This window comes from Sphingobacterium sp. xlx-130, from assembly GCF_011007405.1.
GTDB classification, from domain to species: domain Bacteria; phylum Bacteroidota; class Bacteroidia; order Sphingobacteriales; family Sphingobacteriaceae; genus Sphingobacterium; species Sphingobacterium luzhongxinii.
In genome coordinates this window covers 288,357-346,027 of sequence record NZ_WFKN01000005.1, presented here as the reverse complement: position 1 = coordinate 346,027, position 57,671 = coordinate 288,357, and the positions used below count along the sequence as shown (strand labels likewise).

General features: G+C 38.8%; 55 protein-coding genes and 1 tRNA gene (2 of these 56 cut by a window edge). 35 read left to right on the top strand and 21 right to left on the bottom strand.

The features are described 5' to 3' along the window. Positions 1-729, bottom strand: partial view of a DUF4407 domain-containing protein gene (locus G7B18_RS10385; protein WP_164122504.1) — the 5' portion only. The gene continues 378 nt to the left of window position 1, outside the view; 729 of the gene's 1,107 nt are visible here — the first part of the coding sequence; the start codon lies at positions 727-729; the stop codon falls past the left edge of the window. A 195-nt stretch (positions 730-924) separates the two neighbouring features. Between G7B18_RS10385 and G7B18_RS10380 the strand changes: the two genes are divergently transcribed. From G7B18_RS10380 to G7B18_RS10350, 7 genes are all read left to right on the top strand, one after another. Beyond that, the gene (locus G7B18_RS10380; RefSeq protein ID WP_164122502.1) at positions 925-3,039 is read left to right on the top strand and encodes a M3 family metallopeptidase; all 2,115 of its coding nucleotides are present in this window, start codon (positions 925-927) and stop codon (positions 3,037-3,039) included. Between the two features lie 429 nt (positions 3,040-3,468). Continuing rightward, positions 3,469-4,176 (top strand): DUF4198 domain-containing protein, encoded by a 708-nt coding sequence (locus G7B18_RS10375; RefSeq protein ID WP_164122500.1) that lies wholly within the window; start codon positions 3,469-3,471, stop codon positions 4,174-4,176. 126 nt (positions 4,177-4,302) lie between these two features. Then, positions 4,303-6,651, top strand: coding sequence for a TonB-dependent receptor (locus tag G7B18_RS10370; RefSeq protein WP_164122498.1), 2,349 nt, complete (start codon positions 4,303-4,305; stop codon positions 6,649-6,651). Positions 6,652-6,682: 31 nt separating this feature from the next. Further along, complete coding sequence (locus G7B18_RS10365) at positions 6,683-7,915, top strand: DUF4374 domain-containing protein (protein WP_164122496.1); 1,233 nt, start codon at positions 6,683-6,685, stop codon at positions 7,913-7,915. Positions 7,916-8,019: 104 nt separating this feature from the next. After that, complete coding sequence (locus G7B18_RS10360) at positions 8,020-8,352, top strand: hypothetical protein (RefSeq protein WP_164109709.1); 333 nt, start codon at positions 8,020-8,022, stop codon at positions 8,350-8,352. 9 nt (positions 8,353-8,361) lie between these two features. Then, on the top strand, positions 8,362-8,640 hold the full coding sequence (locus G7B18_RS10355) for a hypothetical protein (protein ID WP_164109707.1): 279 nt from the start codon (positions 8,362-8,364) through the stop codon (positions 8,638-8,640). Between the two features lie 2 nt (positions 8,641-8,642). Beyond that, the gene (locus G7B18_RS10350; RefSeq protein WP_164109705.1) at positions 8,643-10,289 is read left to right on the top strand and encodes a PepSY-associated TM helix domain-containing protein; all 1,647 of its coding nucleotides are present in this window, start codon (positions 8,643-8,645) and stop codon (positions 10,287-10,289) included. Between the two features lie 347 nt (positions 10,290-10,636). On the opposite strand, the gene G7B18_RS10345 is transcribed toward G7B18_RS10350, so the two are convergent. From G7B18_RS10345 to G7B18_RS19405, 3 genes are all read right to left on the bottom strand, one after another. Further along, positions 10,637-11,104: a hypothetical protein gene (locus G7B18_RS10345; RefSeq protein WP_164109704.1), complete on the bottom strand. Its 468-nt coding sequence runs from the start codon at positions 11,102-11,104 to the stop codon at positions 10,637-10,639. Between the two features lie 11 nt (positions 11,105-11,115). Further along, positions 11,116-11,364, bottom strand: coding sequence for a hypothetical protein (locus G7B18_RS10340; RefSeq protein ID WP_164122495.1), 249 nt, complete (start codon positions 11,362-11,364; stop codon positions 11,116-11,118). A 75-nt stretch (positions 11,365-11,439) separates the two neighbouring features. Further along, positions 11,440-11,592, bottom strand: coding sequence for a carbohydrate-binding module family 14 protein (locus G7B18_RS19405; protein ID WP_164109700.1), 153 nt, complete (start codon positions 11,590-11,592; stop codon positions 11,440-11,442). Positions 11,593-11,830: 238 nt separating this feature from the next. On the opposite strand from G7B18_RS19405, the gene G7B18_RS10330 reads away from it, so the two are divergent. Continuing rightward, on the top strand, positions 11,831-12,136 hold the full coding sequence (locus G7B18_RS10330) for a hypothetical protein (RefSeq protein WP_164109698.1): 306 nt from the start codon (positions 11,831-11,833) through the stop codon (positions 12,134-12,136). 4 nt (positions 12,137-12,140) lie between these two features. Here G7B18_RS10330 and G7B18_RS10325 read toward each other — a convergent pair whose 3' ends face one another. Next, positions 12,141-13,904: an ABC transporter ATP-binding protein gene (locus G7B18_RS10325; RefSeq protein WP_164109696.1), complete on the bottom strand. Its 1,764-nt coding sequence runs from the start codon at positions 13,902-13,904 to the stop codon at positions 12,141-12,143. A gap of 88 nt (positions 13,905-13,992) precedes the next feature. Then, a complete protein-coding gene (gene truA / locus G7B18_RS10320) occupies positions 13,993-14,751 on the bottom strand; it encodes a tRNA pseudouridine(38-40) synthase TruA (RefSeq protein WP_164109695.1) in 759 nt (252 codons plus the stop codon). 217 nt (positions 14,752-14,968) lie between these two features. Here truA and G7B18_RS10315 point away from each other — a divergent pair, with 217 nt between their 5' ends. Both G7B18_RS10315 and G7B18_RS10310 read left to right on the top strand, forming a co-directional pair. Next, positions 14,969-15,442, top strand: a complete 474-nt coding sequence (locus tag G7B18_RS10315; protein ID WP_164109694.1) for a DUF4293 domain-containing protein — start codon at positions 14,969-14,971, stop codon at positions 15,440-15,442. Beyond that, positions 15,442-15,900: a hypothetical protein gene (locus G7B18_RS10310; RefSeq protein ID WP_164109693.1), complete on the top strand. Its 459-nt coding sequence runs from the start codon at positions 15,442-15,444 to the stop codon at positions 15,898-15,900. The genes G7B18_RS10315 and G7B18_RS10310 overlap by 1 nt, the downstream gene beginning before the upstream one ends. A gap of 37 nt (positions 15,901-15,937) precedes the next feature. Here the strand turns inward: G7B18_RS10310 and G7B18_RS10305 are convergent, their stop codons facing one another. Further along, a complete protein-coding gene (locus G7B18_RS10305; protein WP_164109692.1) occupies positions 15,938-16,477 on the bottom strand; it encodes a DUF2892 domain-containing protein in 540 nt (179 codons plus the stop codon). A gap of 175 nt (positions 16,478-16,652) precedes the next feature. Between G7B18_RS10305 and G7B18_RS10300 the strand changes: the two genes are divergently transcribed. Together G7B18_RS10300 and ung are read left to right on the top strand one after the other, a co-directional pair. After that, on the top strand, positions 16,653-17,168 hold the full coding sequence (locus tag G7B18_RS10300; RefSeq protein ID WP_164109691.1) for a DUF421 domain-containing protein: 516 nt from the start codon (positions 16,653-16,655) through the stop codon (positions 17,166-17,168). Between the two features lie 64 nt (positions 17,169-17,232). Further along, a complete protein-coding gene (gene ung, locus G7B18_RS10295; protein WP_164109690.1) occupies positions 17,233-17,907 on the top strand; it encodes a uracil-DNA glycosylase in 675 nt (224 codons plus the stop codon). On the opposite strand, the gene G7B18_RS10290 is transcribed toward ung, so the two are convergent. Both G7B18_RS10290 and G7B18_RS10285 read right to left on the bottom strand, forming a co-directional pair. Next, entirely contained in the window at positions 17,904-18,983 is a 1,080-nt protein-coding gene (locus G7B18_RS10290) for a DUF6695 family protein (RefSeq protein WP_164122494.1), read from the bottom strand. The genes ung and G7B18_RS10290 overlap by 4 nt on opposite strands. A gap of 5 nt (positions 18,984-18,988) precedes the next feature. After that, the gene (locus tag G7B18_RS10285; RefSeq protein WP_021071083.1) at positions 18,989-19,459 is read right to left on the bottom strand and encodes an Lrp/AsnC family transcriptional regulator; all 471 of its coding nucleotides are present in this window, start codon (positions 19,457-19,459) and stop codon (positions 18,989-18,991) included. Between the two features lie 413 nt (positions 19,460-19,872). On the opposite strand from G7B18_RS10285, the gene sufB reads away from it, so the two are divergent. The 3 genes from sufB (at position 19,873) to sufD (ending at position 23,566) form a co-directional block, all read left to right on the top strand. Next, a complete protein-coding gene (gene sufB / locus G7B18_RS10280; protein ID WP_164109687.1) occupies positions 19,873-21,324 on the top strand; it encodes a Fe-S cluster assembly protein SufB in 1,452 nt (483 codons plus the stop codon). A gap of 75 nt (positions 21,325-21,399) precedes the next feature. After that, on the top strand, positions 21,400-22,158 hold the full coding sequence (gene sufC, locus G7B18_RS10275; protein ID WP_164109684.1) for a Fe-S cluster assembly ATPase SufC: 759 nt from the start codon (positions 21,400-21,402) through the stop codon (positions 22,156-22,158). Between the two features lie 100 nt (positions 22,159-22,258). Next, positions 22,259-23,566, top strand: coding sequence for a Fe-S cluster assembly protein SufD (gene sufD / locus G7B18_RS10270; protein ID WP_164109682.1), 1,308 nt, complete (start codon positions 22,259-22,261; stop codon positions 23,564-23,566). Positions 23,567-23,640: 74 nt separating this feature from the next. Here the strand turns inward: sufD and G7B18_RS10265 are convergent, their stop codons facing one another. Further along, complete coding sequence (locus tag G7B18_RS10265; RefSeq protein WP_164110138.1) at positions 23,641-23,871, bottom strand: energy transducer TonB; 231 nt, start codon at positions 23,869-23,871, stop codon at positions 23,641-23,643. 464 nt (positions 23,872-24,335) lie between these two features. On the opposite strand from G7B18_RS10265, the gene G7B18_RS10260 reads away from it, so the two are divergent. Further along, complete coding sequence (locus tag G7B18_RS10260) at positions 24,336-25,601, top strand: MFS transporter (protein ID WP_164122492.1); 1,266 nt, start codon at positions 24,336-24,338, stop codon at positions 25,599-25,601. Between the two features lie 98 nt (positions 25,602-25,699). Here the strand turns inward: G7B18_RS10260 and G7B18_RS10255 are convergent. Both G7B18_RS10255 and G7B18_RS10250 read right to left on the bottom strand, forming a co-directional pair. Beyond that, positions 25,700-25,772 (bottom strand) — tRNA-Gly (locus G7B18_RS10255). Between the two features lie 61 nt (positions 25,773-25,833). Continuing rightward, positions 25,834-27,381: an NAD(P)/FAD-dependent oxidoreductase gene (locus tag G7B18_RS10250; protein WP_164122490.1), complete on the bottom strand. Its 1,548-nt coding sequence runs from the start codon at positions 27,379-27,381 to the stop codon at positions 25,834-25,836. A 347-nt stretch (positions 27,382-27,728) separates the two neighbouring features. Here G7B18_RS10250 and G7B18_RS10245 point away from each other — a divergent pair, with 347 nt between their 5' ends. The 4 genes from G7B18_RS10245 (at position 27,729) to G7B18_RS10230 (ending at position 30,846) form a co-directional block, all read left to right on the top strand. Further along, a complete protein-coding gene (locus G7B18_RS10245) occupies positions 27,729-28,307 on the top strand; it encodes a LemA family protein (RefSeq protein WP_164109676.1) in 579 nt (192 codons plus the stop codon). 92 nt (positions 28,308-28,399) lie between these two features. Continuing rightward, on the top strand, positions 28,400-28,834 hold the full coding sequence (locus tag G7B18_RS10240) for a TPM domain-containing protein (RefSeq protein WP_164109674.1): 435 nt from the start codon (positions 28,400-28,402) through the stop codon (positions 28,832-28,834). 25 nt (positions 28,835-28,859) lie between these two features. Further along, positions 28,860-29,672, top strand: coding sequence for a TPM domain-containing protein (locus tag G7B18_RS10235; protein WP_164109672.1), 813 nt, complete (start codon positions 28,860-28,862; stop codon positions 29,670-29,672). A gap of 43 nt (positions 29,673-29,715) precedes the next feature. Further along, a complete protein-coding gene (locus G7B18_RS10230) occupies positions 29,716-30,846 on the top strand; it encodes a TlpA disulfide reductase family protein (protein ID WP_240452827.1) in 1,131 nt (376 codons plus the stop codon). Between the two features lie 40 nt (positions 30,847-30,886). On the opposite strand, the gene mfd is transcribed toward G7B18_RS10230, so the two are convergent. Both mfd and G7B18_RS10220 read right to left on the bottom strand, forming a co-directional pair. Then, positions 30,887-34,222 carry a transcription-repair coupling factor gene (mfd, locus tag G7B18_RS10225; RefSeq protein ID WP_164122488.1) on the bottom strand — a complete coding sequence of 1,112 codons (3,336 nt, stop codon included), beginning with the start codon at positions 34,220-34,222 and terminating at the stop codon, positions 30,887-30,889. A 32-nt stretch (positions 34,223-34,254) separates the two neighbouring features. Further along, complete coding sequence (locus G7B18_RS10220; protein WP_164109667.1) at positions 34,255-34,815, bottom strand: hypothetical protein; 561 nt, start codon at positions 34,813-34,815, stop codon at positions 34,255-34,257. Between the two features lie 179 nt (positions 34,816-34,994). Between G7B18_RS10220 and G7B18_RS10215 the strand changes: the two genes are divergently transcribed. From G7B18_RS10215 to G7B18_RS10205, 3 genes are all read left to right on the top strand, one after another. Beyond that, positions 34,995-36,743, top strand: a complete 1,749-nt coding sequence (locus G7B18_RS10215; protein ID WP_164109664.1) for a tetratricopeptide repeat protein — start codon at positions 34,995-34,997, stop codon at positions 36,741-36,743. A 90-nt stretch (positions 36,744-36,833) separates the two neighbouring features. Then, entirely contained in the window at positions 36,834-37,700 is an 867-nt protein-coding gene (locus tag G7B18_RS10210; protein WP_164109662.1) for a helix-turn-helix domain-containing protein, read from the top strand. Then, positions 37,690-38,121 (top strand): DUF983 domain-containing protein, encoded by a 432-nt coding sequence (locus tag G7B18_RS10205; RefSeq protein ID WP_164109660.1) that lies wholly within the window; start codon positions 37,690-37,692, stop codon positions 38,119-38,121. The genes G7B18_RS10210 and G7B18_RS10205 overlap by 11 nt, the downstream gene beginning before the upstream one ends. A 175-nt stretch (positions 38,122-38,296) precedes the next feature. Here the strand turns inward: G7B18_RS10205 and galE are convergent, their stop codons facing one another. Together galE and G7B18_RS10195 are read right to left on the bottom strand one after the other, a co-directional pair. Continuing rightward, the gene (galE, locus tag G7B18_RS10200; protein WP_164109659.1) at positions 38,297-39,325 is read right to left on the bottom strand and encodes a UDP-glucose 4-epimerase GalE; all 1,029 of its coding nucleotides are present in this window, start codon (positions 39,323-39,325) and stop codon (positions 38,297-38,299) included. After that, the gene (locus G7B18_RS10195; protein WP_240452826.1) at positions 39,310-40,290 is read right to left on the bottom strand and encodes a UDP-glucuronic acid decarboxylase family protein; all 981 of its coding nucleotides are present in this window, start codon (positions 40,288-40,290) and stop codon (positions 39,310-39,312) included. The genes galE and G7B18_RS10195 overlap by 16 nt, the downstream gene beginning before the upstream one ends. A 65-nt stretch (positions 40,291-40,355) precedes the next feature. Between G7B18_RS10195 and G7B18_RS10190 the strand changes: the two genes are divergently transcribed. After that, positions 40,356-41,603 (top strand): 3-deoxy-D-manno-octulosonic acid transferase, encoded by a 1,248-nt coding sequence (locus tag G7B18_RS10190; protein WP_164109655.1) that lies wholly within the window; start codon positions 40,356-40,358, stop codon positions 41,601-41,603. Positions 41,604-41,661: 58 nt separating this feature from the next. Here G7B18_RS10190 and G7B18_RS10185 read toward each other — a convergent pair whose 3' ends face one another. The 5 genes from G7B18_RS10185 to G7B18_RS10165 form a co-directional block, all read right to left on the bottom strand. Continuing rightward, entirely contained in the window at positions 41,662-43,110 is a 1,449-nt protein-coding gene (locus G7B18_RS10185; RefSeq protein WP_164109653.1) for a glyceraldehyde-3-phosphate dehydrogenase, read from the bottom strand. Positions 43,111-43,300: 190 nt separating this feature from the next. After that, on the bottom strand, positions 43,301-44,431 hold the full coding sequence (hemW, locus tag G7B18_RS10180) for a radical SAM family heme chaperone HemW (protein WP_164109651.1): 1,131 nt from the start codon (positions 44,429-44,431) through the stop codon (positions 43,301-43,303). A gap of 325 nt (positions 44,432-44,756) precedes the next feature. Continuing rightward, positions 44,757-46,628 carry a M1 family metallopeptidase gene (locus G7B18_RS10175; protein ID WP_164122487.1) on the bottom strand — a complete coding sequence of 624 codons (1,872 nt, stop codon included), beginning with the start codon at positions 46,626-46,628 and terminating at the stop codon, positions 44,757-44,759. 257 nt (positions 46,629-46,885) lie between these two features. After that, the gene (locus tag G7B18_RS10170; RefSeq protein WP_164109645.1) at positions 46,886-47,317 is read right to left on the bottom strand and encodes a hypothetical protein; all 432 of its coding nucleotides are present in this window, start codon (positions 47,315-47,317) and stop codon (positions 46,886-46,888) included. 62 nt (positions 47,318-47,379) lie between these two features. Beyond that, positions 47,380-48,228, bottom strand: coding sequence for a M23 family metallopeptidase (locus G7B18_RS10165; protein ID WP_164109643.1), 849 nt, complete (start codon positions 48,226-48,228; stop codon positions 47,380-47,382). Between the two features lie 132 nt (positions 48,229-48,360). Between G7B18_RS10165 and mutY the strand changes: the two genes are divergently transcribed. The 11 genes from mutY to G7B18_RS10110 all read left to right on the top strand — a co-directional run. After that, a complete protein-coding gene (mutY, locus tag G7B18_RS10160; protein WP_164109640.1) occupies positions 48,361-49,404 on the top strand; it encodes an A/G-specific adenine glycosylase in 1,044 nt (347 codons plus the stop codon). Between the two features lie 24 nt (positions 49,405-49,428). Further along, positions 49,429-49,878 carry a single-stranded DNA-binding protein gene (locus G7B18_RS10155; protein ID WP_164122486.1) on the top strand — a complete coding sequence of 150 codons (450 nt, stop codon included), beginning with the start codon at positions 49,429-49,431 and terminating at the stop codon, positions 49,876-49,878. A 61-nt stretch (positions 49,879-49,939) separates the two neighbouring features. Next, positions 49,940-50,977, top strand: coding sequence for a phenylalanine--tRNA ligase subunit alpha (gene pheS / locus G7B18_RS10150; protein ID WP_164109636.1), 1,038 nt, complete (start codon positions 49,940-49,942; stop codon positions 50,975-50,977). Beyond that, positions 50,977-51,384, top strand: a complete 408-nt coding sequence (locus G7B18_RS10145) for a hypothetical protein (RefSeq protein WP_164122484.1) — start codon at positions 50,977-50,979, stop codon at positions 51,382-51,384. Before pheS ends, G7B18_RS10145 begins: the two co-directional genes overlap by 1 nt. A gap of 3 nt (positions 51,385-51,387) precedes the next feature. Beyond that, positions 51,388-51,963, top strand: a complete 576-nt coding sequence (locus G7B18_RS10140) for a TetR/AcrR family transcriptional regulator (RefSeq protein WP_164109631.1) — start codon at positions 51,388-51,390, stop codon at positions 51,961-51,963. A gap of 96 nt (positions 51,964-52,059) precedes the next feature. Next, positions 52,060-53,466, top strand: coding sequence for a 23S rRNA (uracil(1939)-C(5))-methyltransferase RlmD (gene rlmD, locus G7B18_RS10135; RefSeq protein ID WP_164109629.1), 1,407 nt, complete (start codon positions 52,060-52,062; stop codon positions 53,464-53,466). Positions 53,467-53,472: 6 nt separating this feature from the next. Continuing rightward, positions 53,473-53,874: a hypothetical protein gene (locus G7B18_RS10130; RefSeq protein WP_164109627.1), complete on the top strand. Its 402-nt coding sequence runs from the start codon at positions 53,473-53,475 to the stop codon at positions 53,872-53,874. A gap of 59 nt (positions 53,875-53,933) precedes the next feature. After that, a complete protein-coding gene (locus G7B18_RS10125; protein ID WP_164109625.1) occupies positions 53,934-54,692 on the top strand; it encodes a hypothetical protein in 759 nt (252 codons plus the stop codon). Positions 54,693-54,796: 104 nt separating this feature from the next. Further along, on the top strand, positions 54,797-55,486 hold the full coding sequence (locus G7B18_RS10120; RefSeq protein WP_164109623.1) for an OmpA family protein: 690 nt from the start codon (positions 54,797-54,799) through the stop codon (positions 55,484-55,486). Positions 55,487-55,824: 338 nt separating this feature from the next. Next, positions 55,825-57,258 (top strand): tRNA (N6-isopentenyl adenosine(37)-C2)-methylthiotransferase MiaB, encoded by a 1,434-nt coding sequence (gene miaB / locus G7B18_RS10115; RefSeq protein ID WP_164109621.1) that lies wholly within the window; start codon positions 55,825-55,827, stop codon positions 57,256-57,258. Between the two features lie 49 nt (positions 57,259-57,307). Further along, positions 57,308-57,671, top strand: the 5' end (the start) of a protein-coding gene (locus tag G7B18_RS10110) for a sigma 54-interacting transcriptional regulator (protein WP_164109619.1). The gene runs 905 nt beyond the window's last position; only the first 364 of its 1,269 coding nucleotides appear in the window; the start codon lies at positions 57,308-57,310; its stop codon lies off the right edge, out of view.

Below are 57,671 nucleotides of genomic sequence, written 5' to 3'. Positions count from 1 at the left end.
ATCAAGTAGTCCTTCTTTCTCTTTTCTCGCTAATAGTTGACTCTCTTTGTTTTGGATTCTATTCCTTAGCGTGTCTAAAAGAATCGCTTCTTTTTTTAGATTTTCTTCTTTCATTTTAGCGTAAGGGCCGTAACCTAAGACACCTGATGTTTCGGTTGTTTTGGTGCCAAAGATCTCGTGATTGAGCTGCTGTCTCGCTATTTTTAGCGTTGATTCTAGAGAATCTGCTTGCGCTTTTAAACTTCGCAATTGCCCATACTCGACAAGATACTTGCTTTCAAAAGTTCGGTTTAGCGTATCTATGCTTGCGTGTTGTTGTTTTAAGAATTCGACACGTAGATGTTCTTTTATTTCTTTATCAAAGACTTTAAGCTCTAAGGGACGGGAAATGACTATCCCGATCAAGATAGCAAGGAGAATACGTGGCAATGCCTGTAATAGTTGTTTGAATGTACTTCCTGATTTATCCAGACTCAATACGATATAACGATCGAGATTAAATATGGCTAATCCCCATATCGCTCCAAATAACAAGGCATAAAGTAAGGCAAACTGGGTGCCACTGAACACAAAGTAAAGGGCATAACCTCCTGCTAAACTTGCAAAAAGCCCCGTAAAGAAAATGGTCGCACCGATACTGACGTATTTGCTATGTTCTTCGGGAAATCGAGATAATGTTTCTTTATGAACCCCTGCGCACCACCAAAAAAAATGTTTTAATGTACTCATTCTGTTAAATTTGAGACGGCTGAACCATCTAAGCGCAAAAGTAAGGAGGAGACCTGAATCTTTTTAGATATTTTCGGTGAACATTGGTAAATAAGCGGTGAAGGAAGAATTTGTCATGAAATTTATCTAAGTTTGCATACGCCCCTCCTAAATTATTGGAACGGAAAAAATTAGATGAAAAATAAATAGATTGAAATGAGTAAAAAAAGCTTCATTCCATTTTTAGTTGTTGCCTCTATGTTTGTAGGATGTAATAACGAAGAAAAAATGACGAATTCTGATAACCCATTATTGGCGGCTTACGATACGCCATTTAATGTTCCCCCTTTTGATAAGATAAAAGATGTACATTTTCGCCCTGCTTTTGAAGAGGCTCTAAAAAAGCACAATTTAGAGATCGATAGCATTGTTAATAATACAGAAGAGCCGAACTTTATAAACACGATAGTTGCCTTGGAGAATGCGGGATCCTTATTAGGGAACGTTTCCACGGTATTTTATAATCTGAATTCTGCAAATACAAATGATACTATACAGGCAATCGCTAAGGATCTTGCCCCACTTATCTCGGCACATAGTGATGAGATACAGCTCAATGCTAAGCTGTTTGCTAAGGTCAAGTCAGTGTATGCAAAGAAAGATGCTTTAGGTCTTGATGCAGAGGATAAAAAATTGTTGGAAGAAACTTATAAAGGTTTTGTTCGTTCAGGAGCCAATCTAAGCGATACAGATAAAGAGAAGTTAAAAAAAATTAACGCAGATCTTTCTGTATTGACTACAGAGTATGGTCAAAACTTATTAGCTGAAACCAACGCTTATGAGTTGGTCGTTGACAAAAAGGAAGATTTAGCAGGATTATCGGATGGTCTGATAGCTGCAGCAGCGGATGTAGCTAAGGCGAAAGGTAAAGAGGGGAAATGGGTTTTCACGCTTTCAAACCCTTCTGTAATGCCATTTTTGCAATATGCGGATAACAGAGAATTACGTAAGCAGATTTGGAATGCATACCAATTGCGTGGCAATAATGGTAACGATAATGACAATAAAGAATCTTTGATAAAAATTGCCAATTTACGTTTGGAAAAAGCTAAGCTTTTAGGATATACCTCGCACGCGGCTTATGTTTTAGAAGAATCTATGGCCGCAAACCCAACAAACGTATATAGCTTGTTGAACAAGCTTTGGGGACCTGCTTTAGCGAAAGCTAAGGTCGAAGCTGCTGATATTCAAAAAGAGATTGATGCTGCAAAAGATACTTTCAAAGTTGCGCCTTATGATTGGAGATATTATGCGGAGAAAATCCGTGTAAAACGTTTTGCTCTGAATGAAGAGGAAATCAAGCCTTATTTCAGCTTATCCGCCGTTCGAGAAGGGGCATTTGCTACAGCGACAAAATTATGGGGAATTACATTTGTCGCCTTAAATAATGTGCCTACTTACCATGAGGAAGTTGAAGTCTATGAGGTGAAAGATAAAGATGGTTCACATTTAGGGTTGTTGTATGCAGATTTTTTTCCACGTGATTCAAAACGCGGAGGCGCTTGGATGACTTCATATCGTAGCCAGCAAACGAAAGATTCTAAACGTGTTGCACCTGTGATTTCTATCGTTTGTAATTTTACGAAGCCTGTCGGAGATCAACCGGCATTGCTGACATTTGACGAAGCAACTACTTTATTCCATGAATTTGGACATGCTTTACATGGATTATTCTCTAATGTAAAGTACAAGTCCTTGGCAGGTACATCGGTGTCTCGTGACTTTGTAGAATTGCCTTCACAGATCATGGAAAATTGGGCTGCTGATCCAGAAGTTTTAAAGACCTATGCTAAACATTATAAAACAGGAGAAGCTATACCAGATTCATTGATCGCCAAGATGGACAAGGCCGGCACGTTCGACCAAGGATTTGCTACGACAGAATATGTTTCCGCTTCTTTATTGGATATGAACTACCATGCTACCATATCCCCAATAACGGATAATGCGAACGCTTTTGAGAAAGCGGCAATGGTTAAGATAGGTTTGATAGATGCTATCATCCCTCGTTATAGAAGTACGTATTTTCAGCATATTTTCTCTGGTGGATATTCAGCTGGTTATTATGCCTACATCTGGGCGGAAGTACTAGACTCTGATGCGTATGCCGCTTTTAAAGAGAAAGGGCTTTTTGATCAAGCAACCGCAGAATCTTTCCGTAAAAATATTCTTGAAAGAGGTGGAACGGGAGATCCGGCTGAATTGTATAGAGCCTTTAGAGGAAAAGATCCGGATCCAGTACATTTGATGAAAAAGAGAGGATTGAACTAATTTTAATCCGTCATTAAATAATAGAAAAAGGAGCTGCTTTGACATCAAGCAGCTCCTTTTTCTATTAATATACTACCTTAAGACTTTCGGATCGGTGTAGGAGGATATGATAACGATAAATTATTTTAAAAAAAGTAAAGTATTTGTTGCGAATACAAGATTAAACCTCCTATATTTGCTATTGTTTTTAATGAGTCTAAATAAAAAAATATAGTGGTTAAAAACAAAGAGCGTCATGCAAGAGACGGCAATCTCTGCATGACGCAAAATCTAACATCAGCGGCAACTGATATTAGCTGATCTGTCCTCTGAAAGAGGGAGATCGCCCCCGATACTGTAAAATATGGAAGGAAGTGCAATATAAAAAAAAGCTTGTACTCTTTTCGTAATCGGTTGAATAAAAAAGAAATTAATACTATTCAATATATTATGAAATACTATCCTATCTACCTGTTATTAACGATGTGTTCGTTATTATTTAGTTTATCAGCATCTGCACATGCATTGTGGATCGAATCAGAACCCCTCGCCACGAAGGGAGTTGCACACGAAGTGAAAATTTTTTACGGAGAATATGCTACCCATGAAATTGAATCTCTGGAAAAGTGGTATTCAGACGTTAAAGCCTTCAAGATTATTTTGACGACTCCAAGTCAAAAAAGGATAGAACTAAGCAAGGAAGCTCATACAGATTTTTTTAAATCAACCTTTACTCCCAAAGAAGATGGTGTTTACACATTATCTATTGTACACCCTGCCATGGACTTGGGAGGAACCACTAAATACGAATTTTCTTCTGCAGTTCTCGTTAAGGTAGGACAGCCTAAAGTTCAAACACAGAACTTACCGTTCTATATTCACACAGAGCCTAAAGTATTTGAAGAAGGACAGATTATAGATGCTTTTGTCCTACAAAACGGTAAGCCGTCACCCAATACGGATTTACTGGTCATGAGCCAAGAGGGATGGAGTAAAACGTTGAGAACAGATGATCAGGGTAAAGTAAGTTTTCCTGCTATCTGGAAAGGGAGATATGTACTTGAGGCTTCTCTTAATAAAGATGAATCAGGACAATGGCATAATAAATCTTATAGTAAGGTTTGGCAAGGTACAACATCGAGTATAATCGTACAATAAATGGAAAAGGTAGATATTATTGGCAATAAGTCGGCAAGCTTGCAATAATATCATATCGAAGAAATTCAGCGGCAAATGAATTATAGATGGACTATGCTCCATTTTAGATACTGTAAAAGATAAGAAATGCAAATTTTAAAATACGTCGTCTTGATTTTTATATCTGGATGGATTGGCTGTGGGAACGCTCAGATACAGCGTTTTGAGCTTAATGGAAGAGTTTTGTCTTCTGCGGGGGAGGTTCTTCAAAATGCGACAGTGAGAGTAAATGGCGTTGTGATGTTCACAGACAAGGAGGGAAGTTATAAGGTCAATGACCTAGAAAAGAAGAACATTGATATTGATGTTTCTGCTGTAGGGTATCGGTCTCAGAAACAGTCGTTGGTCCTGAAGAAAACGGTTACCCAAATGAACTTCACCTTGCAACAGGAACAGGCTGACATTGAGACTGTACATGTTCTGGGGCTAAGCAAAGCCCAAGAGGTAAATCGTCAAGCCTACAATGTGACTGCGATAGATGTCACGAAGCTGTATAATACGACATTGGATATTGCCGGTGCTCTAGATCGAGTTGCAGGTGTTCGAGTGAGAGAAAGCGGAGGTTTGGGATCCAACTTTAACCTTTCTATTAATGGTTTTTCAGGAAGTCATGTTCGTTTTTTTCTGGATGGCGTTCCCATGGATAATTTTGGTTCCTCTTTTCAAATTAATAATATTCCAATCAATCTAGCAGAGCGTGTGGAAGTTTATAAGGGGGTTGTACCAGTTTGGCTGGGGTCAGACGCTTTAGGTGGTGCCGTTAATATTGTTACAGGAAGTAGGTTTCATAATTATATGGATGTTTCGTATTCTTATGGCTCTTTTAACACACACAGAACAACAATAAATACCGCTTTTACGAATAAGACAGGTTTAACATTTCAGTTAAATGCTTTTCAAAATTATTCGGACAATAATTATAAAGTAGATATTAATAAAGAAGATAATAGATTGGGGGGCTATTCTCAACCCACCACCGTAAAGCGGTTCAATGACCAATACCATAACGAGACTATAATTGGGAATATTGGTGTAGTGGATAAGCCTTATGCGGATAGATTGATGCTAGGGATCACTTTAGGCAAAAACTATAAAGAAATTCAGACAGGAGCTCGTATGGCGGCGGTTTTTGGAGCTTTGCACCGGAGAGGTACTATCATCATGCCTACCCTAAAATATAGTAAAAGAGATCTGATTAAAGGTTTGGATGTAGTAGTTAATGGGAATATTAATTTAGGGTCAGAACAAACAATTGACACTGTGGCAAAGCGATTCGATTGGTTTGGAGATACGAACGCAGATTTACCTGCGACTTCTGGTGAGCGCGGCAGAACATTGTACAAAAGCAAAAACCATGAAGGGATTGTTACGGGAACATTTACTTTTCGCATCTCTCCAAGACAGCAACTGTCTTTAAATAATGTGTTTACAACATTTAACAGAACGGGATCCGATGAGTTAAACCCTACAAACAATGTCTACGAGCGTCCAAGTAAATCCAGTAAGAATATTCTTGGACTTGGCTATCAATATGCTGTCGAAAATCTGTGGAATCTTAGTGTGTTTGGGAAGATGTTAACCCAAAGGAATGTAATGGATATAAATGACCAAGATAGTAAGAGTAATCTTGGGTACGGACTGGCCGGATCATATTATGTTAATCCAAACTTTCAATTAAAGGCATCTTACGAATTGACCAACCGGTTACCAACTGCCTACGAATTGTTTGGCGATTTAGAGAATCAGGAAGCAAATCCCGGTTTAACACCAGAACGTAGCAATAATTTCAATGTTGGAACGATGTACCAATTTAAAGTAAATTCTGATAATAATTTTTCTCTAAATGCTGGTTTAATCTATCGTTATGCGCACGATTTTATCTACAATCGGTTAAATCAAAATCAAGGAAAAACAATAGCTGATAACAGAGAAGGGGTTAGAACCTTTGGTGCCGATGCCGAGTTAAGATATTCTTATAAGAACTGGTTATCTGCTGGTGTAAATGGGACGTTTCAATATCTGCAGAATATGCAAAAGTACGAAGATGGTTTTACCGATGTAAGTGCCGTCTATTTAGATCAAATGCCCAATATTCCGTATTTGTTTTCTAATGCAGATTTAACGATGACGTTTAACAATATGGGCGCGGCAAACAACAAACTCAACATATCTTATAATACCCTTTACGTTCACGATTACTGGTTGTACTGGCCTAGTAGAGGGGGGCGTTCTGCGACGGATGAAAAGCGAGGGCTTCCAACACAGTTTAGCCATGACGTCAATCTGGTTTATAGCGTCGCTAATGGCCGATATAATATTGGCTTAGAAATGCGAAATATTACAGATACAAAATTGGTAGACAATTTTAGCCTACAAAAGCCGGGTAGAGCATTTTACTTGAACCTCAGGTACTTTATAAATAAAAACCATAAATAGTTAGAAACTGAATTTTAAAAAAATAAATAGTATGAAGATTAAAAATACATTTTTAGCGCTAGGCTTATCAATACTAGCATTTACATCGTGTAAGGACAACAATACTGAACCAGCCAATCCGGGAAATTTTATTGTAGCTGTTACCCCCGTTGCCTCTACGGGTGTTGCCGACTATTTGTTGACAGCTAGTAGTTTAGATACTGGTAAGATATCTACAGCAGGTCAAGGTGTTGAGCAGGACGGTACCTACAGGTACTACGTCACGCATAAAAATCGTTTTTACAGTATGTTGTACGGGCAGGGAAATCCAGGTGCAATTACCATATATGATATTCAAAACGGAGCTTTAACTAAGCGAGCAAATTCCGTAACGGAAACTGTGCAAGCTTTTGCCGGCGTAAACGATGATATCTTAATGACGAAGATTTCAAGAAATATCGCTAATCCGACCATTAGCTGGTACGGTTTTAACACCTTAACATTACAGATCGACAAACAAGGCTCGATTAACTCAGCTGAGTTAGCTGCAAATAACGGTGCCCCTGGAGAACTAGCATTCTTTTCGTGGATTAAGCAGGTGGGTAATAAAGTCTATGCACCCTATTTTTCAGTAAAGGGCTGTTGTAGCGCTACGTTTGGAACAGCCTATCCTGACCAAGCTTGGATAGCCGTTTATTCTTATCCGGAAATGAAGCTGGAAAAGGTAATTAAAGATGACCGTATCAGTTTCATCGGAAGATATTTTACAGACGGACTTGAGTTGACGAGTAGCAGCGAGGCATATGCCTTTTCAAGTGCTGTAGCGACATCCGACGGGACAAAAATGAATTCTACGAAACCTTCAGCAGTTGTTAAGATCAACACCGCGACCGGTGAAATTGATAAATCGTATTTCTTCAATTTTGAGGAAGTGTCTGGAGGATTGAATATTACTACATGGTTATATGTAGGGAATAATAACTTCGTTGTTTATTCGAATGAGAAAGCGGAAAAGGGTGCTTATGCGACAGGAAAAACTATCGGTATAATCAATGTGGTTGACAAGACGTATAAAAAAGTAACTGGACTTCCTTCTGCTCTTGAAGTTAGCTCTTTTACAATGCGTAATAATTACTCGTCAAAAGATGGCCGTACAGGATACATCGGTGTTAATTTGACATCTGGTGTGAGTTATATTTATAAAATCGATGCAACTACTGCCACTGCTACCAAAGGATTGAAAGTAGAGGGCGGAACGATTACCGCGATTGAGCATCTAAATTAATTTGAAAGGATGAGCGTATTATTATAGTATTCTTATTTAGAAATATGTGATAACGAGTTATGTTCTAGAAAACATAGCTCGTTATTACACTTATAACCTGTTCTATGTTTTCATTTGTATTATTACTATCGTTTGCAGCTTTTTACTGTTTTTATCTTTCGTCCAGAAAAGTAAAAATTGTAGTTAATGTGCCTATCAGTGTATACTTAAATCAACATCCCTCCACCGCCAAAGCATTGGGTTATATTTTGCTATTTGTAAGCTGGATTGTATTTGCAAACCTACAAGGATTAGGTGCGGGAACTTTTGCAGCCATTGTTTACTTTATGGCTTTTGGGAGTCTCATAATCCTTCTAACACCTTATGGCTATCTCAATTGGAAGTATATTACGGGTATTGTTCTGCTATGCAGTGTCATTGAATTCTTTGTTTTTTAAAATTAGTATATGCCTGCAAATAAAAAATATCTGAGTAGTCCATTACAGCGATTTTTAAAGATTTCCGCTGGCTTTATCGGTGGATATACTGTGATGCTATCATTTCATCTGCTATTAACACAGATGTTCGACAAAAAGGATATCATCATTACGGCTGCATTTACAGGCTATATCCTGTGGGCCGTATTGTTACTCCTAGCTTTCTTGTCAAAAAATGGATGGAAGGTCTGGATATATTATATAGTCCTCACGGCGGTATTTGCCTTACCATACCTATTTAAACTCTAATTATGAATATTAGAAATTACAATATATATTTTAATACGCATACCATTAGTGGTATCATTATCTGCGCGCTTCTATATGTGATTTTCTTCGCAGGGTCTTTCTCTTTTTTTAGAGACGAGATTGGAGCTTGGCAAAAAGGAACCTCCTACGTGGGGTATAAAAAGGACTTCAAGAACTACGACAAGTTGATTGATTCTTTGGGACAAGAGATGAATTTGAGAGGTCGGGATCTTACTTTTTACATTAATCAGAGCGGAGCCGGAACATACGTGAATGTCTCTGCGTCGAATGACTCCATCCTGAACAAAGAGAACCTCGCCAAAATAAAGCCCGCAGTCGAGAATAAGAAGGCAAAGAGAGGAGGACGTGGAGCTAATACCGATTCGAAGTATTTTAGTTATGATTTTGTGCAGCAAAAATCTGGAGACTACAGTACTAATTATGATATGTCCGAGTTCCTGTACCGATTGCATTTTTTGGCACAGCTGAATGAGGTACCAATACGAGTAGGTATAGCCCCGTTCGGCTATTTCATAGCTGGTTTAACTTCTTTTTTGTTCCTATTTGCATTAATTACCGGATTGTTGCTGCATTGGGACAAAATTGTAAGCAATTTTTTTGTGTATAGACCATTCAATAAATGGAAGACGGTGTGGACGGATATGCATACAGCATTAGGTGTACTTGGGTTTCCTTTTCAATTTTTATATGCTGTGACGGGTGTTTTTTTGATTATCAATTCCGTTCTAGCTATTCCGTTTGGTAAGCTACTCTACGGTGGTGATCAGGACAAGATGTATCAAGATCTTGGGTACTCCAGAGCGGTAAAGTACGAATATGCTTATAAACCTATGGAAAAGGAAGTACGGGTGGCTCATTACCTCAATTTAGCACAGACGAAGTGGCCTGATGCCCAGATGAATCGTGTCTATATCAAAAATTATGCAGATTCTAATATGCATATATTGGTAGAGTTCGAGCCTCACTATAATAAAAGCTTTGCTGGATCCGGTATTATCGACTATCGCGTTAGTGACGATAAAGTTGTTGAAGAAAAATCGCCTATGCAAGGGGCTACATATGTAGATAAGGTGAGAAGCCTCCTTTATCGTCTGCACTTCGGAGATTTTGGTGGCTATCCTGTCAAGACGATTTATTTTGTCTTAGGGATAATGGGCTGTCTTGTGATTCTCTCCGGGATCTTGATCTGGCTTGTAGCACGCAATAAAAATAATGTCATTCCGCGAAAGAGGAAGTTCAATTTATGGATCGCAAATCTATTTATGGCCATATGTCTTGCTATGTTGCCCGTTACAGCATTTACTTTTATAGCTATAAGATTTAGTCCAAGAGTGGATCAGACATTTATCTATAGTACGTATTTCTATAGTTGGCTTGTGCTTATCATTTATTACACGATTCGCAAACAGATCAACAGGACAAATCGCGAAACACTCTTGTTAGGCAGTATATTGGCATTTTGTGTACCGATAGTAAATGGTTTACAAACTGGAAACTGGTTCTGGAATACCTTAATCACACAACGTACAGATATATTTGTGATTGACTTTTTATGGTTTGTAATAGGTGTGATTGGCCTTGTTGGGTACTTTAAATCAAGGAAATTCTTGCAGGCGATTCAGGGATGAAAATAAAGACAGCGAAAAGGTTTTGTGTTACCAGTCTTTTGTTTAGATTTTTGATCTAAATAAAGATGTTGTTTGTGTGTTAGTCTATAACGCTAGGTTCAAGGGGCAATACCGCAATTAGCCAAAGATATTAAGCCCTAGATGTGTGTTTAGTTTTTATCTATTAATAGACGTCTAGGCACAAATTACAGTTTTATAACTATTTCTCTCTCTTCTTTTTATAGACTGTAAATCCCCCGAGCTAGACTTGGGGGATTTTATTTTTCTGTTAATTAGCCCGGATTTAACCCTTTAAAAATAGCCGTATCATGGACTCCGCGGCTATTTTTAAAGTAGTTTAGTTTTCTCTAAATCTTTTCAATACCAGAAAGATATCGATTTATATCCTTTTGCAACTTTTCGTCACTGTATCCTTCTAACTTTTTGATATCTGCATTAAATCTTGGAAGGTCTTTATAATAAAACTGGAAAACATCTTCTGAGAGGCCAATTTCTTTACCTGATTTTATATCGGTATGAAGCCCCCCGTCCTTTATATATACATTTTTATAAAATCGATAAACAGCAGCTCTAAATGCATTCATTTTCTCTGCGCTATTTTCCTTATTGTTTGCTGTATTTTTTTGAATTTCTAAAAGATCATCGACCGAAAGATCTATCATTTTGTCTGATAGGGCTAATTCTTTTAGTTGCCAATTATTATCCGATGAGATCTCCGTTGTCGAAAGGGGTAAAACATTGGGTTCATGCTGGGTGCTATTTTGACACGATGTTAACCCAATAAAAAGGAGTGTTATGCAGATGTAGTTTTTCATAATTTCTGTTTTTAATGTACGAGGGTTTTATAATTAAAGCTAATAAGTGCAGCTGTTGATGCAGTCGTGGCAGTATATTTATATCCAATAGGTTCGTTGGCAAATGTCCCATCTTGATAAAGTACAGAGTCACCTGGTAGTAAAGCTCCACTATAAAGGGTTATATCTGACGCAAAATCCCTCTCCCAATTTAGAGTTGCTCCTAATACATTGATGTTAGCTGTTTTGCATTTAACTGCTTGTCCACCAGAAAAAAACATGTCTATCGATGGTTTTGGAGGGTTTATAAGGGCAAAAGAAAAACTCTTTTTCTCTCCACCAAAGCACGTTTGCGATCAGACAATTCGTGTAAAAACACACTTGCCGTTATTACAATCGAAATTATAGCCGGTGACACATTCTAACAAATATGAATCTCCATTAACGCAAATATAGAATTTATTGCAGTCCTCCTCGTTCGGTATTACGCCATAACCTGTTGGGGGCATTTTTGACTAAAAGCAAAAATAGCTATTAAGCTTAACGGAATCGCTAAATAAAAAAGTCTTTTTATAAAATTTTCCTTTCTTTAAGTTTATATTCAAATATAGGAATTTTTTTTGAAGAATAAACATGGTGCTTAAAGCTCTTGTCCTGACGACTTGAATTTGCAAGATAACTTTATATCTTTATTTATATCAACCTTTCTTATTTAGGATTTCACGATGGCCAAATAATACATAAAAAATGATTGTAGTTAAGGTGACATATACCGTAAAAGAAGGGTATATAAACACAAACAAAGAATTGATTAGGACCTTTTTGCAGAATTTCGAAATGTTGGACAAGACACTGTTTCAGTACAGTGTTTTTCTGGCAGCGGACGGCGCAACCTTTATTCATATTTCACAATACAAGAACAAAGAAATACAGGAGATACTCTTAAATATACCTAGCTTTCTACGTTTTCAAGAAGAGCGGGATAAAAACCTAGTATCCCAACCGCAAATCGAATTTCTAGATTATGTCGGTGGTTCAAGAGATGTCTATTAAAGGGTTAAATACTTGTTGAGTTAAATTGCAGATCATAAAGCCTTTTATAATATCCACCGATATTCAGGAGTTCTTGATGGGAGCCGATCTCTTTAATTTCACCTTTGTCAAGAACAATAATTTTATCTGCTTTTTGTATTGTCGACAAACGGTGTGCGATGACTATAGCCGTCCTGCCTTCCATTAAATTATCTATCGCTGATTGTATCATTTCTTCCGTCTCGGTATCTATGGAAGACGTTGCTTCATCTAAAACGAGTATTTTGGGATCGTGTACAAGAGCCCTTATGAAGGAGACTAGCTGAGCTTGGCCTGCGGATAGCGTAGCCCCCCGTTCTTGTACTTCGTATTCAAATTGGTTAGGAAGTCTGTTGATGAACTCATATGCACCCACCCTTTTTGCAGCATCCGTGATCTTTTCGATGGAAATCGTTGGATCATTTAACGATATATTATTTTTTACTGTATCTGAAAAGAGAAAGACATCTTGTAGTACTATAGAGATATTGTTTCTTAAAAAACTAAGCTCATAATCTTTGATGTCTATTCCATCTAGTAGAATTTTTCCCCTTTGTATTTCATAAAACCTACTTAGGATGCTGATTATAGATGACTTACCTGCTCCAGTAGCACCGACAAGGGCCAATGTCTCTCCGGGAGAAACACTGAAGCTTACGTCTTTTAATACCCATTTTTCATCATTGTATGCAAACCAGACATTTTTGAATTCGATAGCCCCACGGATTTTTGCTTGTGTAACGGTACCTACATTCGGAGTAAATTCATTGGTATCTAAGACATCAAAGATGCGTTCAGCGGAAACCATCCCCATTTGAAGCGTGTTAAACTTGTCGATCAATTCCCGGATCGGTCGAAATATCATATTGATATACATGATAAAGGCAACGACTACGCCCGGAGAAATAATATCTTCAATAATCTGTTTGGATCCGTACCATACTAAAAGTCCGGTCGCGATGGCCACAATGATTTCGAGTACGGGAAAGAAAATTGAAAAATACCAATTTGCACGGATGTGAGCATTCCGGTGTTCTTTATTAATAGCTTTAAATTTGCGCATTTCCTGATCTTCTCGGGAGAAATACTGGATAATGGCCATTCCTGAGATATGTTCTTGTAAGAATGTATTTAAGTTGGCAACCCATAATCTTACGCCTTGAAAAGCTGATTTCATAGCTTCTTTGAATACATAAGTGGCAGCGATCATTAATGGCATAGGAACTAATACGATCAATGTAAGCCTCCAGTCCGTATAAAACATGACGGCAAGGATCACAACCAGCTGTAATAAATCACCTATAATCTGTATCAGGCCTTCGGAGAAAATATTAGCTATGGTTTCCAGGTCAGAAATTGTCCGGGTGATCAGGCGGCCTATAGGTGTATTGTCAAAATACTTTAATCGTAAGTTTGTGATATGATTAAATACTTGAATTCGAATATCCCGGATCACCGATTGGCCGAGCGTATTGGTCATTAGTGTATGAAAGTATCGGATGATAGTCTGTAGGACTAATAGTAACATCATGAATGCCAGCATGGTGTTTAACCCTTCCGATTTACCCTTGAGAATGTAACTGTCCAGTGTGTGTTCTATTAAAAGAGGTAGAGCAGGGGCTACGGCAGCTAACAGAATCGTTAATACCACTGATATCCAAAAGGTGCTACTGTAGGGGCGCATATATTTTGCGAGCCTTTTAAGCAACTTGCTATCATAGGTATTGCCTGTTATTTTCTCTTTCTTCATATGTTTATTACCTGATTTTTAATGATCATCCGGCAGCTAACGGGCCCATCGGGGCCTGTGTGTCGTTAAGCAGGAGTATTTCGAATCATTAATCTATGTACGGATAAACCACTTTCGTTAAATATAAACCATGAGCAGGTACAGAGGTTCCTGCCATAGATCTGTTTTTACTATTTAGTACTTCGTCAAGGAATGAAATCGGAGTGTCTTCTTGTCCTATTTTCAGAAGAGTCCCTACTATAGCGCGAACCATATTTCTCAAAAATCGATCTGCTGTTACTTTAAAAAGAATATGATCGTCTCGTTGTATCCATTTAGCTTCTGTAATCGTACAGATATTCGTATGAACCTGTGTGTTCGATTTGCTAAAGCATGAAAAGTCTTTGGTGCCTAAGAGTTTTTCTGCGGCTTCGTTCATTTTGTATATATTGGGTACTTCACGAAGTTGCCAAGACTTATTTATCAAAAACGGATTTTTGTAGATATGCATGTGGTATTCATAGCTTCGGGAAGTCGCATCAAATCGCGCGTGTGCATCCGTATGAACTGGAATAATACGTTTGACAGCGATATCGTAAGGTAGTAGGGCATTTAAGGACTGCTTAGCTTTTTCTGGAGAGGCTAAAAATAACGGATTTTCAGAATCGAAATGTACATAAAGCTGTTTTGCGTGCACGCCCGTGTCAGTTCTACCTGCGCCAATAGTTTCTATATTGGTGCGTAGGAATGTTTTTAAAGCGTTATTTAATTTTTCCTGTACGGATATTGCGTTTGGTTGGACTTGCCAACCATGATAGGCACTCCCGTCATAGGCTATTTCAATAAAAAATCTCTTTTTTCCGTCCACAAAACAAACCTACATAAATTCATTTTCATGTGCAATATGATTAAAGTACATATAAAGTCAATTTAGCTCAATTCTCCTTGAACAATTGACGGCTCATCGATAATGCACATTTAATCCCGGGGCAGGTGTAATGCATGGTATAGCACTGTTTTTTGTTCGGTATTCGAGAATGCAAAGCATTTTATATAAGTTTGCGTTATAATAATAAAAGAAAGTTATGATACAACGTATTCAGTCTATTTGGTTACTATTAGCCGCTATTGTTATTTTGGGTTTGTTTATTTTTCCTTATTTGAATTATACAGATCTGGTGGGTTTGGGTAAAAAGCTTTTGGTGACAGGATCCTATTCTGCTGTAAATAATGAAAGTGTGAAACAGGAAAGTTATGTCTTTCAAACGGTAGCAACTGTTGTGTTAGGGTTTATACCCATTATAACGATTTTTCTATATAAAAATAGAAAGAGGCAGTTAATTCTAATTTTTGTTGAAATTTTGTTGATATGTCTTTTTTCGGTTTGGTTGTTTATCTCTGCTAACAATACGTTAAGTTTAATTTCTCAACCTTTTGGAGCTCATAATATTGGTGTGGGATTCTTCCTGTTACCAATAGCAATTGTCTTTCTCGCGATGGCAATAGGTGGAATTCGTAAAGATGAAAAGTTAATTAAGTCTGCAGATCGCTTAAGATAATGAAAAAGTTAGGGTTACTTATTGTATTGTCTTTTTATTTAGGAACGTTGGTTCTTGGACAAGAACCAACGAGTGAATCGTTGGAGGTTGATGATATACAAATCGATGTGAAGAGCGTGGCTTTATCCAAAAATGCAGATACAGCTACCGTTGAACTCTTTTTGATATCCTACAAAAAAGGTACACGTGAGTTTAAGCTAAACAGTTTTGCTTCAGGTATTGTTGATTCTGGTGGTAAGACGTATTTGTACAACTCGATGCAGATAGGCAAGGTATTGGTACAGGTGACCGATAGACAGAATTATATTCATTATCTCTTGGAGGAAGACGAGCCGGTGAGGCTTATTGTTAAAACAATAGGATGGAAAAAACAGTGGGGAAAGCCTCAGCAATTTAAACTGGCTTTTGAGGATAGTGAAGAAGAAGGTAAATTTTTGGAAGTAATAATCGATCTATAAATAAAAAAAGGCAATCTAATTTAGATTGCCTTTTTTATTATCTTGAATAGCGGAATTGCTGTTTGTCCATCATAGACATCTGATCTTTCATCATTTTAATCTGATCAGCTAACAATTTATTTTTGTCTGCTTTTTTCGCTTCCTGTAGTAGTTTTTCTGCTTCCCGTTTATTGCGTTTTGCCATCATTACACCTGCTAGGCTCAATTTTGCTAAGGCTACATTGTGATCCATATGTAGACCGAGGGAAAGCGCTTTTTTAAAGAACTTTTCCGATTGCATAGGTGCGCGTTGAGATTCAATCAAGCCAAGTAAAAGATGATAGTATCCGTGTTGTGCATTGATTAATTGAGACTCATAATTCTTGATGTTATTTAACCATTTTTCAGCGTTGGGGATATCTTGTTTTCTAAAATACCATTGTGCAATTAGCATATTCTCATTAAAAAATACCGTAACCCAGGCCAGTATCGTGATTAAGATAGCCAGTATTCCCCATCCCCACATACCGAACCAAAAAAGAGCAACAGTGCCTATCAATAGGATGCTGCTTAAAATTATACGTACTAAATTTGACATTTCTCTCTATAACTATTTGAATGTACAAATATCCATTAATTTAAGATGTTATCCAACAAGTTTGCGGTATAAAAATGTATTCTAGTAAGTTTTGGTTATAAAAGAGTTTTTGGGGCATACGAATTTAAGGGATGAGGGTTTGTGTTTTTTATGTTATATTGGGTGAAAAAAGCTGATGGAAATATATCTGAATGTTGTTGTCCGGTGTATTGCGGTTTACCTTTTTATGTTTGTGGCTATCCGTCTTTTTGGTAAAAAGGAGTTGTCGCAACTTAATACTATTGATATCATTTTAATCCTATTGATAAGTAACTCCGTGCAAAATGCCATGGTAGGAAATGATACTAGCCTTGAGGGAGGTTTATTGGCAGCTTTCTCACTATTCTTCATCAATTTTTTTGTTAAGCGGATCGTTTTAAAAAGCGAGTTTATTAAGAAAGCTGTACAACAAAAGCCGCAAATACTGGTTCATAAAGGAAAACCCGATTTTGATATGCTGAGTAAGATCGGTATATCGGCCGATGAATTGTACGAGGCGATGCGTGAACATGGTGTCGAGCATATCAAGGATGTAAAACTAGCTATGTTTGAAGAGGATGGTAATATTTCGATTATCTCAGGTGCTACGGATTTAAAACATTCGATACATAAGCGGAAACGCAATCATAAGAATCTGCAGGGACCTAACTGATATTCGAATGTGTTTTTTGACCGATGTACTATGAATGTGAGGCATTTTATCTAAATTTGGATGTATGGAGAGGTTATTTGATCAAAGTTGGGACAATCTATTAAAGCCGTTGTTTAAACAGGATTATATGCGTCGTTTATCGGTATTTGTTCAAAAAGAACGTAGGGAGCATCTCGTATATCCCCCACAAGACATGGTGTTTAACGCTTTTAGACTTACACCATTGCCTAATGTTAAAGTGGTCATTTTGGGGCAAGATCCCTATCATAATGTGGGACAAGCGCACGGACTTTCTTTTTCGGTGCCTACAGGTGTGGCCCATCCTCCGTCTCTCAAAAATATTCTAGCTGAACTAACAACAGATGTTGAGGGGTTTGTTTACCCCCAATCTGGTGATTTGACAAAATGGGCTGAACAAGGGGTTTTATTGCTCAATGCTACCCTAACTGTGCGGGCGCATCAAGCAGGATCTCATCAGAAACAAGGGTGGGAGATGTTGACAGATCAGATAATAAGTAAGATATCAGAAGAGTTAGATGGTGTGGTGTTCCTTCTGTGGGGATCCTATGCACAAAAGAAATCGGTATTAATAGATCAACAGAAGCATTTAATATTAAAGGCTGTACATCCATCGCCTCTTTCTGTCTATCGAGGGTTTTTCGGGTCAAAGCACTTTTCGAAGGCGAATGACTATCTCTTAGAGAAAAAGAAAGAGGTTATCGATTGGCGGCTTGATTAAGCATATCGTTCTTGAATATGCTCATATGTGTATTCTTTTATCGCTAACTGCTTGAGGTGTTTAATATAAATTTTTACACCTTCTTGAAGGATATGTGTAAAAAGTAGGTGGCTATCGTATGTGATTTCAAAAGATGTTGCTGGGTTAAAATTTTCATCTGCTTCGCCTAGTACAACATATTCTAGCTTGCCTGACGTCGTAAATCTTTTAACGATTACTTGTCTACTTTTTTGAGGAGATACAGTATACCAGGCACCGTCTCCTACTCCTCCGAGGTACATCGCTTCTTTTGGTACTGTGATTGGTTTGGAGCGATAATGTACTGCGCCGATAATTTGGTCTGTAGGTAGTAAATCTGCCTTAGTCTGAAAGACATTGTCCCCAAGCTGTCGTACAAGAAATCCAAACGATTGGAAACGGTTCATTCGAAAACGTGTAAGACCATCTTGAGGGGTGTAAGAATAAATCATTCTATCGCTTACGGTATTTATCAAATTACTAATCGGGCTGCATTTTATAGTTTCAGGCAAATTAATCATATGCCAAAAATGAAACCGTTGCGAGGACTTTATAAGCATTCTCGTTATAAATCGCGAACAGTTGTTATTGTTACGGGCCACAGCGCCATATGGATAGGTGCCCTGTATAACACATTGATCTCCATATTTGCGGGCCATCGAAAAGTTTATTCCATCGACAACGGACAAGAATAGTTTGCCTTCCCCATACATCGCTGGTTTTAAAAGTTCGAAATGCTCGACTACTTCTTGTAGGTTGCTGATTTTGTTCTCGTGAAATTGGGCATTTAACTTTATTTCTAATAGCGGATCCGAGAACTGAGATCGTGCACGACCATAGCCGCGAGGCGCAATATACCTGCCAAAATCGTAAAACAACATCTTGCCACTTTTGCGGTCTACAAGGACTATTCCGGTGTGACCGACTTTGAAGTTAAGGTTTTTTACTATACCTATTTTTTTGAAAAACATCATCCACTTTTCGTCCCCCCTGATGGTGGCATCAGGCCATGTCAGTATTATCGCGAAATCGTTATAAGGTATAGCTTGCTTTGGCATCTTGTTTAGTATTCTAATGGAACGATAGGCTCTTTTTTAGAAGTAGACATGATCATCATTGTCTGAAATGTTTTTACGAAAGGGATTTTAGCAATCTTTTCCATAATAACACCTTCATAAGCTTTGATATCTTTTACATAGACTTTTAAGATAAAGTCACAATTGCCTGTGACATGATGGCATTCTGTAACCTCTGGGATAGCCTTTACTGCTTCTACGAATTCAGGAATAGCATTATGGGTGTGAAAATCTAGAGAAATTTGAATAAAGGATTTGATTCCTAAACCTAATTTCTCCTCGTCAACGAAAGCATGATAACTTTTTATAAATCCCGAGTTTTCTAGTTTTCGCACTCTTTCCAGTGTAGGTGCAGGCGATAAACCAATGTTTGTCGCTAGTTGGAGATTGGTAATTCTTCCATTCTCTTGCAGCAGCCGTAGTATTTTTAAATCTAATTTATCCGGTTGATAAGACATAAGGCTATTTTAGTTCAATTTGTAAACTTAAATAAAATGCTTTGAATTCACGAATGCCCGGGGCAAAAAATATCGGGAATAGCGTTCCTCTTTGATTAAGATACTTTAAATATATAGCATGGAGCGTTGAAAAAAATAGTGTTTTTGATGTTAAGTTTTTTGAGCGATGAGTTATAACTATTTGCTATTTTTTTGATTAGCAACAATAGTTTTTAGTTATTATGATCATTTTTTTGTCAAAAAAGAAACCTGAAACTGTTCTGAGCACAAAAAAAAGTGATGTTTGTCACAAATTTACGAGATAGCGCTGCTTAATAGACGAAAATATACCGCTTAATTGCTATTTAAGTCGTAGCTTTGTAGTCCTATAATAGAGTGGGGGTTGCCTATTCATAAAAGGGAAAAAGAATACTATGAGTACCAAAGACGACGAATTACTGAAAGAGCTGGAGCAGGAGGAGTACAAATACGGCTTTACAACCGATATTGAGATGGACATTGCTCCCAAGGGATTGAATGAAGACACTATTCGCCTGATATCTTCAAAAAAGAATGAACCTGAATGGTTATTAGAATGGCGGTTGAAAGCTTTCCAACATTTCTTAAAGATGAAGATGCCAACGTGGCAGAATTTTGAAAATCCTGAAGTTGATTTTCAAGATCTTTCTTATTATGCTGCCCCGAAGCCTAAAAAACTTTTGGAGAGTATGGATGAGGTTGATCCTGAATTGTTGGCTACTTTTGCGAAATTAGGAATTCCATTGGATGAACAAAAAGTACTAGCAGGAGTTGTTGCTGTTGATGCGGTTTTTGACTCCGTTTCTGTAAAAACGACTTTTAGAGAAAAGCTGAAGGAAAAAGGAGTTATATTCTGTTCTTTCGGTGAAGCTGTACAAGAATATCCTGAGTTGGTGAAAGAATATTTGGGAACTGTTGTTCCTCAAACGGATAATATCTATGCAGCGTTAAATTCAGCGGTATTTTCCGACGGTTCATTTGTGTATATTCCTAAAGGTGTACACTGTCCTATGGAGCTTTCCACATATTTCCGTATTAACGCGCAGAATACAGGTCAGTTCGAACGGACGTTGATTGTTGCAGATGAAGGCTCCTATGTTTCTTACCTGGAAGGATGTACTGCACCGATGCGTGATGAGAATCAACTTCATGCTGCTGTTGTCGAATTGATAGCGATGAAAGATGCTGAAATTAAATACTCTACCGTACAAAACTGGTACCCAGGGGATAAAGAGGGAAAAGGGGGGATTTTTAACTTTGTGACAAAGCGAGGTATTTGTAAAGGAGATAATTCTAAAATCTCTTGGACGCAGGTAGAAACAGGTTCTGCTATTACGTGGAAGTACCCTGGTGTTATCCTTAAAGGAGACAATTCAGTAGGCGAGTTCTATTCTGTTGCAATGACGAAGAACTTTCAAGTAGCTGATACAGGTACGAAAATGATTCATTTGGGCAAAAATACCAGATCTAAAATTATCTCTAAAGGAATTTCTGCAGGAAGAAGCCATAATAGCTATCGTGGGTTGGTGAAAATCGGTCCGAATGCGGACAATTCGCGGAACTTTACACAATGTGATTCGCTTTTAATCGGAGATCGTTGTGGAGCTCATACATTCCCATACATCGAAAATAAAAGTAAGACGGCTAAATTAGAGCACGAGGCTACGACTTCTAAAATTGGAGAAGATCAAGTATTCTATTTGAATCAACGTGGTATCGATTCTGAAAAGGCAGTAGGTCTAATTGTAAACGGCTATGCCAAAGAGGTGTTAAACCAGTTGCCAATGGAATTTGCGGTAGAGGCTCAAAAGTTGATAGCTATTTCTTTAGAGGGATCGGTAGGATAGTAAAGTAATTATATAGATAAAAAAATTGAGCAAAAAGTTTAACGACTCAATACTCAATACTCAATACAAAAAGTAATGTTAAGCATTAAAAATTTACATGCGTCTATAGAGGACAAACAAATATTAAAAGGATTAAATCTAGAAGTTAAACCAGGAGAGGTTCATGCTATTATGGGACCTAATGGAGCTGGGAAAAGTACCTTGGGCAATGTGTTGGCTGGGCGAGATTCTTATGAAGTGACAGAAGGGGAAGCTATTTTGGACGGCGTAGATTTATTGGATTTGTCGCCTGAAGATAGGGCACGCGAAGGTTTGTTTTTAGCATTTCAATATCCTGTAGAGATTCCTGGCGTTTCTAACATAAACTTCTTGAAAACGGCAGTTAATGATATTCGTGAATATAAAGGTTTGCCTCCTATGGAAGCAAAGGAGTTCTTGAAAACAGTTAAAGAAAAACAACAATTGGTTGAGTTCTCTGCTAATCTGGCGAATCGTTCGTTGAACGAAGGTTTTTCCGGAGGAGAGAAAAAGCGTAATGAAATTTTTCAGTTAGCGATGTTGAATCCAAAATTATCTATTCTGGATGAGACTGATTCGGGACTGGATATAGATGCGTTGCGTATCGTAGCCAACGGAGTGAATCAATTGCGTTCAAAGGATAATGCGTTCGTGGTGATTACGCACTATCAGCGTTTATTGGATTATATCGTTCCTGATTTTGTACACGTATTGTACGATGGACGCATCGTAAAGACCGGAACAAAGGAATTGGCGTTGGAGTTGGAGGAGAAAGGGTACGATTGGCTTAAAGAATTGGATACCCAAGAGGGCTAATCAGGATTTACAACGAAGGCTTTGAATATTCTTTCTAGCCGTTTACAAAAATAGGTCCGCTCAGATGGATTTGGAGATGGGTGGGTTGATAAAAAATAACATGAGTACTATAGTAGCAAATTCTTTATTCGAACAGTTAGCTTCTACTTTTCAAGAGTTGGAGTCGACTAATGAACTTTCATCGTTAAAAGATATACGTAAAGGTGCCTTTGCTCAGTTTGAGCAACAAGGTTTTCCTACGGTGAAAAATGAGGATTGGAAATATACAAATATCCATAGCTTGATCAATAAGACTTACTTATTGAATGAAGATGTGGATGTTTCCGATTTGGATTTGAGCCAAGCAGATATTCCTGGTTTGGATGCACATCGTATTGTGTTGATTAATGGACAATATGTGCTTGCTTTTTCTTCTTTGGAGGATGAAATCGGGCTGACTGTTAGGCCTATCGAAGAGGCGGCATCAGAACCGAACTTTCAAAAGCATTTTGGGCAACATGCGGATAAAACTGGAAGTGCTTTAGTAGCATTAAATACAGCGTTGCATACTTCGGGACTTTATTTGTCTGTCGGAAAAAATAAGGTCGTATCTAAGCCAATTCAGATTGTGCATGTAGCTACTGGGACTAGTGATTTTTTTGCACAGACTAGAAACCTGTACGTTCTAGAGGCAAATGCTGAAGTAGAAATCATTGAATCATTTATAACGTTGGTAGGGTCTGCAAAGAACTTGCAAAATAAGGTAACGGAGATTGTATTGGACGAAAATGCGAAGTTGCAACATTATTATCTGCAGTTAGCTTCGGCATCTGGTTCGTATATTAATCATACCGAGATCTACCAATCAAAGTATAGTCTTTATAACAATTACAATTGCAACTTCCCTGGTGCTTCTTTCGTTCGTAATGATATCAATGTGCGTTTGGACGATGAGAATGTGGAATCTCACCTGTACGGAATTAATTTGCTGGCAGATAAGCAATTGGTGGATAATCATACGGTTGTAGATCACATGAAGCCACATTGTGAATCCTACGAGTGGTATAAAAATATACCGCAAGACGAATCTACGGCAGTGTTTAATGGAAAGATTTTTGTTCGCGAGGATGCGCAAAAGACAAACGCATTTCAGCAGAATAATAATATGTTGATCGGTGATAAATCAACGGTAAATACCAAGCCGCAATTAGAGATTTTTGCGGATGATGTAAAGTGTTCTCACGGTTGTACCATGGGACAGTTTGATGATGAAGCATTGTTTTATTTGAGAGCTAGAGGTATCAGCGAAGAGTCGGCTCGTACCTTATTGGTTCATGCTTTTGCCTTTGATGTGACGTCAAGATTCTCGAACGAGGTGATACGAACTTACGTCGAGAAACTGGTTGCTAAGGGACTAGATAGAAATTAATTAATAGTAGTTTAGTTTATATAAAGCGTCTAGGGATTTTTTCTTAGACGCTTTTGTATGTTCTCTGGTGCGATTTAGTCGTATGGAAGATTGAATTGTACTCGAATGGGTACCGCCGCATTACCCCTGCTCGCCATTTCCCTAACTATGACTGCAATTGCTGCTACACCTGTGTCGTGGCCCATGTCTTCCTCTACTTTTAAATCGGCTATATTACCATCTTTTTCCACGACAAATGCTATTCTTACTGTGCCGGTAGTACCTTGTTTAATAGTAGCGAGGGGATATTTGTAATTGGTTCCAATATATTATCTTAATCTTTCAAGTCCTCAGGGATACTGAGGTTCAATCAAAAAGGTATTACTATTTGTAAGTCTAGCGTAGAGAATCTGTTGTCAGCCCTGAGACGAGTTTACCTTCAGCATACGTCTTGGTAAAGGTGTCTGTCTTCCTCCTATTGCTTGGTTTCACTGTCATCTTTTTTGTGGAATGCCTGAAATGCGAATTGTGCTTTGGCAGGTTGAATTGTTGCTAATAACGTAAAAAAACGTGGATCATATGTTGAAGAGCGTAAGAATCGACAGTATGTAAGTTCAATTTTTTATGCAATAGAATTAAAGGATTTTTCTTTTCATACGCATAGATCGTTTTATTGTTACTCTCGTATCTTTACCGCTGAAATCGGATCAAATGGCTTTGATTGGGAGGATACTGGCTAACAGGTATTGGTCGGTTTACAGGGATGGTAAAATAAGAGATAATTTTTTCGATGAAAGATCAGAAGTGGTTTAAAACCTACGTTTATATTTGGGCAGGACAATTTGTGTCCATGCTTAGTAGTTCGGCAGTCAATTTCGCTGTAATGATATATTTAAGTCTGCATTATAAGTCTGCGGAGGTGCTTGCTTTTTCTGGAATTGCGGGTTTGCTACCGCAGGCACTCATAGGGCCTTTTGCTGGAGTATTTATTGATCGTTGGGATCGTAAGAAGGTAATGATCTATGCCGATGGTTTTATTGCTATCTGTACTTTTTTGATGTCGTTTGCTTTTGTCGAAGGGGAGGCGAATCTAGTGCTCGTTTATTTGCTTTTAGCTTGTCGTTCTGTAGGGTCAGCTTTTCACTCTCCAGCGATGCAGGCTATAGCTCCATTGATTGTTCCTAAAGAGCAACTTTTGCGGGTATCTGGCATTAATCAAATGCTACAATCGGTAAGTAGTATTGCAGGACCTGCTTTGGGAACGCTAGCTATTACCTTTTTTCCGATAGGCAAAGTGTTGTATATGGATGTGATCGGAGCAGTATTGGCAATCACCTCATTGTTGTTTGTAACTATCCCGCACCTTGTTACTGAGACTTCTAAAGCTAGTATTTCAGGAGTTATTGCAGATTTAAATATCGGTCTACAGGCGATATATAGAAATAAAGGGCTTAGCTTGTTGTTTTTATATGCTATGCTGGCCACATTTTGTGTGATGCCGGTAGCGATAATGTTTCCGCTCTTGACTATTGACCACTACGGAGGAGGCAAATGGGAGATGAGTGTTATAGAAGTCATCTGGGGGGTAGGTATGTTGATTGGAGGAGCATTATTGGGGAGCTCAAAGGTTTCCTTTTCTAAAATAATGTTAGTCAATATGATGCATATTGCTTTGGGAGCAACATTTGTGTTTTCGGGTATATTTCCTGCTGGTTGGTTCTATGGATTTGTTCTAATAACCGGAATAGGAGGGATGTCTATGTCTGTGTTTTCGGCAGCGTTTATGACTATTATACAAGAGCAAGTAAAGGCTGAAATGCTAGGACGTGTGTTTTCCTTATATTTTAGCTTAGCTATTTTACCTAGTATAATCGGTTTATTATTTACGGGAATTATAGCTGATAAGATCGGCGTAGCAAATGCTTTTATTATATCTGGTGCGGCTATGGGAATTGTTGGGGTCTTATCGTTTATGACGCCTTCAGTAATGCGTTTAGGAGGAATAAAGAAGGATGAAAATGTTGAAAAGCACAATTCTTTGAAAATGGATCGGTAAAGGCAGTGTTTTTACAGGTTGTAGTATTTGTGTTATATGGATAATTATCAATAATAAAAAAGGTTTTATCAGATGTCCTGATAAAACCTTTTTTTTAGAGCGAAAGACGAGATTCGAACTCGCGACCCCAACCTTGGCAAGGTTGTGCTCTACCAACTGAGCTACTTTCGCTTGTTTTGTGGTACAAAAATAAGCTATTTTACTATTCTTGTCAAGAAGAATAGTAAAATACTTATTGTAATTTGTGTATAGCGTCTACACAGTTGATTCCGTCTATAGCAGCTGAGACTATGCCGCCCGCGTAGCCTGCACCTTCAGCACAAGGGTAAAGACCTTTTATCTCTGTATGTTGTAAGCTAATAGGGTCGCGGGGTATACGGATGGGAGCAGAGGTTCTAGATTCGACTCCTACCAAAATTGCATCGTTAGTATAATACCCTTTCATCTTCTTTCCGAAGATAGGAAGAGCACCTCGAAGTGCTTGGTGGACAAAATCTGGTAGAACTTCGCTGAGGTTGACCGATTTTGTCCCTGGTTTGTACGAATTTAGGGGTAGATCGGTGGAAATTCTATTTTCGACAAAATCGACCATCCGTTGCGCTGGTGCCACTAGATTGCCACCTCCTAATTCGAATGCTTTCTGTTCGACTTGTTTTTGAAAATCTAAAAGTGCAAATGGGTCGGTTACTGTGTTGGTGACATCATTAAGGTTAATTTGAATCACTGTTCCAGAATTTGCTGTAGGATTGTTTCGTTTCGACGGTGACCAACCGTTTACCACGATCTCGTTGAGGTCCGTTGCACAAGGAGCGATAATACCTCCGGGGCACATACAAAATGAAAAGACTCCCCTGCCATTTACTTGTTCTACCAGACTATAGTAAGCCGGCGGAAGGTTCTCGTGACGTGTGCTACAATGGTATTGTGCTTGGTCAATTATACTTTGTGGATGTTCTATCCTTACACCCAAAGCAAATGGTTTTGCTTCTAAGTGCCATTGCTTTTTCCGGAATAATTCGTAGATATCTCTAGCCGAATGTCCTGTTGCCAAGATTACATGTTTAGTGTCAAATCGTTTACCATCGGCAGTTGAAACAGCTGTGACTTCATCAAATTGGGTACATATGTCGTCTACTTTACTGTCGAAGTGTATTTCTCCGCCCATTTCTTGAATACGTTGACGCATATCTTCGATGATATGTGGGAGCTTGTTTGTACCGATATGAGGACGGGCATCAATAAGTATATCTTTATCCGCGCCGTGCTCGACAAAGATGGAGAGTACTTTGTTTACATTACCCCTTTTATCGGAACGGGTGTACAATTTTCCGTCGGAGTAGGTTCCTGCTCCACCTTCGCCAAAACAGTAGTTAGATTCTGGATTAACGAATCCTTCTCGATTGATTTTGGCAAGGTCTCTTCGGCGTTCACGGACGGGTTTGCCACGTTCCAATACGATAGGCTTCAATCCAAGCTCTAAGCAACGATAAGCCGCAAATAATCCAGCAGGCCCTGCACCGATAATAACTACCGGTTTAGCGTCTGTTACTTGCTGAAGATCTGATTTAAAAGACAAGGGTGTTGGTTGTTCATCAATGAAGAATACTACACGTATACGGTAGACTACGGTACGAGCTCGTGCATCTATAGAACGTTTACGAATGTATATACCTTTAATCCGGTTAGGATCAACTTTTAATTTGAGAGCGCCCTGTTTAATGATATATTTTTCATCCTGTATAAAATCGGGGCTTATTGCTAATTCAATCTCTTTCTGCATAAGGTTTTAAGTTGGGTTTTTATCCCACAATAGGTGCAAAAGTAACAATTTGCAAGACATATACCTATATTTAAAAGTTGGCATTAGCTTTGACTGTGTTGTTTGAATTTAAAAAGTAATTTGTATTTTTAAAAAAAACTAGGTTAGAGTTGTTAATAGTTTAAAAGGCTCATTCATTATGAATGAGCAAGTTGATTTCTGATGAAATGCTCATGGTTGCAAAGCGCAAACACGAATAACCGCTAAGCAGTATGTCTGCCATTTAAAACAAAAACTAGGCAACAAATAATCGGAAGATTCCTTATGATACATAAAACACACATTACTTATATATGAAAATCGTACACATGAAAAGATTATTGATTGCAATTATTGGCTTATTCACTGCGCTTTCCTTTAGCTCATGCGGTTATAACACTATGGTCTCTAAAGATGAAAATGTCAAAGGAAAATGGGCCCAGGTAGAAAATGCCTATCAACGGCGTGCAGACCTGATCCCGAATCTCGTATCTACAGTTAAAGGAGCGGCTCAGCATGAGCAGGGTACATTGACAGCTGTAGTAGAAGCAAGAGCAAAAGCAACCTCGGTGACGGTAAATCCGGAAAACCTTTCGGAAGAAGCAATTGCAGAATATCAAAAGACCCAAGATGCGTTATCGCAATCCATTGGTAGGTTGTTGGTTAGTGTGGAGGCTTATCCTGATTTGAAGGCGAATTCAAATTTTCAGGAATTACAAGCACAGTTGGAAGGAACTGAAAACCGTATTTCGGTAGAACGCAGAGCTTATAATGAAGCTGTACAAGATTATAATACAACAGTAAGAAGCTTCCCGAACAATATTATGGCTGGAATATTTGGCTTTAAAGCTAAAGGGACATTCCAAGCTGCCGAGGGGTCTGATAAAGCACCAACCGTTTCTTTTTAGTGTTTAGTCGAATCTCTTTAAAAGATTAACAGTAAGATGGGTATTGCAGGCCAGTATTCATCTTTCTTTTTTTGTTATTAAATCGTGGTGTTATGTCAATATTAAATATGGAAGAGCAGGAGCAGATAGCTCATGCTGTGAGCAAGGCTGAGAATCGAACTTCTGGAGAGATACGTGTCGTAGTGGAGAATATTGTGGGGGATATGACAGCAATAGAGAAAGCGACACAATACTTTGAAGAGTTGGATATGCATAAGACTGTTCTTCGTAATGGGGTATTAATCTACTTAGCTGTTGTGGATCATCAGTTTGCTATTATAGGTGATACCGGGATTCATAGTCGGGTTTCTGATAATTTTTGGGAACTTACTAAAGAGCGTATGTTACCTCATTTTAGGGCAGGTAATTTTTTGCGCGGTATTATTGAGGGCGTAGATGAAGCAGGCGAACAGTTGCATCATTTTTTTCCGAAACAAGAAGACGATATTAATGAGTTACCGAACGAAGTATATTTTGGTAAACATTAACTAAACACCCACATAAACTATTTCAATGAGAAATCAGAGAAAATGCATTTATTCGTTGATATTAAAAACGATCACATTATCCGTTTTCTTCTTTATTGGAGGATTTGACGCTGTAGCACAGAATTTTCCTCCGGTATCCAAGACGCTAGTTACGGACTATACAAACACATTGAGGTCTTCCGAAATTCAAGAGTTGGAGCGTAAACTCGTCGCGTTTGATGATAGTACTTCAACACAGATAGCCGTTGTGTTGATTAATTCTACGGAAGGCTATGATGTAGCTGATTATGCCGTTAGGTTGGCACAGAAATGGGGGGTCGGAAGTAAGAAGTATAACAATGGTATTATGTTGTTGGCAGCTATAGGAGATCGGGCTGTAACGATTCAAACAGGTTATGGTATCGAAGGCGCATTGCCTGATGCTATTGCTTATCGGATTATTGAGAACGATATTAAACCTGCTTTTCGTTCCGGAGACTATTATCGGGGGTTGAATGCAGCAACAAGTTCTATTATTTCTTATACCAAAGGCGAATATAAGGCAGAAGCGAAAGATTCTTCAAAATCAGAAGGAGGTCGCTTGGGTGGGGTTGTGCTCATCATAATTGTCTTTGTTGTAATCGCATTGATTTCTAAAGGTGGCGGCGGTCGTAATAAAGGACGTAGAATAATTGATGGTAAAGGATCATCAGATCTGTTTTGGTGGATGCTGTTGAGCGGCTTGGGGGGAGGCTCACGGGATGATTCAGATAGAGGTGGTGGATTTGGTGGCGGTGGCGGTTTTGGCGGTTTCGGTGGCGGTGGATTTGGTGGCGGCGGAGCCAGTGGGAGATGGTAGTACTAAAATAGGGTAAGATACGTTAGTTAAAATATAGAATATAATGATAATGAAGAAAATGTTGATGTGTAGTGTGGCACTATTGCCAACACTAATTTTTGCTCAGGAAGAATACACGATAAAAGGTAAGGTCGGCACGCTTAACAGCCCGGCTAAAGTATATATGCAGTATAGAGAAAAAGGCCATGAAAAGCTTGATTCGGCCTCTATTACTAATGGCGAGTTTAAATTTATTGGTGTAGTAGACGAGCCTCTACAAGCTTATTTGGTTCTGTCACCAGAGGGGAAGACTCTTCGTCAGCTTCAAGGTCCAGATTTTGGTTCTGTATATCTTTCTAAGGGAGTTATATCTGTTGTCGGAAAAACATTGAAAGAAGCAAAAGTTTCGGGCAATTCAATTAACGACGAATTTGTAAAATATCAATTGGCCGGAAAGGAATTGTCTGCGGCTATGGATGCCTTGAATAAGGAGTTTTATGCAGCAAGCGACGAACAGAAAAACGATGAAAGTTTTATTGCTTCTTTGCAGAATAAAGCGCAAGCAATCTATGAGAAGCAAGAGGTAGTTGATAAGCAATACATTGATGCAAACCCTAATAGTTATGTCACGTTAACATTGTTGGATGAAAAGGTAAGCCCTGAAAATGTTCTTGAATTGGAAGAAAAGTTTAAAGCACTTTCAGCTTCATTGAAGTCAACAGCTAAGGGGAAATCACTAAGTGACAAAATCCAATCCATGCGTAAGCTTGCTGTGGGAATGCCAGCTCCTGATTTTACATTGCCAGATACATCCGGAAAAGATATTTCTCTTTCATCACTTAAAGGGCAGTATGTTTTGGTGGACTTTTGGGCATCTTGGTGTGGACCATGTAGACATGAGAATCCTTATGTTGTAGCTGCATACAATAAATTTAAAGACAAAGGCTTTACGGTCTTTGGTGTATCGTTAGATAATCCAGGCAAAAAGGACGCTTGGGTTAAAGCGATTGAAGAGGATAAATTAGGACAGTGGCAACACGTTTCAGATTTACAAGGGTGGAAATCTATTGTTGTCGAATTGTATGCTATTAAAGGTATCCCGCAAAATTATCTTTTGGATAAGGAAGGGAAAATAGTTGCATCGAATTTGCGTGGTGAGGCTTTAGGGGCTAAGCTTGCCGAGTTGTTAGATTAAAAAAAGTGGGCTTTTTGACATGTCAAAAAGCCCACTTTTTTTATACCATTTTCTTTAAAAGGCTCAGTGCATAATCAATGTTGTTAACGTTACTCAGCGCCAATCTCAATTGGCTTTTAACTTCTTTGAGGTTGCAGATGTTGGGATGGTACTGCACAAAATCTAAGACTTTACCAAATTGAGCGGACTCAAAGTAGGTAGACTTAGGGTTATTAACGAAATAGCCTTTGAGTGTCTGCTTTTTGAATGATATTTTTTCAAATCCTATTTCTTTGCCCAACCATTGAAGTCGAAGCGTATTAAATAGCTCGAACACCTGATCAGGAATAGGGCCAAAGCGGTCTTTAAGTTCTTTTTCGAAGGCTGTCAGCTGTTGTTCATTCTCTAGTCGAGCGATTTCGTTGTATAGATTATAGCGTTCGCTAATGTTGGTGACATATTCATCTGGAATCAGGACTTCAAGGTCGGTGTCGATCTGTGTGAAGGTTACATATTTTCGGTTTTGCTCGTCTGCAAATAGGTCGCTAAACTCATCATCCTTCAATTCTTGTACAGCTTCATCTAAGATCTTGTTGTACATTTCAAAACCTATTTCAGCAATAAAGCCGGATTGTTCTGCCCCTAAAAGGTTTCCTGATCCACGTATATCGAGGTCACGCATCGCGACATTAAATCCCGAGCCTAATTCGGAAAATTCCTCGATAGCCGATAGCCGCTTGTACGCTTCCGGCGTTAGGGTAGAGAGGGGTGGGCTGAGTAAATAACAAAATGCTTTTTTGTTGGACCTACCTACACGACCGCGCATCTGATGAAGATCGCTCAATCCGAACATATGAGCATGGTTGATAATAATGGTGTTGGCATTGGGTATGTCTAAGCCGGCCTCGATAATTGTGGTAGCGACTAATACGTCAAAATCATGGTTAATGAATTTCAACATGACATCTTCTAGGTCGTCTCCTTCCAGTTGCCCGTGAGCTACTCCAACGCGTGCTCCGGGGACAAGCTTTTGAATCATGGCGCCGAGCTGCTTTAGGTCAGCAACCCTGTTGTGTATAAAGAAGACTTGACCGCCTCGATCGATTTCAAATGAGACAGATTCCTGTATTAATGCTTCGTTGAAAACATGAAGTTCTGTTTGTACAGGTTGGCGATTTGGCGGAGGGGTGGATATAATGCTTAGATCTCTCGCACCCATAAGGGAGAAGTGTAGTGTACGAGGTATGGGAGTAGCTGTTAATGTCAATGAGTCGACATTTGCACGCATCACCTTTAACTTTTCTTTCACGGATACGCCAAATTTCTGTTCTTCGTCGATGATCATCAATCCTAAATCTTTGAATTTTACATCTTTACTGACTAAACGGTGTGTTCCGATAATAATATCGATTTTTCCCTCTTCGAGCTTCTTTAATGTTTCTTTAACTTGTTTCGTTGTCTTAAATCGATTAATGTAATCGATGTTTGCCGGTAAGCCTTTGAGTCGTTCAGAGAATGTTCGGAAATGTTGTAAGGCAAGTATAGTCGTAGGTACTAGGACAGCGACCTGCTTGCTATCAGCAACAGCCTTAAATGCAGCCCTAATAGCGACTTCTGTCTTCCCAAATCCAACATCTCCACATACCAAACGATCCATCGGGTGTGGGGATTCCATATCTCGTTTTACATCTGCCGTGGATTTTTCCTGATCAGGGGTATCTTCGTAAATAAAGGATGCCTCCAGTTCTTTTTGTAGGTAGGTGTCCGGGCTAAAGGCATTCCCTGTTTGTGCTTTACGTATAGCATATAGTTTGATGAGATCGCGAGCGATATCTTTAACCTTTTTCTTGGTTGTTTTCTTTAGTTTGTCCCAGGTGTCGGTACCCAGCTTGTTCATCTTAGGTACGGTACCTTCTTTGCCAGAATATTTAGAAATGCGATTTAGCGAATTTATATTGACATATAACAGGTCGTTGTCTGCATAGATCAAACGAATCATTTCCTGAGTTTTTCCACTAACATCGATTTTTTCGAGACCGGCATATTTGCCGACACCATGATCGATATGTGTGATATAGTCTCCTGGTTTTAGATCTCTTAACTCCTTTAGCGTAATAGCCTGGGAGCGTTCATAGCCTTTTTTTCTTTTGTATTTATAATAACGATCAAATATCTGATGATCGGTATAACAGGCCAATTGAATGGTGTCATCGCGAAACCCTTCTCGTAGGGCTTGGTAGATGGGGGTAAAAGAAACTGTTTTGTCTAGATCCTCTAAAATCGCATAGATACGTTCTATTTGTTTCGTGGAATCCGAAAAAATTAGGTTGCTTATCTTTTTACTTTCGTTTTCTTTAAAGTTGTGGATAAGTAGATTGAAGTCTTTATTAAATGAGGGCTGCGGATGTGTGTCAAATTGAATGATATGATCTGCTTTAAAGAAAAACTGCTTTCCGAACTCAACATTCGGAAACTCAAATAATAACGCCCCAAAATTCTTGTCGTCGGTGAAGGTAAATCTTGGATCTACCCATTCAGGGTTGTTTTTGATGTCGACCTCAGAAAGTGCTTTCCAAAATTGAGAAGCTTTCTTATAGCCATTTGATAGGATATCGAGTGTGAACTGCACATCTTTGATCCATATTACGGCACCTTTATCAATGTATTCTAATAATGAAATATGGTTGTTTGCTAAGAATTTTGCTTGTACATTAGGGACGATAGTTACGGTGTGTATTTTGCTTACAGACAATTGGGTTTCAATGTCAAAGGTCCTAATGCTCTCTATTTCGTCTCCAAAGAACTCGATACGATAGGGTAGGTCGTTTGAAAAAGAGAAAATGTCGACAATACCGCCTCTAATTGCAAATTGTCCAGGTTCATACACAAAATCGACTCGCTCAAAATCATATTCGTACAGGAACTCATTGATAAAATCAATCCCTAACTTTGTATTTTGAGTAATTGGGAGCGTGTTTTTTTCTAGGTCAGATCGATTTATTACTTTTTCTGCTATGGCTTCAGGATAGGTGACTACAATTTTAGGCAGTCCAGTGTCACGATTTAAAGAGCTCAGTGTTTCGGCACGCTGTAAGACATGTGCGCTGTCCAATTGGGTGAATTCAAACGGTTTTCTATAGGAAGCAGGGAAAAATAGGATCTGCTTATCGAATAAACTTTCTAAGTCACTTAAGAAGTAAGAAGCTTCTTCGTGTGTCGGTAGTATGAAGATATAAGGCCTTTCTTCTAAGGCGTATGCAGCAGCAGCAACCATTGCATCTGAAGATCCGATCAATCCTTTAAGATGTACTTTTGGATTTTTTTGTTGGACAGATGTAACGAGTGAAGCCACCTGCTCCGTCTCTGCGTATTGTGATAAAATTTCTTGAATACCCACTTGAATGACAATTTTGGTAAAAATAGTAATTTTTAAAAGGTTTCGTTTCCTCTTCTCTCGAGTGATAACTTTATTTGGGATACGGTATTGATCGCTTCCTGAAGGTCGAATTGAAGGTCCTCATGTAGTCCCGAAATATTGTTGAGGGTAACTTTGATCCGTGCTTCGATATATTTATGTAGCTTTTCAGCAACCTGTAGATGACTTTTTTCGTACAGTTTAGGATATCGATGGTAAGGCTCAGTCAAAATGTATAATCTTGATTCTGTCGCGCTAAACCTATCCTTAGTTACTTTCTCGTGCTCATTGATTAGGCCGCTTGCTTGTCTTAGGATATTGTTGAGTGTTTTGTAATTCGAAAATATTCCTACGTTAGACAGTTTATTGGCGGTATCAAGGAAGAGGTTTTCAAGTTTTGTCTTCAAGAGTTCAATCCTGTTTTCGAGATCATACTCATTTTCTAACAGTTGATAATGCAATTGTTTCAATAACATTTTGTCTTTCCCGATGAGCCGTACGAGGAGCTTGTCTTTTTCTTTTTGTGAAAGATTTAGTACGGCTGATTTTAGTTCTGGATCTTTATGTAGAGACATCCTGTAAAATTAAGTAATGTAATTGAATTTAAGTTGTTGAAAGTTTGCCGTAGGTCTATGAAGGAAGATTTAACTTCAATTTTTTTAGTATGCTATTCGCGAATTTGTAGCTTTTTATCTATGTTTGAGTAATTAATACATCGAGATACCCTATAACAAAATGCTGAAAACGAAGATCGATGCAACGTAAGTCATACTTTTTTTATCTATTTCTTTTTTTTATAATCGCTGTAACACTTTTTTCTTGTGATGGTAAACATAAGAGAAAAGAATTTGTTGATTATAGCGAGTCAATTGTCCGGTCGCTGCTGGCTAAGACCGAGGATCTGGCGATGGATGCCGTAGAGTCGGAAGACTTTTTGAAAGCTCTGACGGAACGTTTTGGGAAGGATTCTTCCGCATATGTTGCATATTACAGTATTTTAGGAAATATCAGTGCGAAGCAATTTGACCTGTTAAATCCACGTAGTGAATCGTACTACCTAAGGGCGATAAAGCTTGCTGAAAGCGAAGATCTGCCTGTAATGAAGATATGGAGCTTGGTCAATTATGGGTATTATTTTTATACTTTTAGACAGCCAGACGAGGCACTGCCGTTATTTATGGAGGCCGCTTTTTTGATTGATAAATTGGGCGAAGATCACGTAATATTACCGGAAGACACTTTTCGGAAATTAGGATTCTTTTTTGGTACACTAGGAAATCATGAAGACGCTATCTCTTATCTGAAGAAGGGTGATCAATATGCGACTTTAATCACACAGCGGCAACGTGCAATGTTGTTAGATAATTTAGGGCTATATCATTTGTACAGTCATGATACAACAGCGGCGCTTAATTATTTTTTACAGGCAGAATCTTTAGCGACTAGTGCGAAAGACTATGTTAGGTACGGGAAGGTTTTGGGAAATATAGCGCTTGTCCATATGGGGCGAGGTATGTACCCTGAGGCGTTGGCATTGATAAATCGAGATCTTTTTTATTCAATAGCAAATAAAAGCGATCAAAACACGATGTACGCACGTATTCTAAAAGCCAAGATTCTGATGAAGATGGATAGTATATCTAGCGCGGGTGTTATGCTGGACAAGGCTGAGGAATATGCAAGTGCTAAGATTTATTTGAAGAAAGACATTTTAGAAATTGAACGGTTAAAGTTGGAAATAGCTTGTGTAAAGGGTGATGAGCAGGAAGAATTGTTGATTCGTAGAAAGCTAGAAATGTTGGAAGAGGTCGTGGCGGGATTAGACGGAGAGCTCAATCTTTTACGGAATAAATGGCAAGTTGATAAGGAGAAGAATCAAAAGGCACTTATTGAGCTGGAATCTAACTACCAATCGGAGCGATTTAAGTTTTTTATGTTTGCTGCTGTTGTTTTGTTTGTAGGATTAGGTTTATTTGTTTTTCTATCTCATTTGAGACGGCAGTCAAAGGCCCGTGTTTTGGCATATGAGAAAAAGGTTGTCGAATTGCAATTGAAAAAAATAACCTCAGATAAAAATCTATTGGTAGCTAACGAAACATTGGCTTCTTATAAAGAATACTTAACTGAAAAAAATCGACAGATTGACGATTTACAGCAGGCAATCAGAGGTATCGCAGACTCGGAGTCGCATTATTTGGAGAGGGAAAAAAGATTGTTGCAAGAGCTTTTGGATTCCCATCTCTTGACAGAGGAAAGCTGGGCAAGCTTTAGAAGGTCATTTGATGCAAATTATCCCAACTTTTATTTAAATTTGAGACATGATTTTCCGGAACTTACGGAGTCAAATATGAGATACCTAATCTTATCAAAGTTGGGGCTTTCTATTACGGAAATATCTAATTTATTAGGGGTATCGGCAGAGTCCGTCAAAAAGAGTAGACAGCGGTTAAAGAAAAAGATTGGAGATCGGTTCAAAGAGTTTGAGCAGGCTTTGTATAGCTAGTTATTCTTTTAAACGCACTTATCCATAAAAAATACCATTGAATAGATTAAATATACCATTTATAGTGGTATTATTGGTGTATTTTTGTGTATGGTAAAACGGGTTCCTATAATCGAGCAATGTACGGTGTCAAGTGGCGTCAATGTCGATGTTACGGTTGAACGTTTGTCAGATTACCTTGTGCGGAACGAAAATCTTATTTTTCCGCATCGGCACAATTTTTATCACTTTTTGTTGTTTACCGAAGGAAGCGGGCAGCATACCATCGATTTTGAAGTGTTTGATATTGAGGCGTGGCAAATTTACTTTATGTCGCCTGGGCAGATCCATACGTGGGGATTTGAAGGTGATATGCAAGGGTATGTAGTGAATTTTGATAAGGATTTTTTTAAAACGATGTTAATCAATCCCGATTACCTGTCACTTTTTTCTTTTTTTTCCGGTCTTGTTAAGGATGAGGTTTTTGTCATTGAAGAAAGTAAACGAGAGCTAGTCAATAGTGTGCTAGAAAAGATGTTGGGGTATCAAGTGGATAAAGGTCTTGTTTCTACTTCACTACTTTATCTGTTTCATTTATTGGAACAGGGTAAAGAGCGTAGTACAACTTTTGAAGCGAATAAGTATAATCACACGCTGCTGCGTAACTTTTTACAATTGATCGAGTTAAACTATAAAGAGTTAAGGTTGCCAAAGGATTACGCTGCGTTGTTGTATATTACTCCCAATCATTTAAATGCGCTATGTAAGGAGTTGTTGGGGGTGTCGGCAGGAGAGGTCATAAGGAATCGGATTATTCTTGAGGCCAAGAGGCTTTTGGTTATAAGAGATTTTTCCATCGCTGAGATAGCGTATGACTTAAATTTTAATGACAACTCTTATTTTACTAAGTTTTTTAAAAAGATAGAGGGGGTTACACCTGAAGAATTTAGAAAGAAAAATTATAATTATGAAAAATAATAAAGAGATTATGAGAGAATATAACCTTCCAAGTGAATTAAAAAGTGCCGTTGCGGGAAAATGTCCTCGGTGTCGAAAAGGAGATATGTTTAATGCTCCTTTATTCAGTTTTAAATCACGCAAAATGCGTAGTCACTGTCCACATTGTGGATTAAAATTTGAGAAGGAGCCTGGTTATTTTTACGTAGCTATGTATGTAAGTTATGTTTTTGTGGTGGCAGAACTAGTTACAGCTTGTGTCGCGACTTATATTTTTACGAGGGAGTTAGAATCGCCGTGGCTTTACCTTGTTGTTGCGATTCTGACGGCTATTGTTATGGCACCATTCAATTATCGTTATTCTAGAGTTGTATTGATGTACTGGCTGACCCCTCAATTTAAGTTTAGGGAAGAATTTTTTCTGCGCGAAAAGTCAGAATAACTACGTAGATAGGAGGTCGTCTCAAAGTGTAGACTTTGCAGTCTTTTCGACTTTATCGTCATATCGACCCTAGTGGAGATATCTAGAAGCTATATATTAACCCTATACAGTTCATAGACCTCTCCACAAGGTCGAGCTGACGTTTGCTTTGCGGCCTTTAAGACATCCTCTTGTTTTAAATAATAGGATTGTCTTTGAGGTATTTTTCCCATTCCCAAGCTGAAGACATCATTTCGTCAATGCCTAGTTCAGCGGTCCAATTTAGTTCTTTGGTAGATTTGGTGACATCGCCCCAGACTTTAATAATATCCCCTTCTCTCCTTGGGCCGAATTCATAATTCAGTTTTTGTCCTGAAGCTTTTTCAAATGCTGATATAGCTTCTAACACAGAGTACCCATTTCCTGTTCCTACGTTAAACACATCGTATTTGCCATTTGGATTACCTTTCTTTAACAAACCGATCGCTGCGACATGTGCTTTAGCCAAGTCCACTACATGGATATAGTCTCTTATGCACGAACCATCTGCGGTATCATAATCATTGCCAAATACCGTCAACTTTTCACGTTTTCCTATAGCTGTTTGTGTGATAAAAGGCAATAGATTTTGAGGTACACCGTTAGGTAGTTCTCCAATTAAGGCTGAATTATGTGCGCCTACAGGATTAAAATATCTTAATGCAATGATATTATAATTGTTATAGGCCGTAGCAGTTTCTACTAATATTTCTTCAGCGATCTGTTTCGTGTTTCCGTAAGGAGACGTAGCTTTTTTAACAGGTGCACTTTCTGTAACAGGCAAGTTGTCTGGCTCTCCATACACGGTACAGCTGGATGAAAACACGAAGTTGATCGGTTTTTCTTTGTATGCATTTAAGATGTTAATCAATGAGAAGAAATTGTTGTAATAGTATTTCAATGGGTCTGCAACAGACTCACCAACAGCCTTTGATGCGGCAAAATGTATTACACCACGGATATCCGGCTGACTGGTGATGAAATCACGTGTTGCCTTTTCATCGCATAGATCTAGTTGATGGAATTCAGGTTTTATACCGATGATACGTTCAATTTGATCCAATATCTTAATGTTCGAATTGGAAAGATTATCTACTATTATGGGGGTGTATCCAGCATTGAAAAGCTCAACAACGGTGTGTGATCCTATGTATCCAGTACCACCTGTCACTAATATTTTGTCCATATATTTTGATTTTTATTCTCTTCTGAAAGAATATTTTTAAAGTATGTAATTGATTTAACCAGTCCCTCTTTTAGGCTGACCTCTGGTGTCCAACTTAGTATCCTTTTTGCTAAAGAAATATCTGGCTGCCTTCTTTTGGGGTCATCTTCCGGAAGAGATTCAAATACGATAGTAGAGGTGCTCTCTGTTAAGGTGATGATCTCTTTGGCAAGTTCTATTACGGTAAGTTCTTCGGGGGTGCCAATATTTACTGGATAATGGTAGTCAGAAAGCAAGAGTCTGTAGATACCCTCTACCTGATCCGAAATATAGCAAAACGAACGGGTTTGTTCGCCATTGCCAAAGACGGTAATGTTTTCGCCTCGGAGTGCCTGATTGATGAATGTAGGTAGTGCTCGGCCGTCGTTAAGCCTCATGCGGGGACCGTAAGTATTGAAAATGCGGACGATTCTAGTGTCTAAACCGTGAAAATTATGATAAGCCATGGTCATCGCTTCTTGAAATCGCTTTGCCTCGTCATATACGCCGCGTGGCCCGACAGGATTTACGTTGCCCCAGTAGTCTTCTGGTTGAGGAGATACTAAGGGGTCACCGTATACTTCGGAAGTGGATGCGACAAGTATTTTTGCCTTTTTGTCTTTAGCGAGTCCCAAGAGATTATGCGTGCCTAACGACCCTACTTTTAGCGTCTGTATGGGTATACGGAGATAGTCTATTGGGCTTGCTGGTGAGGCGAAATGAAGGATATAATCTAATTGACCTGGTACGTGGACAAATTTAGATACATCATGGTGAAAAAACTCGAAATTCTCTAATCCGAATAAGTGTTCTATGTTCTGAAGACTACCTGTGATTAGATTATCCATCCCGATGACATGAAAATCTTCCTGTATAAAACGGTCACATAGATGCGATCCTAAAAATCCCGCTGCACCTGTAATTAATATTCTTTTTCGGACGTTCACCTGCACGTTGTTTCGAATTAGAAAAGGTTTAATATCTTTGACGAAGATAAGTATTATTTCACAATATGCGAGTGTTATACGATTTAGGAATTGGGGCTTACGGTATGATCTTGCGCCTTGTAGCGCTATTTCATCCCAAGGCTAGGTTATGGGTCGAAGGGCGAAAAGGAGGGCTGGATGTTATAGAACAAACGATTGAAAATGGGCGAAAACATATTTGGTTCCACTTTGCTTCCTTAGGAGAATTCGAGCAAGGACGAGCCGTTTTGGAGCAGATAAAAAAAAGATATCCACAGGAAAAAATTGTAATAACTTTTTTCTCTCCATCCGGATTTGAGATACGAAAGAATACGAATTTGGCAGATTATGTGTTTTATCTTCCTGAAGACACTCGGAGAAATGCCCGACGTTTCGTGTCTATCGTTAAACCTAAGTTTGCGGTATTTACAAAGTATGAATATTGGTATCACTACTTTACCGAGTTAAAGCGTCAGGATGTCCGGTTATTGATGATATCGGCAATATTTCGGGAACAGCAGTTATTTTTCAAACCTTATGGCGGCTTTTATAGGACTATACTTAAAAAAGTCTCTTTTTTCTTCACACAGAATATGGATTCTGTGCATATGTTAAAGTGGATTGGCGTTACAAATTCGGGCCTGGCTGGAGATACACGTTTTGATAGGGTGGTTGAATTGCCTAGACAGCATCAATCCGTAAAATATATGGACGATTTTATAGGAAAGGCTAAGGTTATTGTGGCAGGGAGTACCTGGCCGAAAGATGAAGTTCTTTTACAGCGTTTGATACAAAACATAAACGGCTGGAAAATAGTATTGGCACCACATGAAATCAATAAGTCACATATAGATGAAATCTGTAGTTTGTTTCCTAATAGTATCCGATATTCCGAGTTTGAAACATATAGTACACAACAGGTAAATGAGTCTCCAGTTTTAGTGGTCGATAACATTGGCCTGCTATCTTCGTTATACTATTATGCGGATATAGCTTATGTTGGAGGAGGGTTTGGTGCAGGTATTCATAATACGCTAGAAGCTGTTACCTATGGTAAGCCGGTTGTTTTTGGTCCTAACTATGAGAAATTTCAAGAAGCCGTCGATTTAGTAACATTAATGGTGGGTTTTTCTGTTTCAAACTATGATGAATTGTATCAGGTGTGCCGTATTTTGCAAGATGAAGGAAGGAGAGATGCGATCGGGGATGCCGGGATAGAATATGTCAAGCAGCGAGCAGGGGCGACTCAGATTATTATGAAATATCTAGAGACAGAAGGGCTTTTAGGAAAATAATAAGAGGCTGCCCCGAAAGACAGCCTCGATTTATTAAAAAATTGAAAATTGGACGTTGTTAATAGTAGGTGTATCTTCTTACACCTGCTATATGGCGAGCTAAGCGCATCACTTGATGTGTATAGCCATATTCATTGTCATACCATATGTAAAGGTTGACATGTTTTCCATCTGCTGCGACGATTGTTGCAGGAGCATCTACGACAGAAGATGCTGATGTGCCTATGATATCGGAAGATACCAGCTCTTCGTTGTCAGAATATTTTACTTGTTCAACCAAGCTGCCGTATAGCGCACTTTCTTTCAAAACAGAATTGAGTTCTTCTACCGTTGTTTTTTTGCTGATTTCAAGGTTTAAAATGGCGAGGGAGCCATTTGGAACAGGCACACGTATGGCATTGGATGTTAGTTTCCCGGTAAGTTCGGGTAGGACTTTAGCTACTGCAGATCCTGCCCCAGTTTCTGTTATCACCATGTTTAGAGCAGCTGCCCGACCTCTACGGTTTTTTCGGTGCATGTTGTCTACCAAATTCTGGTCATTGGTATAGGAGTGAATTGTCTCTATATGGCCATGTTTAATGCCGAATCTGTTCTGTATGATTTCTAAAATCGGAGAGATGGCATTGGTTGTACATGAAGCGGCAGAGAAAATAGCAGAATTTTCAACGTCAATCATGTCGTTGTTGACACCATATACGATATTAGGTACTCCTTTTCCAGGAGCTGTTAACAATACCTGAGCTGCTCCAACAGAGGACAAGTGTCTAGCGAGTTCATTGTTGTCTCTAAACGCACCCGTATTGTCTATTATGAGTGCATTATCGATGTCGTACTTGGTATAGTCAATTTCCTCGGGGTTTTTTGCCGAAATTATATATACGGTAGCTCCGTTGATGATTAATGCTCCTTTTGTTTCGTCTACTTCTACGACACCTTCGAAATCGCCATGTATGGAATCATTTTGTAATAATGTAGCTCTCTTTTGAAGGGTCTGGATGTCTACGTTGTCTCTTGTTACAATGGCACGTAGCCTTAGTTGGTGTCCCGCACCAGCCTTGCTGATTAATTCGCGGGCTAGTAATCGGCCAATTCTGCCAAATCCATAGAGTACAACGTCTCTTGGTTCAAACGTTTTGTGCTCTTGGGCAGAAAGCAATTCTTTTTTTATAAAGTAAAGGATGTTTTCCTCGTCGATGTTTTGATTACGGACTTCTAAAGCTAATTTTCCAATGTCTAAACGTGAAGGTGCTAGCTTTAAATGTTGCATCGATTCAGCGATCTGTAAAGTCTCAAAAATGCTTATTGGACTGTCCGAAAGCGCTTTTGATTCTTGATGTAATGTCAGGATGCGGCTTACCCGACGGTCAAAAAGTTGGTTGCGGAAAAAGACCAATTCAATGGAATGATTATACCATAGGTTGCTGACAATCTCTATAAGTTTAACGGCAGCGTTTTGTTTACTTTTATAACTTTTGATCTCGGATTCAAAAGTTGATTTTTGTACCATAATTTTGTTATAATTATTATGCCGCAAAAATAGGAGATAAATAACGTAAAAGTAGAATGTTTTTGAATAATTGATAAAAATTCAAATGCTGTATAGTGTTATTTTTTTGAATTTTTAATATTTAGGCGCTTTTGTTGTCGATTATTTAAAAAAATGTGTTTCGTTAGTAAGGGGGATATTTGTTTTTATTCTATTTGTCAATTAAAAAGAGTTCAGATGCGATCAAATCGGCGAAAAGTTTTCCTTTATTGCTTAGCTTATAGCAACCATCTTGATCCAATTTTATTTTCTCCTGCTCTATAAAAGGTTGTACTTCATGGAGTAAATGTGTTTGATAATCTGTGCCGAACATTTGCTGTACTTTATAGGGATCGACACCCCACATTGTTCGTAGAGAAGTCATGATATATTCATTGTATTGCTCATGAAGTGTGAGTGTTTCAACTTCTTGATTAATTTCTCCTTCTTGGATAGCGGCGATATATTTCGCATTGTTTGCGATATTCCAGCTCCGGGAGTTACCATTGTAAGAGTGGGCTGAAGGGCCTATACCTAAATAATGTTTGCCTTTCCAGTAACTTGTGTTGTGTTTGGCGTAATGGTCTTTTTTAGCAAAATTAGAAATCTCGTAATGCTCATAGTTATTACCTGTTAGCGTGTCGATCAACATGTTCATTTGTTCTTCTGCCTGTTCTTCAAGGATAGCAGGGGTCTTCCCCATTTTGATCTGATGGGCCAATGCTGTTTTGTTTTCGACGGTCATTGCATACGACGAGATGTGTGGAACAGCTAAGCCGACTAATTTGTTCATGTTTGACATCCACTTTTCGTTGGATAGCAAGGGGTATCCATAGATGAGGTCGCAGGTGATGTTCTCAAAACCAGCATCTTGTACTCTCTTGATACAGGCGTCGGCTTCCTGTGCATTGTGTGCTCTATTCATCCAGGTAAGATCTTCTTCAAAGAAGGATTGTATACCTATACTGAATCTATTGATTGAAGAGGTTTTTAATGCTTTTGTTTTTTGAGCGGTAAGGTCATCCGGGTTGGCCTCTAGTGTGATTTCCGCTAGCGGGTCTATATCGTAATGTCGAGCTACTTGATCTATTAGTCGTTGGATGTCGGATGCATCGAGAATGGATGGTGTACCCCCACCAAAATAGATGGAGGTTATCTTTTTGCTATCCAGATAGTCCGAACGTAAGCCCAGTTCTTTTTCCAAAGCAAGCAACATTTCCTCTTTGTATTTTAGGGAGGTCGAGAAATGGAAGTCACAATAGTGACAGGCTTGCTTGCAGAATGGAATATGAAAATAGATCATTTTTGAGTCTTGAATAGACAAAGGTAGTTAAAATGTGATTCATTGGGTATTTTATAGGTGAAAGTACAGCACGCTAGATAGTGTATAGATAGTATGATGAAGGTAGTTCTGAGGGAGGTGTGTGTGGATAGTGCGGGGGGGCTCCGACTTAGACTTGTGCTCATCACGGACTCAGTGGCTTTTAAGTTAGGTTTGTTGGTAGATTGCACGTGTATTGTGATCTAATATACCTATTATTTAGCGGTATATAACAGGTTGCTTAGGTAAATAAATAAGGGGTTGATTTTTTTGAGACAACCCCTTATTTATGTACAAAGTTTTACTTTTAGTTATGGTCACAATAATTGTCGCTAGCTTCAATGTCCGCTAAGCGCTGCGTGGGATCTATCCAAATTTTGGACGGCACTTTGTCTACAGGAACTTTGTAGGTCGGTATTGTCCAGTTCCAATCTGTTAATACGGTTCTTTTTACATTATGGTAGATGCTGTAGTCTTCAGCAGGTTTTTCGCCGCGCATCTCTCGTAGCGGGATGTAGAATAGTTCTTTGGAACCATCTTTGTACTCGACTAATACATCTATCGGCATAGCCAGATTGGATTTGTTTTTTAAGGTAATTGCGTTGTCAGTAACCTCTTGAATAGCGTAATCAATCTGGCGCGTGGTGTTTACAAAAAGATTAAAATACCATTTCAAATTAATCCCTGAAATCTCTTCGGCGACGCGCTTGAAGTCATTCGGTGTTGGATGTTTGAATTTCCATACCTCATAGAATTTCAAAAATGTTTTTTCTAAGTTAGATTTTCCGATGATATACCCTAATTGTTCGGCCAATACAGCGCCTTTATTGTATGCTTGATTGCTGTAGGCGTAGTTGGAATTGTAATAGTCTGCTAATAAGCTCATGGGTTCTTCTTTCCCAGATAAGGCTAGTTTGTAATATGCCCGGTAGGCATCGATCATCGGGTTGGTTTCCAAAGCTCCTTTTTTGTAGAATAATTGTTGCATACCGAGTTCTTCTACGTAACTGGTGAATCCCTCGTCGAACCACTCGTCTACGGTCTCATTGATACCGAATAAATGTTGGTACCAAGAATGGGCTGCTTCATGAAAGATAACACCTACTAAGCTTTTTATATTTCTGCCTCCGGTGACCAGCGTTGCTGTGCCGTATTCCATTCCTCCATCTCCTCCTTGTACGATGGTGTAAGTAGGCCATGGATAAGGGCCAAATTTCTTTCCGCTCAAATCAAAGAAATCTGCGGCAAGTTGAAGAGCTTGTTTCCAGTTGCTTTTAATAGAATCATTCGTCGGAATATAAACGGTGTACAGTTTGACACCTGTTTGGCTTTGTATGGAATCAACAATAAATTTGGGGTCGGCAGCCCATACAAAATCATGTATGTTTTCGGCTTTGTAGTGCCAGGTAGCTTTATTGTTTTGTGCGCTTACTTTTGCTTTTTTCTTATAGCCTTTTACCTCGTTTGGGTTTTGCAATACGCCGGAGGCGCCAACGATGTAGTTTTTATTCAATTGAATGGATACATCAAAGTTGCCAAAAGGAGCCACGAATTCGCGTGCCACGTACTCGTCCAAATGCCAGCCGAATTCGTCAAAGTGTGCCATTTTCGGGTACCATTGTGCCATTGATAGCGCTACACCTTCTTTTGAGTTGCGACCACTCCGTCTAATCTGTTCGGGTACCTGAGCTGTCCATGTCAAATCAAATGTTGCGGTAGTGCCGTCTGTAAGAGCGGAGGGAAGTGTTACTTCTAATACTGTTCCGTCGTTTTTGAAATGGGTATTAATACCATTAAAGGTTAGGGTTTTTATCTTTTGATAGCCAATTTGTTCTGGTTTTAGTTTAGCGATACGGCTTTCCCATTTCGGGTTTTCTTTGGTGCCTAGATTTGTGGCCATCCTGCTATCTGGGTCAGAGATATTGGATAGTCTGTAGTCCATCATGCTTTGCGGCTGGAAGGCATTGAAATACAGATGAAAATATACTTTTGAAAGACTTTGGCCAGAGTTGTTGGTATACTTCAGCGTCATTTGTCCATCGTACTGATAGTTTTTTTCATCAACATCGACGTATATTTTATAATCAACTTTTTGCTGCCAATAGCCTTTGCGTTGAGCGAAAGACGAATGGATGCATACGAAAGATATTAGTAGTAAAAGGTATAGTTTTAATTTCATATATATATATAATTATTTCATGAGCTCACAAGCTCGGTTTGATTTTCAGTTGCCATTATCTTGTCCCGATTCATCGGGATGGAATATCCAAACTATATTATGCACACTTTGTTGCAATTGGTGTGCATGCTGCTTCGCGGTCATTGGTGTTTGTGCAGTTCTGCTACATGGATATTTCATAGTTCAAACATACAAAAACAGATGTTAATTATAATGCCTGTGCTTTGAAAATTGAGTAATGATAATAGGGAGTACGACTAAAACTTGAAATACTCAATCTGGCTTTCTAACATTGCCTGATGGAGTAAGAGGTTGTCGTCGTCGTCCTGAAATAGTTTGTTACGCCAATATCTAGTAGGACTCTTCTTTCGTAAATAGATGACATATAAATTGCCTCCGGATCGGGTTAGGCTTCGGATGTGGTCTATGTCTATGATAGGGTATGTTAGCGTTTTGTCTGCGAAGCTCACCGTTAGGCTTTCTTCGTTTAGTGTCCATGTTGATGGATGTTGGCTTATTTTTACGGATACATACAAGATAATAGGAATTGTAAATAGTACAATGACGATCTTATATATTTCTGGAAGAGGGATATAGGAGCTTGCTCCACCGAAAATAAATAGAAGGGCAAAAAAGCAAAACATATATTTGCCTCTGTGCAATGTATTGATACGAAATGTTTGATTCATCAAACAAAGATAAAAACTTTAACGGGGCTGTCAGATCCTTTTTTGACAGCCCCGTAAGAAGATTAAAGTTTAAAGTATTTTTCTGGATTTATTTTTTTGTCGTTTTTCAATATTTCATAATGTAGATGGGGGCCTGTACTTCGACCAGTGCTACCTAATAGACCTATGATTTTACCTGCATCGATAGTTTGTCCTTGTTTTACTTTGGTTCTGGAAAGATGCGCATAACGTGTTTCGTATCCATTCTTATGTTTTACTTTAACGACGTACCCATAATCTCCATCATACCCAGCAAAGGTAACTTTGCCTGTTGCAGTAGCCTTGATCGGATCTCCCGTCTTTCCTTTTAGGTCTACGCCGGAATGCATCTCTCTTCCTCTGTTTGTGAATGGGTTGGATCTATAACCAAATTTGGATGTTACTTTGCCGTTGTGGGGTATGCCAATTGGTATATTAGATAGCTTTTTGTCAAGATCCTTTAATGCCTCTTCATAATATTCACTCAAAAGATCTATGTTTTCTTCGTCAATCTCGATAGGACCGCCTGCATTTTGTAATGCGATGGTTTTTAGTCCTCGGTTTTTCATTTTCTCATTAATACGCTCGAGTGTCGAGTCGATCTTGTTGAATGATTTTTTAGCTTCGATTATATCTTTGTCTGTTTCATCTTTTTTTAATGCCAATTGACGGTTCTTTTTATTTACTTGATCAAGGGTGGCTTCGTACTTGGAGCTTAAGTCTTTTTCTTGCTTGTTTGATAAGTATAATACGGATCCTAAAGAAGCAACGATAAGAACTAGTACAGATAGGGCTATGTTTTTCCAGTGTTTTACGATCAGTGTGGGGACTTGCAGGCTTTTGTCTTTATATCCCTCTATGCAAATCAATACAGATGATTTTTTCTTTAACATGTTTTCAACTTTTATTGTGTCTTACATACGGTGCCTGCAAAAGTACAGATTATGTGCTTAAGTATCAATTTGTTGTTGTTGATTTTCAATATGTTATTGTTAAAGTTTGTTAAAAATGTTCATTTTTGTAGCATGTCATTTGCAAATAAACTGATTGTATGGTACCGGGCTGAAGGTCGGGATTTACCCTGGAGGAAGACCGAAGATCCTTATATTATTTGGTTGTCGGAGGTTATTCTGCAACAAACCAGAGTGGAGCAGGGGCTTCCGTATTTTTACACTTTTGTTGAGCATTTTCCCTCTGTTTTAGAGTTTGCTAAAGCGAGTGAGGACGAACTATTGAGGCTTTGGCAGGGCTTAGGTTATTATTCGCGTGCCCGTAATATGCACAAGGCAGCAAAAATTATTGCTGATAACTTCAATGGTGAATTTCCTCGGCGATATGAGGATTTGTTGCGCTTGCCGGGGATCGGTGAGTATACTGCCGCTGCTATCTCTTCTTTTTCTGCTGGTGAACGGAAGGCCGTGTTGGATGGCAATGTATTTCGCGTGTTGTCCCGGGTATTTGGGATAGCAACTCCCATTAATACCACAGAGGGGAAAAAGCTATTTCAACAACTTGCCCAAGAATTGATTAGTGAAACTGATCCGGGAATCTATAATCATGCGATAATGGATTTTGGTGCTACCGTGTGCAAACCAAAAGCACCTTTATGTCAGGAATGTGTTTTACAGGGTGAGTGTGCGGCTTTTGAAGAAGATCTTATAACGATGTTGCCTGTAAAGATTAAGGGGAAAAAATCTAGAAATCGATATTTTAATTATTTTATAGTCGAAGAGGAGGGAACGGTGTTAATGGCCAAGCGTGGCGGCGAAGATGTATGGGCCAATTTGTATGAATTTCCACTTATCGAATCAAAAGAAGATATAAATCTGGAAGAGCTGATCAATGGAGATGAGTATCGTAAATATTTCGGAAATACAGTGGCAGAGCCAATTGGTGGCATGGTAAAACATGTCCTGAGCCATCAAAATATCTACGCTCGTTTTTACAGAGTTGACGGTTTAGGTGAACTTTTGAAAAAAAAAGATTCCTGGGATTACTTTTTGTTAGAAAATTTGGATAAATTAGCTAAGCATAAACTTATTTTTTCTTTTATTAATAAGTATTTATAAGACTAAATCAAATTCCTAAATTATATGTCTAGTGTTAACAAAGTTATTTTAGTAGGTCATCTGGGTAAAGATCCTGAATTACGTTATTTAGAAGGTAATGTTAGTGTTGCGAGTTTTCCGCTTGCCACTTCTGAAACCTTTAATAAAGATGGTAAAAAAGTAGAGCAAACGGAGTGGCATAATGTGGTCATGTGGAGGGGACTTGCGGATGTAGCGGCAAAATACCTTACCAAAGGTCGTCTGGTATACATTGAAGGAAAGCTTCGAACCCGATCTTATGAGGATAAAGAGGGTGTACGTCGGTATACTACAGAGATTGTGGCAGAAAGTTTTAATATTTTAGGTCGACGTTCTGATTTTGAAGCAACTACTAATACGCAGACTGCTGCTGGTACGACGACAACTGGCCAAACACAGGAACAACAGGTCGATTTTACGGAGAATAATGAAGAAGAAGACGGGTTACCGTTTTAAACTATGAAATAATAGAGAAAGGGGTTCTTGAAATTTTATTTTTTGCCGTATCTTTGGCTTTATGTTGCAAGATAAAATAAAGCAGTATACCGAAGAGATTGAGCAGTTTATTCCAAGCTCGGCAGCCGATGTTGAAGCATTTAGGTTGAAGTTTTTAGTTTCTAAGGGTATAGTAAAGAGTTTATTTGAAGAGTTCAAGACGGTTTCTACTGAAGAGAAACGTGTGCTGGGGAAGGTCTTGAATGAGTTCAAACAATTAGCGGAAGGAAAATTTGAGGAGTCACAAAGTCAATTTCAGCAATCGACCAATGCTTTAAAGCGAGTGGAGGGTGATTTGACCCTGCCGGGCGAAGGTCTGGAACTGGGATCGAGACACCCATTGTCTTTAGTGCGTAAAGAAATTGTTGAGATTTTTAAAAAGCTCGGTTTTGTTGTTTCTGAGGGACCAGAGATCGAAGATGATTGGCATAATTTTTCAGCTTTGAATTTTCCGCCAGAGCATCCTGCCCGTGATATGCAAGATACTTTTTTTATTAAGAAACAGGAAGGAAACGATATTGCGCTACGTACACATACCTCGTCTGTTCAGGTTCGTATGATGGAGGCGGGTAAGCCCCCTTTTCGTGCTATTATGCCAGGACGTGTTTATAGAAATGAAGCTATTTCTGCCCGAGCACATTGCTTTTTTCATCAGGTTGAGGGATTGTATGTCGATGAAAATGTTTCGTTTGCAGATTTGAAACAGACACTTTTTCATTTTGTTCAGGAGCTTTATGGTGAGGGTACAAAAGTACGATTCCGTCCTTCTTACTTCCCGTTTACGGAGCCTTCTGCTGAGATGGATATTTCGTGTACTATATGTAAAGGCGCTGGATGCAACTTGTGTAAAGGCTCAGGCTGGGTTGAAATTTTAGGATGTGGGATGGTCGATCCAAACGTATTGGAAAACTGCGGTATTGATAGTAAAAAATACAGTGGGTTTGCTTTCGGGATGGGCATAGAACGTGTCACTAATTTAAAGTATGAAATTAAGGATTTACGTCTTTTCTCTGAGAATGATAGTCGTTTCTTAGCACAGTTTGAAACGGAAATTATATAATGAAGCGGGTTGGTGTCTATATTGCATTCATTCTGGCTTTAACGCTACTTGGAGGGTGTGGAGGTAATGGGTGCAATGTGGTGCCAAATATAACTGTACGGGAAGGTTTTTCGCAAGGATCTCATCCAAACTTGTTTGCCGCTTTTGGATCTGGATATCTCTCTGGAGGAGTTTGTGGCTTAATCGTTTACAATAAAGGGGATGGTTTTGTTGCCTATGATCGATGTAGTACAGTTAATCCCGAGCAACGAAATGCCTTAGAATTGGTTGGAGCCAATATTGTGAGTGATCCCGTGAGTGGAGCTAAATGGGATTTGACCAATGGATTTCCAATGAGCATAGCTGAGTGCCCGTTAAAACCGTATCGAGTCGGAGTTTTTGGTGGTTCATATTTGGTTACAAATTAGCCTATGAATCAAGAAGAACAAGTGTATACCATAAAACGAGCCGCACGGGAGCTTTTTCGTAAGTATGGTTATAACAAGACAAGTGTCAATGAGTTGGCTAAACAGTCGAACATTTCAAAAGTAACCTTCTACAAGTATTTTCCTTCCAAAGAATCTATTCTTCATGAGGTTTTGATGGATTATATCCGCGAGAATGTGGAGGATATTCTGAATTCTGGCGTACGGGAAAAAGATCTTCCTACATTTTTAGCAAATACAATATTAAGGGTGAGCCGTGTGACGTATACTGTCTGTAATGAGTTTGTGGGGTGGGAATTTATACGTGAATCTACAAATGCTCAGGAGTATTTAAAGATTTTATCCGATGATTTGGAGTTTCTTTTGTTGAGTTCGTTTATTAAAAATGAAACGATCGGAAGTACTATTGCAGAAGAAAAGTTGACATTTTTGATAAAGACCAGTAAAAATATTGTCTTTTCTTTTGCTTTTACGGCTGTGACAGAGGCCGATGTTAAGAAGAATTTTATCTCTTTCCAAAAGGAGATTCTTCCTTATTTGGTGCAGGCGACCCTCGCCTAATTGTTTGTATCAAAGGATTCAGGTGTATTTATTAGTTGTTGTCCTGTATTGCAGGATAGTGGTAATTTGCTGTTAAAAATGTATTTTTGCAAGTATATGGGAAGAAGAATACCGCAAGAAAAAAGAAATTTGAGTAATGTCGAAATTTTCGATATTGCAGAGGAGGGAAAAGGTGTGGCTAGGCACGATGATTTAGTGCTGTTTATAGAAAAGGCTATACCTGGGGATGTGGTGAATGTTGAGTTGCAACGCAAGAAAAAGAGTTTTGCGGAGGGGCGTGTTACAGAGATCTTAACATCGTCACCTTATCGTATAGAGCCATTTTGCCCTCACTTTGGAGTTTGCGGCGGTTGTAAATGGCAACATATGGAATATGATGCTCAACTGAAATTTAAACAACAATCGGTACACAATGCCTTGTCTCGTATAGGTAAGGTGGATGCTACTTCAATGGAGCCTATTTTGGGTTCTGCACAAACAATGTATTATCGCAATAAGCTGGAGTTTACTTTTTCAAACAAGCGTTGGTTGACCAATAAGGATGAAGAGGTAGATACGAATGATATGGATGCCTTAGGTTTTCACGTACCAGGGCGTTTTGACAAAATTCTTGATATAGAACATTGTTTTTTACAAGAAGATCCATCGAATCAACTGCGTAACGCTGTCCGAAATTACGCTGTTGAAAAGCAGATTTCGTTTTATGATCTCCGTATGCATGAGGGTGCGCTGCGTAATCTCATTATAAGGACTTCGTCTACGGGGGAAGTTATGGTTATTGTTGTTTTTGCCTATCCAGAGGAAGGGCAGGTTGAGTTGTTGATGGAGTATATCGCTTCTCAATTCCCTGAAATTGTGTCTTTGCTTTATATTATCAATCAGAAAAAGAACGACACGATTTTTGACCAGGATATTCATGTGTTTCGTGGGAGGGACTTTATTTATGAGGAGATGGAGGGCTTGAAGTTTAAGGTCGGGCCAAAATCTTTTTATCAAACTAATTCTCGTCAGGCTTATGAGCTGTATAAGATTACGAGAGAATTTGCCGATCTTAAAGGAACAGAGTTAGTTTATGATTTGTATACTGGGGCAGGCACGATTGCTAATTTTGTTGCGAAAAATGCAAGGGAAGTAGTAGGTGTTGAGTATGTGCCTACGGCAATTGAAGATGCGAAGGTCAACTCGGCAATTAATGATATTCATAATACGAAGTTTTTTGCGGGAGATATGAAGGATGTATTGACCACTGATTTTATTGCTGTGCACGGTAAGCCTGATGTGGTTATTACTGATCCTCCTCGGGCAGGAATGCATGCCGATGTCGTGAAACGTATTTTAGAAATGGAAGCGCCAAAGGTTGTCTATGTTAGTTGTAATGCTGCTACGCAGGCTCGCGACCTAGAGATGCTTAGTGTGAAATATGATGTGACTCGTATCAAGCCGGTGGATATGTTCCCGCAGACACAACATGTAGAGAATGTCGTTTTATTAATGTTAAAATAGTAACGTATGGATTTAAAAGATCTTTTTAAAGGACATCCTGAGCATGAAAATACGCAAAATGCATCTCAGCCAAGTCCATTGCAAAGTTTAAAAGTGGATTTGGATTTCTATAGCGATTCTATAAAAGAGATATCGAACGAAATGATCGCAGAGGGTTATACGCAGTATCCGATATTTGTAGCACATCAACATGAGGTTAATATTGGGGAGGTAATTTTGGATCGTACTGAACTTGACACAAATTGGACAATAAATGCAAGTTCGCTAGAAGAGCTTGTTGATAAAAATGTGATTCAGGAAGAGCGACGGGCTTATTTTGAGAAAAACTTTAAGAAAGCAAGTGAGTTTATGTGTCTGTTTGTAGTGGTACCAGAGGGAGCAAATTTTGTTTTTTACCCATTTAAGTAGTTTTTTACTTTAATACTTTTTAACATTCTCTAGTCTGATATTTGTTTACATTAGTGTCAATGATTAAGTTTTTTATCAAAACCGCAATTTTATTTTCTGTTTTGTTCTTTTTTGTTCAAAAGGGATCTGCGCAGCTTACGGATCTACCGAAGGTGTCTGGTTTGGTCTTGGAAAAGAGCACGGGCCTTCGGTTGGCAGATGTTAACGTGGTTAACTTGAAGTCGAATAAGAAGGTTACTTCCAATAACTTTGGGGTATTTTATATAGAAGCGATGGTTGGTGATAGTCTTTCTATTTCAAAAGTGGGATACGGCTCTTTGAAACTTGTATTGTATACACTGGATGATGTTGTGCTGGAAATGCAGCCGGGAATGCAGATCGAAACAGTAATTGTGGCGAGAAAGACAAGACAGCAAGAAATGGAGGATATACTGAAAGATTATGAGAAGAAAGGTATTTATAATGGAGGAAAAAATAAGGTTGGAACATATTTAAATAGTCCTGCGACAGCATTGTATAATCTTTTTGGGAGGGAGGCGAAGAATATGAAGCGATTTGAAAAGTATATGAATCGTGAAGTAAATGAAATTGCTGTGGATCGGATTTTTACCAAAGATATTGTTAGTGAACATACGGGGTTAGAGGGGGAGTCACTTCAAAATTTTATGGAGATTTATAGACCTTCTTATGAGCTTTCCAAAAACTGGGGACAATATGATTTGTTAAATTACATTGCCAAATCTCTTAAGTCGTGGGACGAACAAGGAAGGCCTGCTCCTGTCAAACTACCAAAACTAGAGATTCCTCCACAAAATTAACTAAAGGACAGCTTAATCAAGTCAGGTTGATGATTAAAAACGACTTTTGGCATTTGCTTTGTTTAGTAGTCAAAAGGATATATAGAAACATTATTTGTAAAGTTATGAAAATGAATAAGAAATTAGCAGTATATGGTCTTTCGTTGGCTACATCTGCAATGTTGTTAGGTAGCTGTTCGACGATTCAAAATGCTAATAATACAACCAAAGGCGGTGCTATCGGCACAGCAGCTGGCGCTGGTTTAGGGGCATTGATCGGTGGTAAAGCAGGTAACACAGCGATTGGAGCTATTGCTGGAGCGGTGATTGGTGGTGCTGCGGGGGCTTTGATCGGTAATAAGATGGACAAACAGGCGAAAGAGATCGAGAATACAGTAGCAGGAGCACAAGTTGAGCAGGTTGGAGAAGCTATTTTAGTGAAATTTGATTCCGGAATTTTGTTTGATTTTAATAAATCGACATTAAAGGGCGATGCAAAGACAAATATTGCCAAGCTTGTAGAGACTTTAAATAAAGAACCTAATACAGAAATTTTAGTTATTGGTCATACGGACAATGTAGGTACTTTGGCTGCAAATGATAAAGTTTCTAATGACCGCGCTAGATCTGTAAAAGAATACGCTGTTTCACAAGGGCTGTCTGCTGCGCGTATCTCTACCGAAGGGAAGAACTATTCTGAGCCAATTGCTTCTAATGATACAGAAGCCGGACGTGCTCAAAATCGCCGCGTGGAAATTGTAATCACTGCAGGAAAAAAAATGCAAGAAGAAGCAAAAAGACAAGCAGGACAGTAATTTGAGCTATTTTTTTGATTAAGATATGAGGCTTTCCGAATAGGGAAGCCTTTTTTTTCGAAAGTGTCCGTATTATTGATTTGTTTTCACTGTTTATGGCATCAATGAGTTTAATTGTGCAGTTCAATAGATATCAAGAACTTTTTTCATAATGTTTTCTTTTGTGTTAGTATTCAGGAATTCTCACGATAACAGCGGGATTGGTTCATGTCTCTTGGTGATCCTCTAGCTGGCGGATCCATGAAAGTTTTATTATTTGTTAAAATTTGGTAAGCTCTGCCAAACTGTCATTAAAAATGATATTTTATTTTTAACTTTGTAGTCTTTTACAATAAGCTATGTTAGAATTAACGCATACAACAAAGACACACGATGAAAGTCGTCAGGGAGAAGCTTTGGATTTCGCTCCAACCGGTAAGTCGGATGGAAGGAAGCTCTATATTGAGAGCTATGGCTGTCAGATGAATTTTTCGGATAGTGAGATTGTTGCATCTATATTGATTGATAAAGGGTTTGAGACCACCAAAGATTATAAGGATGCGGACGTCGTATTTATTAATACCTGTTCTATTCGGGAAAATGCGGAGCAGCGGGTTCGGAATCGGTTGAAGGAGTTTGAGTCGGCTAAAGCGAAGAATCCAGGAATGATCGTGGGTGTGCTGGGCTGTATGGCAGAGCGACTAAAAGCAAAGTTTCTTGAAGAAGAGAAATTGGTGGATGTGGTTGTGGGTCCAGACGCTTACCGTGATCTACCGAATTTGATTGATAAGGTTGATGATGGAAGTAAAGCGGTAAATGTGCTTCTTTCTAGAGAAGAAACCTATGCTGACATCAGCCCGGTGCGTTTAAATTCTAACGGAGTCTCTGCCTTCATCTCCATCATGCGAGGTTGTGATAACATGTGTTCATTCTGTGTTGTTCCATTCACTCGTGGTAGAGAAAGAAGTCGAGATGTACAGTCAATTTTGAAAGAGGCACAGGAGTTGTTCTCTGCTGGATATCGGGAAGTTACATTGTTGGGTCAAAATGTGGACTCGTACAAATATACGCCTAAAGTAGAAGAAGGTGAGGAGCCTTTACCAACGGTGAATTTTGCAAACTTGCTGGAGCAAGTGGCTTTGATAAGTCCAGAATTGAGAATACGATTTTCGACTTCACATCCAAAAGACATTACCGATGAGGTGTTGTATACAATTGCTAAATATGAAAATATTTGTAAATACATCCATTTGCCTATACAGTCGGGCAATTCGAGGGTGTTGGAGCTGATGAATCGTACATACGATAGGGCGTGGTATATGGAGCGGGTAGAATCGATCCGTCGTATCATCCCAGCGTGTGCGATATCTACGGATGTGATTACGGGTTTTTGTACGGAGACTGAAGAGGAGCATCAAGATACGTTATCGATGATGGATTTCGTGAAGTATGACTTTGCTTATATGTTTGCTTATTCTGAACGGCCGGGTACTTTAGCTGCTAAACGTTTTGAAGACGATATTCCTGAGGATGTGAAAAAAAGACGTTTGACGGAAGTTGTAAATAAGCAACAAGAGCATAGTTTGGAGCGTATACAGCAATATGTAGGAAAGGTACATAAAGTCCTGATTGAGGGGTTTTCTAAGCGTTCGGACCAGGATTATTGTGGCCGGAACGATCAAAATACAATGGTAGTATTCCCGGTAGACCCAAGGTATAGTGTTGGGGATTATGTGTATGTGTTGGGTGAAAGCTGTACTTCTGCTACATTGATCGGTAAAATAGTCGATTAGTGTCTCTGTCTGATAGAAACTCAATAACGATCCTTAATACGAATTAAGAATGGATATCCAGGATATAAAAAATAGATTTGGAATCATTGGTAACTCTCCATTACTCAATCGAGCAATAGACGTAGCAAAGCAGGTCGCACCTACGGATATCTCTGTCCTAATACAGGGTGAGAGTGGATCAGGAAAGGAGGTGTTTTCTCATATTATCCACCAGTTAAGTGCGCGAAAACACGGTCCTTTTATTGCTGTCAATTGTGGTGCAATTCCGGAAGGAACTATAGATTCGGAGCTTTTTGGTCACGAAAAAGGATCTTTTACAGGGGCCCACGAAGCACGTAAGGGATATTTTGAGGTGGTGGATGGAGGTACTGTATTTTTGGATGAAGTCGGTGAGTTACCGCTAAATACACAGG

Excerpts from the sequence above, each read along its gene's own strand:
- G7B18_RS10235 (WP_164109672.1), top strand. The coding sequence starts at position 28,860 with ATGAGAAATCAGAGAAAATGCATTTATTCGTTGATATTAAAAACGATC.
- G7B18_RS10340 (WP_164122495.1), bottom strand. The coding sequence starts at position 11,364 with ATGTTTTTTTCTGGTGGACAAGCAGTTAAATGCAAAACAGCTAACATC.
- G7B18_RS10230 (WP_240452827.1), top strand. The coding sequence starts at position 29,716 with ATGATAATGAAGAAAATGTTGATGTGTAGTGTGGCACTATTGCCAACA.
- ung (WP_164109690.1), top strand. The coding sequence starts at position 17,233 with ATGGAGAGGTTATTTGATCAAAGTTGGGACAATCTATTAAAGCCGTTG.
- G7B18_RS10305 (WP_164109692.1), bottom strand. The coding sequence starts at position 16,477 with ATGTCAAATTTAGTACGTATAATTTTAAGCAGCATCCTATTGATAGGC.
- G7B18_RS10210 (WP_164109662.1), top strand. The coding sequence starts at position 36,834 with ATGGTAAAACGGGTTCCTATAATCGAGCAATGTACGGTGTCAAGTGGC.
- sufB (WP_164109687.1), top strand. The coding sequence starts at position 19,873 with ATGAGTACCAAAGACGACGAATTACTGAAAGAGCTGGAGCAGGAGGAG.
- G7B18_RS10315 (WP_164109694.1), top strand. The coding sequence starts at position 14,969 with ATGATACAACGTATTCAGTCTATTTGGTTACTATTAGCCGCTATTGTT.
- miaB (WP_164109621.1), top strand. The coding sequence starts at position 55,825 with ATGTTAGAATTAACGCATACAACAAAGACACACGATGAAAGTCGTCAG.
- G7B18_RS10300 (WP_164109691.1), top strand. The coding sequence starts at position 16,653 with ATGGAAATATATCTGAATGTTGTTGTCCGGTGTATTGCGGTTTACCTT.
- G7B18_RS10360 (WP_164109709.1), top strand. The coding sequence starts at position 8,020 with ATGTTTTCATTTGTATTATTACTATCGTTTGCAGCTTTTTACTGTTTT.
- G7B18_RS10215 (WP_164109664.1), top strand. The coding sequence starts at position 34,995 with ATGCAACGTAAGTCATACTTTTTTTATCTATTTCTTTTTTTTATAATC.
- G7B18_RS10285 (WP_021071083.1), bottom strand. The coding sequence starts at position 19,459 with ATGTCTTATCAACCGGATAAATTAGATTTAAAAATACTACGGCTGCTG.
- G7B18_RS10345 (WP_164109704.1), bottom strand. The coding sequence starts at position 11,104 with ATGAAAAACTACATCTGCATAACACTCCTTTTTATTGGGTTAACATCG.
- G7B18_RS10125 (WP_164109625.1), top strand. The coding sequence starts at position 53,934 with ATGATTAAGTTTTTTATCAAAACCGCAATTTTATTTTCTGTTTTGTTC.
- G7B18_RS10240 (WP_164109674.1), top strand. The coding sequence starts at position 28,400 with ATGTCAATATTAAATATGGAAGAGCAGGAGCAGATAGCTCATGCTGTG.
- rlmD (WP_164109629.1), top strand. The coding sequence starts at position 52,060 with ATGGGAAGAAGAATACCGCAAGAAAAAAGAAATTTGAGTAATGTCGAA.
- G7B18_RS10365 (WP_164122496.1), top strand. The coding sequence starts at position 6,683 with ATGAAGATTAAAAATACATTTTTAGCGCTAGGCTTATCAATACTAGCA.
- G7B18_RS10355 (WP_164109707.1), top strand. The coding sequence starts at position 8,362 with ATGCCTGCAAATAAAAAATATCTGAGTAGTCCATTACAGCGATTTTTA.
- G7B18_RS10155 (WP_164122486.1), top strand. The coding sequence starts at position 49,429 with ATGTCTAGTGTTAACAAAGTTATTTTAGTAGGTCATCTGGGTAAAGAT.
- G7B18_RS10310 (WP_164109693.1), top strand. The coding sequence starts at position 15,442 with ATGAAAAAGTTAGGGTTACTTATTGTATTGTCTTTTTATTTAGGAACG.
- G7B18_RS10290 (WP_164122494.1), bottom strand. The coding sequence starts at position 18,983 with ATGCCAAAGCAAGCTATACCTTATAACGATTTCGCGATAATACTGACA.
- G7B18_RS10350 (WP_164109705.1), top strand. The coding sequence starts at position 8,643 with ATGAATATTAGAAATTACAATATATATTTTAATACGCATACCATTAGT.
- G7B18_RS10370 (WP_164122498.1), top strand. The coding sequence starts at position 4,303 with ATGCAAATTTTAAAATACGTCGTCTTGATTTTTATATCTGGATGGATT.
- G7B18_RS10175 (WP_164122487.1), bottom strand. The coding sequence starts at position 46,628 with ATGAAATTAAAACTATACCTTTTACTACTAATATCTTTCGTATGCATC.
- G7B18_RS10325 (WP_164109696.1), bottom strand. The coding sequence starts at position 13,904 with ATGAAGAAAGAGAAAATAACAGGCAATACCTATGATAGCAAGTTGCTT.
- pheS (WP_164109636.1), top strand. The coding sequence starts at position 49,940 with ATGTTGCAAGATAAAATAAAGCAGTATACCGAAGAGATTGAGCAGTTT.
- G7B18_RS10120 (WP_164109623.1), top strand. The coding sequence starts at position 54,797 with ATGAAAATGAATAAGAAATTAGCAGTATATGGTCTTTCGTTGGCTACA.
- sufC (WP_164109684.1), top strand. The coding sequence starts at position 21,400 with ATGTTAAGCATTAAAAATTTACATGCGTCTATAGAGGACAAACAAATA.
- G7B18_RS10130 (WP_164109627.1), top strand. The coding sequence starts at position 53,473 with ATGGATTTAAAAGATCTTTTTAAAGGACATCCTGAGCATGAAAATACG.
- G7B18_RS10245 (WP_164109676.1), top strand. The coding sequence starts at position 27,729 with ATGAAAAGATTATTGATTGCAATTATTGGCTTATTCACTGCGCTTTCC.
- hemW (WP_164109651.1), bottom strand. The coding sequence starts at position 44,431 with ATGATCTATTTTCATATTCCATTCTGCAAGCAAGCCTGTCACTATTGT.
- G7B18_RS10140 (WP_164109631.1), top strand. The coding sequence starts at position 51,388 with ATGAATCAAGAAGAACAAGTGTATACCATAAAACGAGCCGCACGGGAG.
- G7B18_RS10170 (WP_164109645.1), bottom strand. The coding sequence starts at position 47,317 with ATGAATCAAACATTTCGTATCAATACATTGCACAGAGGCAAATATATG.
- G7B18_RS10380 (WP_164122502.1), top strand. The coding sequence starts at position 925 with ATGAGTAAAAAAAGCTTCATTCCATTTTTAGTTGTTGCCTCTATGTTT.
- G7B18_RS10185 (WP_164109653.1), bottom strand. The coding sequence starts at position 43,110 with ATGGTACAAAAATCAACTTTTGAATCCGAGATCAAAAGTTATAAAAGT.
- galE (WP_164109659.1), bottom strand. The coding sequence starts at position 39,325 with ATGGACAAAATATTAGTGACAGGTGGTACTGGATACATAGGATCACAC.
- G7B18_RS10190 (WP_164109655.1), top strand. The coding sequence starts at position 40,356 with ATGCGAGTGTTATACGATTTAGGAATTGGGGCTTACGGTATGATCTTG.
- G7B18_RS10330 (WP_164109698.1), top strand. The coding sequence starts at position 11,831 with ATGATTGTAGTTAAGGTGACATATACCGTAAAAGAAGGGTATATAAAC.
- G7B18_RS10375 (WP_164122500.1), top strand. The coding sequence starts at position 3,469 with ATGAAATACTATCCTATCTACCTGTTATTAACGATGTGTTCGTTATTA.
- G7B18_RS10165 (WP_164109643.1), bottom strand. The coding sequence starts at position 48,228 with ATGTTAAAGAAAAAATCATCTGTATTGATTTGCATAGAGGGATATAAA.
- G7B18_RS10250 (WP_164122490.1), bottom strand. The coding sequence starts at position 27,381 with ATGCAGAAAGAGATTGAATTAGCAATAAGCCCCGATTTTATACAGGAT.
- G7B18_RS10205 (WP_164109660.1), top strand. The coding sequence starts at position 37,690 with ATGAAAAATAATAAAGAGATTATGAGAGAATATAACCTTCCAAGTGAA.
- G7B18_RS10260 (WP_164122492.1), top strand. The coding sequence starts at position 24,336 with ATGAAAGATCAGAAGTGGTTTAAAACCTACGTTTATATTTGGGCAGGA.
- mutY (WP_164109640.1), top strand. The coding sequence starts at position 48,361 with ATGTCATTTGCAAATAAACTGATTGTATGGTACCGGGCTGAAGGTCGG.
- G7B18_RS10145 (WP_164122484.1), top strand. The coding sequence starts at position 50,977 with ATGAAGCGGGTTGGTGTCTATATTGCATTCATTCTGGCTTTAACGCTA.
- sufD (WP_164109682.1), top strand. The coding sequence starts at position 22,259 with ATGAGTACTATAGTAGCAAATTCTTTATTCGAACAGTTAGCTTCTACT.
- G7B18_RS19405 (WP_164109700.1), bottom strand. The coding sequence starts at position 11,592 with ATGCCCCCAACAGGTTATGGCGTAATACCGAACGAGGAGGACTGCAAT.
- G7B18_RS10220 (WP_164109667.1), bottom strand. The coding sequence starts at position 34,815 with ATGTCTCTACATAAAGATCCAGAACTAAAATCAGCCGTACTAAATCTT.